Origin of the sequence: Paenibacillus sp. (assembly GCF_035645235.1) — a bacterium.
GTDB lineage: Bacteria > Bacillota > Bacilli > Paenibacillales > YIM-B00363 > Paenibacillus_AE.
On record NZ_DASQMZ010000129.1, the window covers coordinates 1 to 46888 of the forward strand.

The following is a 46888-nucleotide window of genomic DNA, read 5'->3' on the forward strand; positions in this document are numbered from 1 at the left end:
CAGGGCGACCGTCCGCAGGGCGGCGGCTACCAAGGCAATCGCCCGCAGGGCGACCGTCCGCAAGGCGGCGGCTACGGCGGCAATCGCCCGCAAGGCGATCGTCCGCAAGGCGGCGGCTACGGTAATCGCCCGCAGGGCGACCGTCCGCAAGGCGGCGGCTACGGCAATCGCCCGCAGGGCGACCGTCCGCAAGGCGGCGGCTTCGGCGGCAACCGTCCGCAAGGAGGCGGCTTCGGGAATCGTCCCGGCGGCGCAGGCCGGCCGGGCGGCGGCGGCGGACGTCCGGGGCAGGGGGGCGGCGGCCGCTTCGGCGGCGCGGCGAAAATTCCGGCACCTCCTGTCGATAACCGGACGCAGCCTCAACCGACGCGCGAGCGGGATCGGGATAAGGATAAGGAGCGCGATCGCGACCGGACGTCCCGGTTCAACGACGGGGAGTTCAGCGACGGCAAGGGTCGCGGCGGCAAGCGCAAAGGCGGCAAGAACAACCGGAACAACCGGAACCAGCCGTCCCGTCCGAAAATCGACAATACGCCTAAGAAAATTATCGTACGCGGCAACATGACCGTCGGCGAGACGGCGAAGCTGTTCCATAAGGACGCTTCCGAAGTGATCAAGAAGCTCTTGTTCATGGGTACGGTGGCGACGATCAATCAAGAAATCGATCTCGATATTATTCAGCTTCTGGCGACCGAGTTCGGCATCGAAGTCGAGGTCAGAATCGCGGAAGAGATCGATAACTACGACGAGATCGTGGAGACCGACGACGAAGCGGATTTGGAAGAACGCCCGCCGGTCGTGACGATCATGGGCCACGTCGACCACGGCAAGACGACGCTGCTCGACGCCATCCGCGAAGCGAACGTCGTCGAAGGCGAAGCCGGCGGCATCACGCAGCATATCGGCGCGTACCAAGTCGAAATCAATAACCGGAAGATTACGTTCCTGGATACGCCGGGCCACGAAGCGTTCACCTCGATGCGCGCGCGCGGCGCCCAAGTGACGGACATCACGATCCTTGTCGTCGCAGCGGACGACGGCGTGATGCCGCAGACGAAAGAAGCGATCTCGCATGCGAAGGCGGCGGGCGTGCCGATTATCGTCGCGGTGAACAAAATCGACAAACCGGATGCGGATCCGGATAAGATTAAGCAGGCGCTCACAGAGTTCGAGCTCGTTCCCGAGGAGTGGGGCGGCGATACGATCTTCGTAAACATCTCGGCGAAACAGCGCATGAACCTCGATACGCTGCTGGAGATGATTCTCCTTGTGGCGGACGTGCAGGAATATAAAGCGAATCCGAACAAGCGGGCGCGGGGAACGGTCATCGAGGCCGAGCTCGACAAGGGCAAAGGCGCCGTCGCGCGCGTGCTCGTCCAGAACGGTACGCTCAAGGTCGGCGACGCGCTTGTTATCGGCAACAGCTTCGGCCGCGTTCGCGCGATGGTCAATGACAAGGGGCGCCGCGTGAAGGAAGCCGGACCGTCGATGCCGGTCGAAATTACCGGCTTGACCGAGGTTCCGCAGGCAGGCGATCCGTTCATGGTATTCGAGGACGAGCGGAAGGCGCGCGAAATCGCCGAATCCCGCACGTCGAAGCAGCGGCAGGCCGAATTCGGCGCGAACACGAAGGTCACGCTCGACGATTTGTTCAGCAAGATCAAGGAAGGCGATCTGAAGGAACTGAACGTGATCATCAAGGGCGACGTGCAAGGCTCCGTCGAGGCGCTCAAGGGCTCCCTCGAGAAAATCGACGTCGAAGGCGCGCGCGTGCGCATCCTGCATACGGGCGTAGGCGCGATCACCGAGTCGGACGTGACGTTCGCATCGGCTTCGAACGCGATCATTATCGGCTTCAACGTTCGTCCGGAGCCGGCGGCGAAGGCGACGGCCGATCAGGAAGGCGTCGACGTCCGCCTGCACCGGATCATCTACAACGTCATCGACGAGATCGAATCCGCGATGAAGGGCTTGCTTGACCCGGTATTCAAGGAAGTCGTGCTCGGGCAGGCGGAGGTCCGCAACGTATTCAAAATTACGAAAGTGGGCACCATTGCAGGGTGTATGGTGACGCAGGGCAAGATCGCGCGCAACGCGGAAGTCCGCGTCATTCGCGACAGCGTCGTCGTACACGAAGGCAAGCTCGACTCGCTCAAGCGGTTCAAGGACGATGCGAAGGAAGTCGCGCAAGGCTACGAGTGCGGCATCGGCATCGACAAGTACAACGATATCCGCGAGGGAGATATCATCGAGGCGTTCGTGATGGAAACCGTAGAGAGGTGAATTGCGCATGGCCAAAGTCCGTGTCGGACGCGTGGGGGAGCAACTGAAGAAAGAGCTTAGCCACATTATCCAGACGGAGTGGAAGGATCCGGGCGTCGGTTTCGTGACCGTCACCGGGGTGGACGTGACCAACGATCTGTCCCAAGCGAAAGTATTCGTCAGCGTGCTCGGCACCGACGAGCAGAAGGAGACGACGCTGAAGGCGCTCGCCCGGGGCAAGGGATTCCTCCGGACGGAACTCGGCAAGCGGATGCGGCTGCGGCATGTGCCCGACCTGTTGTTTCACTTCGACAACTCCATCGAATACGGCAGCAAGATCGAAAAATTGCTCGGGTCGATCCAGCAAGAGGATCGGCCATGAGCGAAGCTTCACGGCAAGAAGCGTATGAAGATGCGCTTCGCCGCGCGGCGGCATTCCTGCGGGAGAACGACGACTTTCTCGTCGTCTCCCACTTGTCGCCGGACGGGGACGCCATCGGTTCCACCGGCGCGATCGGCTTTCTGCTGAGAGCGCTCGGGAAAACCTATACGTTAGCGAACGAAGGCCGGACGCCGGACAAGTACGCGGGGCTGTTAGGCGATCAAAGCATCGTCGATTTCGGAAAAGCTCCGCTGCTTCGGCGGTTCGAGGCCGTCATCGCCGTCGACTGCGCGGATTTCGCGCGGATCGGCGCCGTACATACCGTATTCGCCGAAGGGCGGAAGCTGCTGAATATCGACCACCACCCGACGAACGACGATTACGGCACTCATAATTTGGTGAAGCCGTCGGCGGCGGCGACGGTCGAGATCATTTTCGAGTTGGCGGAGACGTTGGGCGTTCCTTGGTCGAAGCCGCTGGCGACCTGCATCTATGCCGGGCTGTTGACGGATACGGGCGGGTTCCGGTATTCGAATACGACCCCGCAGGTGCTGTCGATCGCCGAACGCATGCTGCGGCTCGGCGTCGACGGCGCGGGGCTCGCGGAGCGGCTGCTGGAGACGATGTCGTATCCGCAGGTGCTGCTGCTGAAGGCGGCATTGTCGTCGCTGCAGTTCACGCCGGACCGCCGCGTCGGATGGGTGTCGGTGTCGCGCGAGACGCTGGCTGGCGTCGGCGCCGCGGACGAAGATACGGAAGGCCTGGTGAACCTCCCGCGCAACGTCGACGGCGTCGAGGTCGGCATCCTCTTTAAAGAAAAGACAGACGGCATCGTAAAGGTCAGCCTGCGGTCCTCCGGCCGCGTCGACGTGGCGGCGCTCGCCAAGACGTTCGGCGGGGGCGGGCATGTGCGCGCGGCGGGCTGCACGATCAACGGTACGCTGGACGAAGCGATCCGGCGTGTAGTGGAAGCGGTGAACGAGAAGTTATGACGGAATGGGAAGGCGTGTTTCCGCTTTGGAAGGACGCCGGCATGACCTCGCACGATTGCGTGGCGAAAGCGAGAAAGCTGTTTCGCATGAAGCGCATCGGCCATACGGGCACGCTGGATCCTGATGTTTCCGGCGTGCTTCCGCTTTGTTTGGGACGGGCGACCCGTATCGTCGAGTACGTCCAGGAGCTCCCGAAGACGTACGAAGCGGAAATGACGATCGGGTACGCGACGGACACCGAGGATGCATCCGGCGCCGTCGTCGAACGGGTCGACGCCGTGGAGGCGACGGAGGAGCAGATCCGCGCGGCGGCGGGCGCGTTCGTCGGCGACATCGAGCAGACGCCGCCGATGTATTCGGCCGTGAAGGTGGAAGGCAAGCGGCTGTACGAGCTGGCCCGCGCCGGAATCGAAGTGTCCCGAAAGTCAAGGCAAGTGACGATCCATGCGATCGAGGTGACGGACATTCGGCGCGACGGGCCGTATCCGAAAGTTCGCATGACCGTGACTTGCTCGAAGGGGACCTATATTCGGACGCTGTGCGCGGACCTCGGCCGCGCTCTAGGGTACCCGGCCGTGATGTCGGCGCTCGTACGCACCGCGTCCGGTCCGATCCGGCAGGAAAGCTGCGTCACCTTCGCGGAGGCGGAACGATTGATGGCGGAAGGCAAACTCGCTTCCAAGCTGCTTTCGATCGGGGAGGCGCTCGCCTTCTTGCCCAGCGGCACGGTTTCGGAGGCGGCGGTGCTGCCGGCGCTTCAGGGGCGTAAGCTGTACGAGAAAGCGGTTCGATTGGACGATGGCGTCGACCTGAGGGACGACGCGCTCGTTCGACTGTACGGGGGAGAACGGTTGATCGGGCTATATAGCAAGGACGCGGCTGCGGAATGCTTCGTTCCGCGGAAGTTGTTCACGTGAACGCTCGAAGCAGGACAGGAGGAATTTCGCCATGAACATCGTACATCTCTCATACCCGCTGACGGAAACCGATCGACGCGCCGTTCCGGCCGAAGGCCAGACGCTCGCGATCGGCGACTTCGACGGCGTGCACGTCGGCCATCGCGAGGTGATTCGGCGCGCGGTGCAAGAGGCGAAACGGCAGGGACTGGCTTCCTCCGTCATGACGTTCGATCCGCACCCGCGCGAGGTGCTCGGCTCCCCGGCATATTCGACGTGGATTACGCCGCTTCCGCGAAAGCTGGAGCTGCTGCAGGAACTGGGGATCGATACGACGTACGTCGTCGCGTTCGACCTTTCATTGGCCGCGTTGTCGCCGGGGGCGTTCGTGGACGAGGTGCTGAAGCCGCTTAACGTGAAGTCGGTTTCGATCGGCTTTAACTTTACGTTCGGGCACCGAGGCGCGGGCACGGCGGTGGTATTGCGGGAGCTCGGCGAAGGCGCCTTCGAGGTGAACGCCGTCGAGCCGCAGCAAATCGCCGGCGAGCGCGTGAGCTCTACCTCGATACGCGAAGCGCTCGCAGAGGGGGACGTCGAACGCGTCGCGGCTTTGCTCGGAAGACCTTACGCCCTCGCGGGGCTTGTCGTCGCCGGCGACGGACGGGGACGAACGATCGGCGTGCCGACGGCGAATTTGTCGATCTCCGATCGATGCGTTCGGCCGGCTAACGGGGTCTACGCTATAGAAGCGGAGGTCGAGACCGGCCGGCTGGCGGGCCGGCGGTATCAAGGCGTTATGAACGTAGGCTTCAAGCCTACGTTCCACAATGCGCTGCCCGAGCCGACCTGGGAGGCGCACCTATTTGATTTCGAAGGCGATCTCTACGATCAGCGGCTAAAGACAACGTTCCTCTCCCGCATTCGGAACGAGCGGAAGTTCGATTCCGTCGCGGCGCTTATCGCACAGATCGAGCGGGATATCGAAGAGGCGAAACGAAGATTTCGGAAAGACGATTAAACTAGTTGTAACTTGGAAATGATATATGGTATAGTAGTGGAGTTGTCGAATCGAGGGGGCCTTCGAGGCGCCGTTCGACGACGAAAGAACCGTTGCTTGGCGATCCGACTCACCGACGGACGGCTAGGCTATCGGGGATTATACAGAGGAGGTGACGAAGGATGGCATTGACGCAAGAGCGTAAGACGCAACTGATCGAGGAGCACAAGGTACACAGCAACGACACCGGCTCCCCGGAGGTACAAGTCGCTATCCTGACCGAGAACATCAACAACTTGACGCAACATCTTCGGGAGCACAAGAAGGATCATCACTCCCGTCGCGGTTTGCTCAAGATGGTAGGCCAGCGCCGGAAGCTGCTTGCTTACCTGAAAAACAAAGATGTTCAACGGTACAGCGCTTTGATCGAGAAGCTCGGCCTGCGACGCTAATTCGAGGCCGGGATGCGAACAACCGCATACCCGAAAGCAACCGTCTCTTCGCATCGTCCCGACGTCCAGTCGCGGCGGACGCGGAGGAGCGGTTGCTTTTCTTTTAGGGGCGGTACATACGGCAACTATGAAATGATTTGGCGGAAGAAGGAAATAATACCCCCCATGCAGAATGTATGATAGATCGAATCGAAGGAGGCAATGTATGGATTCCGGTGAAGTGAAAACAGTACAAATGGATTTAGCCGGCCGACCCTTGAAGCTTGAAACCGGCCGACTTGCGAAGCAAGCGAACGGCGCCGTCCTCGTGCGTTACGGCGAGACGGTCGTCCTATGCACGGTGACGGCATCTTCGGAGCCGAAGGATCTCGACTTTTTCCCGCTTACGGTGAATTACGAGGAACGGCTGTATGCCGTCGGCAAAATTCCCGGGGGCTTTATTAAGCGCGAAGGACGTCCCAGCGAAAAGGCGATTCTCGCCAGCCGTCTGACGGACCGCCCGATCCGCCCGTTGTTCCCGGAGGGCTTCCGGAACGACGTCCAGATCGTCGCGCTCGTCATGAGCGTAGATCAGGATTGCTCGCCCGAGATGGCGGCGATGATCGGCACGTCCGCGGCGCTCAGCATCTCCGACGTGCCGTTCAACGGACCGGTCGGCGGCGTGGTGGTCGGTCGGGTCGACGGCCAGTTCGTCATTAATCCGACGATCGAACAAGAGGACAAGTCCGACATTTACGTCGTCGTCGCCGGTACGAAGGACGCCATCATGATGGTGGAGGCCGAGGCGAACGAGGTGCCGGAGGACGTGATGCTCGAGGCGATCATGTTCGGGCACGAAGAAATTAAAAAAATCGTGGCGCTGCAGGAGCAATTCGTCGCGATCGCGGGCCGCGAAAAGATGGCCGTCAAGCTGCATCAGGTCGACGCGGAAGTGAACGCCAGCGTTCGCGCGTACGCGGCGGAGCGGCTTGTCGAAGCGGTGAAAATTCCGGAGAAGCAAGCGCGCGGCGACGCCATCTCGGCGATCAACGAAGAGACGATCGCGCATTTCGCGGAGCAGTTCGCGGACAAGATGAAGGACGTCAAGGAAGTGCTGTACGACATCGTGAAGGAAGAAGTACGCCGCCTCATCACGGTCGACAAGGTTCGCCCGGACGGCCGGAAAATTGACGAAATTCGTCCGATCGACTGCGATGTCGCGATTTTGCCGCGGACGCACGGTTCGGCGCTGTTCACGCGCGGCCAGACGCAGGCGCTGAGCATCTGCACGCTGGGAGCGCTCGGCGACGAGCAAATTCTCGACGGCCTCGACCTCGAGGATCGCAAGCGGTTCATGCACCATTACAACTTCCCGCCGTTCTCCGTCGGGGAAGCGAGACCGCTCCGCCCGCCGGGACGACGCGAAATCGGCCACGGCGCGCTCGGCGAACGCGCGTTGTCGAAGGTCATTCCGTCCGAAGAGAAGTTCCCGTACACGATTCGTCTCGTATCCGAATGTCTCGAGTCCAACGGCTCGACGTCGCAGGCGAGCATCTGCGCGAGCACGATGGCGCTCATGGACGCAGGCGTTCCGATCAAGGCGCCGGTCGCGGGCATCGCGATGGGTCTTATAAAGAACAACGAGCACTACACGGTGCTGACGGACATTCAAGGCATGGAAGATCATCTCGGCGATATGGACTTTAAGGTCGCAGGCACGGCCGAAGGCGTAACCGCCATTCAGATGGACATTAAGATCGACGGCATCGACCGCAACATCTTGAGCGAGGCGCTCGCGCAAGCGAAGGAAGGCCGCATGTTCATCTTAAATAAGATGATGGGAGCCATCTCCGAGCCGCGCAAGCAGCTGTCGCCGTATGCGCCGAAAATTACGGTTATGCAGATCAACCCGGACAAAATTCGGGACGTGATCGGATCGGGCGGCAAGGTCATCAACAAAATTATCGAGGAAACCGGCGTCAAAATCGATATCGAGCAAGACGGCCGCGTGTTCATCGCTTCGCCGAACGCGGAAGCGAACGATCGCGCGCGGGCGATTATCGAGGGCATCGTGAAGGAAGTCGTCGTCGGCGAAATTTATATCGGCACCGTCAAGCGGATCGAGAAGTTCGGCGCGTTCGTCGAAATTTTGCCGGGCAAAGACGGGCTCGTCCATATTTCTCAGCTGTCTACGGAGCGCGTCGCGAAGACGGAAGACGTCGTGGCGATCGGAGACACGATCACCGTGAAGGTGACCGAGATCGACCAGCAAGGCCGCGTCAATCTTTCGCGCAAGGCTGTCCTGGTAGGCGAAGGCAAGCCGGCAACCGACGGCAAGACGCCTGTCGGGCAATAATCGCAACGAAAACACATAACCGAATCCCCGTTTTCCGGAAAGAGTCAGAATCCCGTTCTGTCTCTTTTTTTGTTGCATACATTTAGGACAAGAACGAGTTTGTCCGCGCGATGCGGCCGGCGTCTCGCGGCACGGACGAGAGGGGAAGGTACGGTATGAACGGGATATGGAAAACGGGGGGCGTCGCCGTCCTATTTTTCGCGTTCGCGTTCCTGACGGTCAATCAGGCGGGACCGATCGCGCATCACTTGGCCGCGCTGGAGCCGAGCGGCGCGGCGGTCGAGCGAACGGAAGGCGCGGGCGGGGCCGTCGATCCTTCGAAGCTGAATGCCGAGGAACGGGCGCTGTACGACCGAATCGTCGCGGAAGCCGCGAAGCTGCGCATCGACCCCGTCGACGCGAAGGCGGATCCGGTGTGGAAGGCGATCCCCGGGTTGAACGGGCGGGAGGTGAACGTCGACGCAACGTACGCCGCGGCGAAGGCGCAAGGGGGAAAAGAGACGATTCCGTTCGTCTTCCGCGAAATTCCCGCGAAGGTGACGCTCGACGATCTCGGACCGCTCCCGATTTATAAAGGAAATCCGCGAAAACCGATGGTTTCGCTCATGATCAACGTCGCGTGGAAGGAAGAAAACCTGCCGGCCATGCTGCAAACGCTCAAAGAAGAAAACGTGAAAGCGACGTTCTTCTTTCTCGGTTCGTGGTTGAAGTCCCATCCCGAGGAGGCGAAACGCATCGCCGCCGAAGGCCACGAGGTCGCCAATCACGCGTATTGGCACAAGACGCCGCTCAGCCAACTTTCGGACGAAGCCGCGAAGCAAGAGATCGCGGATACGCAGAAACTGCTGAAGGAGACGCTCGGCGTCGAGGCGACGTTGTTCGCGCCGCCGTCCGGCGATTTCGATGCGGACACGGTGCGCATCGCGAGCGAGCTCGGGCTCCGCACGATCTTGTGGTCGCTCGACACGATCGACTGGAAGGAACCGCCGCCCGAATCGATCGTCCGCAAGGTCGCGCTCCGCATCGAACCCGGTTCGTTGATTTTAATGCACCCGACGGCCAGCGCCACCGCCGCGCTGCAAGGCATCATCCGCGAGGCGAAGCGCAAGGGCTTCGCCCTCGGGACCGTCTCCGAGACGATCTCGCCGGCGCCGGCGCCCGATGTTGAGACGGCGCCTCGTTTCTGATAATATCTATCATCAGAAACCATTGTCGCAGCAGGCGGGCGAGAAGGCGGGGGGAAACAAGTGGAACGCAGGCAACTTAGTAACGGAATTCGCGTTGTGCTCGAGAATATGCCGACGAGCCGCTCGGTCTCCTTCGGAATTTGGGTCAAGACGGGCTCGAGGAACGAGCAGGAAACGAATAACGGCATTTCCCATTTCATCGAACACATGATGTTTAAGGGGACGGAACGATACAGCGCGAAAGATATCGCGGACGTGTTCGACGGCATCGGCGGGAATGTCAACGCATTCACGTCCAAAGAATATACGTGCTATTACGCGAAGGTGCTCGACGAGCATGTGCCGATCGCCGTCGACGTGCTCGCGGATATGTTCTTCCGTTCGAAGCTGGCGAGCGACGAACTCGCCAAGGAGAAGAACGTCATCATCGAGGAAATTTCGATGTACGAGGATACGCCGGACGATATCGTGCACGACAGAATCGCGAAGGCGGCGTACGGCGACCATCCGCTAGGCATGCCGATCCTCGGCACGGAGCCGAATTTGCAGGCGATGACCGCGGACGATCTGCGCGGTTTTATCGAGACGCATTACGGCAGCGACGCGATCGTCATTAGCGCAGCCGGCAACATCGGCGATTCGATGCTCGAGCTGTTCGAGCGGCATTTCGGCGGGGCAGCCCAGCAAAACCGGCCAAGCAAGGCGTCGCCGATGACGGCGCCCGCCTTCGTCGGCGGTCACGACTACCTTCGGAAGAAGACGGAGCAAAATCATCTGTGCATCGCGATGCCGGGCTGCGCCCAGGACGATCCGCTCCTGTATACGATGATCTTGCTGAACAATGCGATCGGCGGAGGGATGAGCTCCCGGCTGTTCCAAGAAATTCGGGAGAAGCGCGGACTCGCGTATTCGATTTATTCGTACCATACGTCGCATGCGGACAGCGGGATATTTACGATCTATGCGGGCACGACCCCGAAGCAGACGGCGGAAGTGCTGGACCTTGTCTACGGCGTAATCGAGGACGTCCGGGATAACGGCTTGCTGCCGGAGGAGCTTCGCAAAGGCAAGGAACAGATGAAAGGGAGCCTGATCATCGGGCTCGAGAGCACGAGCAGCCGGATGACCCGCAACGGGAAAAACGAGCTGATGCTGGGCCGTCATTTCACGCTGGACGACTTGATTCACCGCATCGAATCGGTCACGATGGACGACGTTCGGACGCTCGCCCGCCGCATGTTCGGCGGGCCGTGCGCCACGGCGATGGTCGGGGGTTCGGATAAACCGTTGTTGAAATGGAGAGATCGGTATGCAGCCGCCTTACAAGGTTGAGATTCAGCGATTGCCCGGGAACGAGGACGTGCCGCTGCCGGTCAAGATGTCTGCGGGCGCAAGCGGCTACGACCTGCACGCGGCGATCGTCGAGCCGATCGAGCTCGCGCCGGGCGAGCGCAAGCTGATTCCGACCGGCTTCGCGCTTTCGATGCCGAACGGGCTGGAGGCGCAAATTCGGCCCCGGAGCGGACTCGCCTTCAAGCACGGCATCACGACGCTCAACACGCCCGGGACGATCGACGCGGATTACCGAGGCGAGGTCAAGGTGCTGCTGATCAACCTCGGCGCGGAGCCGTTCGTCGTGAGCCGCGGCGAGCGGATCGCGCAGATGGTGTTTCAGACGGTGCCCGTGATCGACCTGGCCGAGGTCGGCGCATTGGACCAGACGGTTCGAGGCGCCGGCGGGTTCGGACATACGGGCGTATAATCGCATATCATGCATCGAACGAAGCCGATCGGACATCCGATCGGCTTTTCCGCGTGTTCCCCATGCCAAACGAAAATTGGGCTCGCGAAAGCGGCAGCGGCGACAACTTTCCCGCACCTTGGAACCAATTCTGGGCGGATGCCATAGTATAGCACTATATTTGGTGGCAACCGAAAGGAGCGTGTTCGCAATGCTAACCGGAACGCAGGTTGCCTTCATCGGCGGCGACGCCCGTCAGCTGGAGGTGATCCGCAGGTTGACGGAGCTGGATGCGACCGTGACGTTAATCGGCTTCGATAATTTGAAGCAAACGTTCGACGGCGCGACGCATGCGGAGATGACGGAGGAAGCGTTCGAGAACGCGGACGCCGTCCTGCTGCCGGTCGTCGGCACGGACGACGAGGGAAAGATCGAAGGCGTCTTCACTTCCAAGGAGCTGCGCTTAACGTCCGAATGCCTCGGCCGGCTGCCGAAACACGCCAAAGTGTACGCCGGCATGGCGAAGCCGTACTTACGAAATTTGTGCGAGCAGCACGGGATCGCCTTAGTCGAATTGCTCGAACGCGACGACGTCGCGATCTATAACTCGATTCCGACGGCGGAAGGCGCACTCATGCTCGCGATGCAGCATACGGACATTACGATCCACGGGTCAACGGCGGTCGTCCTCGGGTTCGGTCGCACCGGCATGACGATGGCGCGAGCGCTGCAGGGGCTCGGCGCGAAGGTGCTTGTCGGCGTGCGGCGGGAAGAGCATTACGCCCGCGCCTACGAGATGGGCTTCGAGCCGTTCCACACCGCGCAGCTGCAAAGCAAGGTCGTCGGCGCCGATCTCCTCTTTAACACCGTCCCCTCCCCGATCGTCACGGCCAGCGTCATCGCGGCGCTGCCGCCGCGCGCGGTCATTATCGATCTCGCTTCGAAGCCGGGGGGCACGGATTTTCGGTTCGCCGAACGCAGAGGCGTAAAAGCGATGCTGGCGCCGGGGCTGCCGGGCATCGTCGCGCCGAAGACGGCGGGCCGCATCATCGCATCGGTCGTAAGCCAGCTCATTATGGAAGATTCCGCGAAACGGGGGAATGAAGCATGAATTGGAAAGGAATCACGGTCGGATACGCGTTGACGGGCTCCCATTGCACGCTGGAGGAAGTGATGCCGCAGATCAAAAGATTCGTCGACGCCGGAGCGAACGTCGTGCCGATCATCTCGAACTCGGTGGCGATGACGGATACGCGCTTCGGCAAGGCGGCGGACTGGCAGAAGCAGTTGAAAGAGATTACCGGAAATGATATCATTTCCTCGATTGTCGACGCGGAACCGCTCGGACCCTCCAAGCTCCTCGACGTGATGGCGATCGCGCCCTGCACGGGCAACACGACCAGCAAGTTAGCGAACGCGATGACGGAAAGCCCCGTGCTGATGGCGGCCAAGGCGCAAATGCGCAACGGACGTCCGCTGGTGCTGGCGATTTCGACGAACGACGGTCTGGGCCTGAACAGCGCGAATATTGCGAAACTTCTCATCACGAAAAACATTTACTTCGTCCCGTTCGGGCAAGACGCGCCGCAATCGAAGCCGAACTCGCTCGTCGCTCGAATGGATCTGATCATGGAGACGTGCGAGGCCGCGCTGCAAGGGAAACAGCTGCAACCGATGATCATCGAGCGTTTTCAATATTCTTGATCGAATTAATAATTAATGCAGTAAAATATCGGCGCCGCCATCGGACCGATCAACGAAGCATCGACAGGGAGGTACTGCGTTGCGAATCCTGGTACAGAAATTCGGAGGCACGTCCCTTTCCACGCCCGAAGCGAGGGAACACGCGATCAAGCATATCCGGCGCGCGCTGGACGAGAAATACGCGCTCGTCGTCGTCGTGTCGGCGATGGGGCGGCGTGGCGAACCGTATGCGACGGATACTCTGCTCGGCTTGATCGACGAGAACGGCGGCATGCTGGGCAAGCGAGAACGGGATTTATTGATGTCCTGCGGCGAGACGATCTCCGCCGCGACGCTGTGCGCGATGCTGCAATCCCGCGGCATCGACGCGAGCGCGCTCACCGGAGGTCAGGCGGGCATCGAGACGACGGCCGATCACGGCAATGCGCGCATTACCGGCATCCGGACGGATCGGCTTCTGTCCTTGCTTCGCGAGGGCAAGGTCGCCGTCGTGACCGGCTTTCAGGGGGTCGCGCCGAGCGGCGACGTGACGACCTTGGGCCGCGGGGGCAGCGATACGTCCGCGACGGCGCTCGGGGCCGCGCTCGGGGCCGAGTACGTCGATATCTTTACGGACGTCGAAGGCGTGTTGACGGCGGATCCCCGCATCGTCGGGGACGCGAAGCCGCTCGAGCAAGTCAGTTATTTGGAGATATGCAATATGGCGAACAACGGCGCGAAGGTAATCCACCCGAGGGCCGTGGAAGCCGCGATGGACGCGGATATCCCGGTTCGCATCCGTTCCACGTTTTCCGACGGCGTCGGCACGCTCGTCGCCGGACAATCGGCGCTCCGAAGCCGGGGGATGGCGCCGGATCGGCTCATTACCGGCATCGCGCATTCGACGAACGTGTCGCAAATTCAAGTATTTGCCGAAGAGGGCCAATACGACCTTCAATTACGCGTCTTTAAATCGATGGCCGCTCACGGCATCAGCGTCGACTTAATCAACGTGAATCCGTCCGGCGTCGCCTACACGGTGTACGAATCCGAATCGGATCGGGCCGCCGCCTTGTTGAAGCAGCTCGGCTACGAACCGAACGTCGTCAAAAATTGTACGAAGGTTTCCGTCATCGGCGGCGGCATGAACGGCGTGCCGGGCGTCATGGCGACGATTATCGAAGCGTTGACGGAGGAGGGCGTAGGCATCCTGCAGTCGGCCGACTCCAATACGACGATCTGGGTGCTCGTTCGATCCGAGGACACCGCGAAGGCCGTCAACGCGCTGCACCGGAAATTCAAGCTTCATGCCTAATTTAAATTGACATCATTCCCGATCCTTCGTATGATAAGGAACAATTGAAGCAACGCGCGACAAGCCGGACGGCTGACGGCGGGGAGGAACGAAAGTGGATTTCGGTAGATTGTTAACGGCAATGGTAACCCCCTTCGACGATAACCTGAAGATCGATTGGGAACGGACAGGTCGGCTCGTCGACGAATTGATCGAGAAGCAGCGCTCGGACGGTCTGGTCGTGGCCGGGACGACGGGGGAGTCCCCGACGCTAAGCGACGAGGAGAAGCTCGCGCTGATCGCGTTCGTCGTGAGGCGCGCGAACGGACGAGCGAAAGTGATCGCGGGCACGGGCTCGAACGATACGTCGCATTCGATCCATCTGACGCAAGAAGCGGAGAAGCTCGGCGTGGACGGCATTATGCTCGTCTCTCCTTATTATAGCCGTACGTCCCAAGAAGGGCTGATCGCTCACTTCCGCGCGGTCGCGGCGGCGACGAGCTTGCCCGTCATGATTTATAATATTCCGTCGCGCACCGGCATTAATATCGAGGCGAAGACAATGCTCGAGTTGGCGCGCACGCCGAATATCGTCGCCGTCAAGGAATCGAGCGGCGATCTCGATCAGATGTCCGCGATCTTGGCGGAGGCGCCCGAGGGCTTTCGCCTGTACAGCGGCGACGACAGCTTGACGCTGCCGGTGCTGGCGATCGGCGGTCACGGCATCGTCAGCGTGACGAGCCACCTCGTCGGCGGACTCATGAAATCGCTCATCGAGGCGTACGTGTCAGGCGACACGGCGCGCGCCGCGCAGCTGCACCTGCGGCTCATGCCGATGTATAAAGGCATGTTCTTCTGTCCGCATCGCGTGCCGAATCCGGTGCCCGTGAAATATGCGCTGAAGTCGAACGGCCTCGACTGCGGCGGGGTTCGCTTGCCGCTCGTCGACGTCACGCCGGAGGAGGCGTCGTTCATCGACGCGCTGGTAGCCTCTTACAAAGAAGCCTGAAATTTCGATGCCCGCTTTGCGCTTTTTTCCCGACCGGGAACGGCGCGAGACGGGCATCGTTTCTTTTTCCGTGGACATTCTAGAAATACCGTCGCGTGCATGCGCGGGTCGCGCGCGACTTGTATTGGAACAATTCGTTCATGTATAATGGGCGATAAGTGACTTGTTCGGCATGGTTTGTATTCATATAGATCGTCGCCAAAACATTAGAGGAGGTTACCTTGTTGTCTAAGAAAAGCACAGAGAAAGTGACCATTTTTGCCCTTGGCGGCGTGGGCGAAATTGGCAAAAATATGTATGTCGTACAGTATGCCAACGATATCGTCGTCATCGACGCCGGCCTGAAATTTCCGGAAGAGGACATGCTCGGGATCGACGTCGTCATTCCGGACATCTCGTATTTGACCGAAAACCGGGAGAAGGTGCGGGGCATTATCGTCACGCACGGCCACGAGGATCACATCGGCGGGCTGCCTTACGTGTTGAAGCATCTGAACGTGCCGGTCTACGGCACGAAGCTGACGCTGGGCCTCATCGAAAACAAGCTGAAGGAAGCGAATTTGCTCGGGGAGACGAAGCGCGTCTTGATTACTCCCGAAACCGTATTGCCGCTCGGAACGATGACGGCTTCGTTCTTTCGGACGAACCACAGCATTCCGGATTCGGTCGGCGTCGCGCTCGACACGCCCGAAGGCGTCATCGTGCATACGGGGGATTTCAAATTCGACTTTACGCCGGTGAATCAACAGTTCGCCGATCTTCACAAGATGGCGGAGCTCGGCAGCAAGGGCGTCTTGTGCCTGCTGTCCGAGAGCACGAACGCGGAGCGCTCCGGCTTTACGCCGTCGGAGAAGTCGGTCGGCGAGGAGCTGGTCGAGGTGTTCCGGCGCGCGACGCAGCGCGTCGTCGTCGCGACGTTCGCGTCGAATATTCACCGCGTGCAGCAAGTGTTCGAGGCGGCGGCGCTGACGAACCGGAAGGTGACGGTCATCGGCCGCAGCATGGTGAACGTCGTGACGATCGCTCATGAGCTCGGCTATCTCGACATTCCGGACGGCATGCTGATCGAGCCCGAGGAAGTGAACAAGCTCCCGGCCGACCAGGTCGTCATTTTGTCGACGGGAAGCCAGGGCGAGCCGATGTCGGCTTTAACGCGGATGGCGCGGTCGACGCATAAGAAGCTCGACATTCTGCCCGGCGACACGGTCATCATCGCGGCGACCCCGATTCCGGGCAACGAGCGGTACGTCGGACGGACGGTGGACGAGCTGTTCCGGCTCGGCGCGAACGTCATTTACGGCCCGGGCACGATTACGGGCGTCCACGTCTCCGGCCACGGCAGCCAAGAAGAGCTGAAGCTGATGCTGAACATGATGAAGCCGAAGTACTTCATTCCGATCCACGGCGAATATCGGATGCTCAAGCAGCATTCGAACCTCGCGGTGACCGTCGGCATCGAACGGGAAAACATCTTCATCCTCGATATCGGCGACACGGTGGAAATTCAGAACGGCACGGCGCGCCGCGGCAGCAAAATTCCGGCGGGGAACGTGCTGATCGACGGCCTCGGCGTAGGCGACGTAGGCAATATCGTGCTTCGAGACCGCAAGCTGCTGTCCCAAGACGGCATCCTCGTCGTCGTCGTGACGCTCAGCAAGCAGGAAGGGAAAATTATTTCCGGTCCGGACATTATTTCCCGCGGCTTCGTGTACGTGCGCGAATCCGAAGGGCTGCTCGAGGAAGCCAACAAGATCGTATCGAATACGCTGGCCCGGCTTATGGGCGAGAACGTGAACGAATGGGCTTCGTTGAAGACGCAGGTCAGAGACGCGCTCGGGCGATTCCTATATGAACAAACCAGAAGAAGACCGATGATTTTGCCGATCATCATGGAAGTGTAACGACGCACCGACGCTTCGTCACCCAAGACGGACGCCCGACCGCCCCGCGCGGAAGGGCGTCCGTTTTCTTGTATAGATTCGCGCTTCCACCTTCATACTATGACGGACTCGTTTCCTCATTTCGAATGGAGGGCTTTACATGGAACGGTACGAGATGAAGACGAATAAAGCGGAGCAGCCGGAGCCGTTCGGAGAACGGAAGAGCACGGTCGCAGAGAACATAACGGCCTTAGGAAACCCGAACCCGCCTACGAGCGAGCAATCGAATATTTTTTGCATGACGATCATCGGTCAAGTCGAAGGTCATGTCGTGCTACCCCCGCAAAACAAAACGACGAAATACGAGCATCTGATCCCGCAGCTCGTCGCCGCGGAGCAAAATTCGAAGATCGAAGGCATTCTCATCATTTTGAATACGGTCGGCGGGGACGTCGAAGCCGGCCTCGCCATCGCCGAGATGATCGCGTCGCTCTCGAAGCCGACCGTAACGATCGTACTGGGCGGGGGGCACTCGATCGGGGTGCCGATCGCCGTCAGCTCGGACTACTCGTTCATCGCGGAAAGCGCGACAATGACGATTCATCCGATCCGGCTGAACGGGCTCGTCATCAGCGTCCCGCAAACCTTCGAATATTTGGAGAAAATGCAGGATCGCGTGCTTCGCTTCATCGTATCGCATTCGACCGTGTCCGAGGAGAAGCTCAAAGAACTGATGTTTAAGACCGGCGAGCTGACCCGGGACATCGGCACGACGGTGATCGGCTCCGAAGCGGTGAACTACGGCTTGATCAACGCCGTCGGCGGGCTCGGCGACGCGATCCGCGAGCTGCAGCGCCGCATCGAGGAACAAAAGGCGCTGAAAGCCGCCGCCGGCGAAGGAGGGCTTGTCGCCGCGGGGAGGGTGGAGCATTGATTCTTTACACGGCATTGCCGCTGGAGCGCGTACTGGAAGGGCTCGAAGACTTGAAGGCGCCCGAAGAAATCGTGTTCGGCGATATGACGCTGCAGGTCGAGCCGCTCGATCACGGCAGAGCCCGGGTCGTTCGGCTCATCTCGCCGAGAGCGGAAGATTATCTCAATCCGGCGTACGCGCCTGGCGCGATTATCGTCGTGCCCCGCTGAACATACGTTCGAAACCTCAGGGGAACTATGCTATAATGTTCCTCTGGGGGTGTTTTTGTTGGGGAAATCTAGGAAAAAAGGCAAAAAGCCATTATCCTCCAATTTAAAATTCGAATTATACGGCATTCTGCTGCTGCTGTTTTCCGTCATCGCTTTGGCGCGGGAAGGCTCCGTCGGGAAATCGATCGCGTTCTTGTTCCGCATCGCGGTCGGCAATCTCGAGCCCGTCATTCCGGTGCTTTTTATGTTTATAGCCGTATATCATTTCATGATCCGACGGTCGTGGCCGAGCGGTTGGTCGGTGAAGGCGACCGGCGTTACGTTGTTTTTGCTCGGGTGGATGGTCAGCTCGCACAAGACGTTATTTCATGAGCTGATGCCCCAGGGCGGATATGCCCCGTACTGGATTATCGAACAAACCGTCGAACGACTGCGCGGCCATATTACCGGCGGAGGATTGGAGTTTACGGCGAACGCGGGCGGCGGCATGATCGGCGCCGTCGTGTTCGCCGCGCTGTATTGGCTGTTCGGCCATAACGGCGCGACGCTGATCGAATTCGCTTTGTATGTCATCGGGGTGCTGCTCTTCACGGGATGGTCTTATGTACAAATCATGGGAGCCGTTCGTCGGTTTTTCGCCCGCGTGCTCGGTCGCCTCGGCCATACGACGAAGGAGACGTTCCAGCTTCTATACGAACGGGGGAGCGGAACCGCCGGCGGCGGCGGGGCCGTCACGAAGCGGAGAGCGAAGCCGGCGAAGGCGAGCGTACCGCTCGACGACGAATTCGACGAGGAGAATTGGAAGCCGGACAAGCCGCCGAAGAAGACGTGGTTTCACAAGCTGTCCGGGTTCGGGAAGGACGAAGCGCCGGCGCCTTCGGATGCCGACCTCGAATCCGACTCCGCGCCGGCGGACGCGTCCGCTTCCGAACCGCCACGGGAGGAAGTCGTCTACCGCGCGGATGCCGGCGTCAGAGCGCCGGCGCACGAAGTCGACGCTCTCGGGGCGGAGGCGGCAAGCCCTAGCGAGCCGCCGGAGCGTCATGAGCCGGTATACGTCGACTTCTTGGATCAGGTAAGAGAGTCCGTGCAGCGCGTCGTCGCGGAGCCGCCCGTACCGGAGCGATTCGAAGCCGAGGCGGCGCCGTTCGGCGACGAGCCGGACGCCTCGAAGCCGGCGGCGGGCAGCGTCGGAGCCTTGGAGCGCGACGGCGAGCGCATCCCGTCGATGCCGGCCGCGCCGGCAGTACCTCCGAAGCCGTATATTCTTCCCCCGTTCCATTTGCTTTCAAGGCCGGGCGGCGGCAAGAGCGGCGAATCGGCGGATACGGTCGCCCGGGAGAACGCGCGGAAGCTGGAGTCGACGCTCGAGAGCTTCGGGGTGCGGGCGAAGGTGCTGCAGGTCGTCCGCGGGCCGGCCGTTACCCGTTACGAAATTCAGCCGGACGTCGGCGTGAAGGTGAGCCGAATCGTCAACTTGACGGACGATATCGCCCTCGCCCTCGCCGCGAAGGATATTCGAATGGAGGCGCCGATTCCGGGCAAGTCGGCGATCGGCATCGAGGTGCCGAACACCGAGGTGTCTATCGTGACGCTGCGCGAAGTGATGGAGACGTCGGCGTTCCATGAATCCGACGCTCGCCTTACCATCGCGCTCGGCCGGGACATCTCCGGACAGCCGATCGTCGCCAATCTGGCGAAGATGCCGCACTTGCTCGTCGCGGGAGCGACCGGCTCGGGCAAGTCGGTATGCATTAACGGCATCATCACGAGCGTGCTGTACAAGGCGAAGCCGGACGAAGTCAAGTTTTTGATGATCGACCCGAAGATGGTCGAATTGAACGTGTACAACGGCATACCGCATCTGCTTGCGCCGGTCGTCACGGACCCGCGCCGCGCGTCGCTGGCGCTGAAGAAGATCGTCGTCGAGATGGAGAAGCGATACGAAGCGTTCTCGAAATCGGCGACGCGGAATATCGAGGGCTATAACGCCCAATTGATCGAAAAGGGCGAAACGCCGCTCCCGTATATCGTCGTGATCGTGGACGAGCTGGCGGACCTGATGATGGTGGCCGCCGGCGACGTCGAGGATGCCATCACGCGGCTCGCGCAGATGGCGCGGGCGGCGGGCATCCATCTCATTATCGCCACGCAGCGTCCGTCCGTCGACGTCATCACGGGCGTCATCAAAGCGAACATTCCGTCGCGTATCGCGTTCGGGGTATCGTCCCAAGTCGATTCTCGGACGATTCTCGATATGGCCGGAGCGGAGAAGCTGCTCGGCCGCGGAGACATGCTCTTCGTGCCGGTCGGCGCATCGAAGGCGGTGCGCGTCCAAGGCGCGTTCTTGTCCGACAACGAAGTCGAGGCCGTCGTTACGTTCTGCAGAGATCAGGAGCAGGCGCAATACCGCGAGGAGCTCGTCCCCGAAATTCAGGAAAGCGAAGACGGGGGGGACGACCAGCTGGACGAGCTGTTCGACCAGGCGGTCGTCATCGTGCTCGAGGCGAAGCAAGCGTCCGTCTCTCTGTTGCAACGGCGGATGCGCATCGGCTATACGCGCGCAGCGAGGCTGATCGACCAGATGGAAGCCAAAGGCGTCGTCGGTCCCTACGAAGGGAGCAAGCCGCGCGAGGTGCTCATGTCCTACGAGCAGTATCAAGGCGGTCGGCTAAGCTCCTAAGTCATCGGGGTACGCATAGAACAAATTCACCTTCCTCATACTACATAAGGAATCGCGCAACATCTTATGCAGAGAAAGGTTGAACAAGGCATGCGAACTCGACTGATCTTGGTTACGCTCTGCCTCGTCGTCGGGCTGACCTTCGCCTTCCAAGCGAAGCAGCAGCGCGGCGCCGGCGAAGCGGAGGAAGCGTTCAGCAATACGACGTTAAAATACGGCGCCGTCGGGCAAGACGTTCGGGAGCTGCAAGGCCGGCTCAAGTATCTGGGGTACTACAAGGGAGCGATCGACGGCGACTTCGGGTACAAGACGTTGACGTCCGTCAAGTCGTTCCAATCGAAATTCGGCATGAAAGCGGACGGCATCGTCGGCTCCGCTACAAAGCTAAAGCTGTACAACGCAACGAAAAAATGGAGGCCGGGGGCCGAGACGGCAGGGCAGGGCGGCGGCGCGGCCGCGACGAAGCCGAAGACGACAGGCGCGGGCGCCGCGAAGACGATCTCGCCGTCCTCGCATCGCGGCTACTCCAGCAATGACCTAAAGATGATGGCGAACGCCGTATACGGAGAAGCGAGAGGCGAGCCGTACGAAGGGCAGGTCGCCGTAGCCGCGGTCATCTTGAACCGGGTCGACAGCGGAAGCTTCCCGAATACGCCGTCCGGCGTCATCTTCCAGCCGGGCGCCTTCACGGCCGTCGCCGACGGCCAAATATGGCTGACGCCGAACGAAAGCGCGATGAAGGCGGTGCAGGACGCGCTGAACGGCTGGGACCCGTCCGACGGCTGCCTATATTACTTTAACCCGGTCACCGCTACGTCGAAGTGGATTTGGTCGCGGCCGCAGTATAAGAAAATCGGAAGACATATTTTCTGCCGGTAAGACATACACTTCCGGAAGAGCACCGAGGAAGAAGTGACCGAGACGGTTGCTTCTTTTCCTTTTCCGCCCCTGATTGTACTTCGAAAGACGTTTTACTTATAATAACGGAAGACTACCGAAATGGAAGGAGTTTCCGCCCCATGGGAACGACCCGCTTTGAACGCGATGCCGTAGGCGGCATTCGCTTGCATGTGCTCCCCACCGATCGGTTCAAGACGACGGCGGTGTCCGTCTTCGTCGGCGCCGAGCTGCAGCCCTCGACGGTGACGTCGGTGGCGCTGACGCCGTTCGTGCTGCGCCGCGGCAACGCATCCTATCCGGAGACGAAATCGTTCCGGGAAGCGCTCGACGATCTGTACGGCGCGGGCTTCGGTTTCGATATTTATAAACGCGGCGACTATCAAATCGTCAACTTCCGCATGGACGTCATACAGAACGAATTCGCCGCGGGCGGGGAGCCGTTGCTCCAGCGCGGCATCGCCTTCCTCGGAGAGACGCTCACGAAGCCGGCTTTGGAGCAAGGCCGCTTTTTGTCTTCCTACGTCGAAGCGGAAAAACATACGGTACAGAAGAAGCTGGAAGCGATCGTCAACGATAAGGGCCGTTACGCCGCCGAGCGTTGCATCGAGGAGATGTGCAAGGACGAGCCGTATCGGCTTCATCCGCTCGGACAAAAGGAGGATCTCGAGCGCATTACGCCCGAGGGGTTGTACGAAGCTTATCAGCGATGGCTGAGCGAGGCGCCGATCGACGTCTACGTCGTCGGCAACACGAGCATCGACGAGGTAAAGCGTCTCGTCGCCGATGCGTTCGCGGTTCGCGGCGCGGACGCGCCGACCGCCTATGCCTCTTCGCGGCAGATTCGCAAGGTCGACGAGGTGCGGACCGTCGTGGAGCGGATGGACGTCGGACAAGGCAAGCTGAACATGGGCATCCGGACGCCGGCGACGTACGCGGAACCGAATTACGCTACGGCGCTTGTCTACAACGGCATTCTCGGCAGCTTTCCGCACTCCAAGCTGTTCTTGAACGTACGGGAGAAGGAAAGTCTGGCGTATTACGCGGCTTCCCGCCTGGACGGCCACAAAGGCATTCTGACGATTCAATCGGGGATCGAGATCGATAAATACGAGCGCGCGGTCGAGATCATCAAGAAGCAGCTTGACGCGATGCGCGCCGGCGACATCTCGGAGCTCGAGATGAGCCAGACGAAGGCGATGATTTCCAATCACTTGCGCGAGATGAACGACAGCGCCTACGAGATGATCGGGTATGACTTCAACACCGTCTTGTCGGGCAAGGAGCGGACGGCCGAGGCGCTGCTCGAGGAAATCGAGCACGTCGACGTGCCCAGCATCGCAGCGTTCGCGCAGCAGGTCGAGCTCGACACCGTGTACTTCCTGCGCGATCGGAAGGAGGACTAAGCGATGATCCAGAAACAACAGTACCCGAAGGTGAAGGAAACCGTCTATTCCGCGACGCTCGACAACGGACTTGCCGTGTATGTTTTACCGAAGGAAGGCTTCTCCAAGACGTACGCTACGTTCTCGACCCGGTACGGCTCCATCGACAACCGTTTCGCGGTCGGAGACGAGCCGCCGGTCCGCGTCCCGGACGGCATCGCGCATTTCCTCGAGCATAAGATGTTCGAGGAACCGGAGGGCGACGTGTTCGCGAAGTTCGCCTCGAACGGGGCGTCCGCCAATGCGTATACGAGCTTCGATCGAACGGTGTATTTGTTTTCGGCGACGGATCGGATCCGCGACAATGTAACGACCTTGCTGAATTTCGTGCAAAATCCTCACTTCACCGACGAGAACGTCGAGAAGGAAAAGGGGATCATCGGCCAAGAAATTAAAATGTACGCCGATCAGCCGGACTGGCGCGTCTACTTTGGCTTAATCGCCGCCATGTACGAAAGACATCCGGTGCATATCGACATCGCGGGCACGATCGAATCGATCGCCGAAATCGATAAAGATACGTTATATCGTTGTTATCGCACGTTTTACCACCCGCAAAACATGTCGGTGTTCATCGTCGGCGGCGTGGACCCCGAAGAGATGATCGAGCTGGTCAGGGAAAATCAAGCGGGCAAGACGTTCGAGCCGCAGGGGCAAATTCATCGCCTGTTCGACCCTGAGCCGGCCGGCGTGAAGGTGAAGCGGCATGTCGTGCAGCTTCCCGTGTCGATCCCGAAATGTTTATTCGGCATCAAGGAGACGAAGGTCGGGTACGAGGGCGCGGAGCTGCTTCGGCGCGAGCTGTCGACGAAGCTGCTGTTCGACATGCTGTTCAGCCCGAGCTCGAAGCTGTATCAGGCGCTTTACGACGAGCGCCTCATTACCGACAGCTTCGGCGCCGAATACAACGCCGGCGAGCAGTATGCGTTCTCCGTCATCGGCGGCGACACGCGGGACCCCGACGCCTTGATCGAACGGGTGCGCAACGAGGTGGAAGCGTGGCGCGCCGCCGGCATTCCCGAGCTGCTGTTCGAGCGGACCCGCCGCAAAAAAATCGGCGGTTTCTATCGCATGCTGAACTCGCCGGAAGCGATCGCGGGCGAATTTACGAAGCATCGCTTTAGAGGCACGAACGTGTTCGATGTGTTAGAATTATACGAGCAAATAACTATCGACGAAGTGAAAGCGCGGTTGCACGAGCATTTCGATTGGGAGCAGCTAGCCGTCTGTATCGTCAGGAGCGAGTGATCGAAAGCCGGATGAACAAGTCCATCAGGGATACGACCGTCCTTGTGACGGGGGGAAGCCGCGGCATCGGCGCGGCGATCGCCGAACGGTTCGCGACCGTCGGCATGAAGGTGGCGATTCATTATTTGGAGCAGCACGAGTCGGCCAACGACACGGCTCGGCGCTGCCTGCGCCACGGCGCCCAGGTGTTAACCGCCACCGCCGATTTACGTAGCAGGGATCAAATCGAACGGATGCAAGAAAAACTGCATAAGCACGGCATGGTGCCCGACATTCTGGTGAACAATGCCGGCATCTCCCATTACGGCATGCTGTCGGACGTCACCGAGGACGACTGGGACCGCGTGATGGACATTAACCTGAAGGGCATGTTCCTTACGACCCAGACGTTCATGCCGCACATGGTCAGCCAAAAATACGGCCGCATCATTAACGTATCGTCCGTGTGGGGCATCGCCGGCGCTTCCTGCGAAGTGGTGTACTCCACCGCGAAGGGCGGCATGAACGCGTTCACCAAGGCGCTTGCGAAAGAGCTCGCCCCGTCCGGCATTACGGTGAACGCGGTCGCGCCGGGGCCGGTCGAGACGTCGATGATGAACGAATTCGACGCCGCGGAGAAAGAGGCCATCGCGGGCGAAATCCCGGCGGGACGCTTCGCCCTGCCGGAGGAGATCGCGTCGCTCGTGTATTTTTTGGCATTGCCGGAATCCGGTTATATTAACGGCCAAATCATTTCGCCGAACGGCGGCTGGCTAACCTGATCGAAGGCGCCGACGGCCGCCATGCATAACGTTCCCGCTTTCCGCGAATATTAGAGATGGTCGCAATCCATCACGATTCCCGGAGGAGGAACAACAATCATGACGACGACGGTACTCAGCACGTACGATAAATGGAAGCAGTTTTTGGGCGAGCGCGTACAGAACGCGCGCGCGGCCGGCATGAACGACTCCACGATCCAAAATTTGGCGAAGGACATCGGCGACTTCCTCGCGACGAAAGTCGACCCGAAGAACGACGAAGAGCGAGTGCTTAAGGAGCTTTGGGCGGTCAGCGACGAGAACGAAAAGAAGGTCATGGCCGGCCTGATGATGAAGTTGGTCGACTAATTCCGCCAGCCGCTTCGCAGCCCCGTTCCGGAGGACGCTCGATTCCGATCGAGCGCTTCCGCGAGGGGCTTTTCTCGCTTTTTTTCGGTATGGGGCAGGAATGGCTTGAATTTTGTAGAATATAATCGAAATACGCGGTTTTTCTTGCATTTTGGGATGGAGTGAAGGATATTGGACCAGAAACAATGGTATATGGAATACAAGATACATAAGAACCGGCCGGGACTGCTCGGCGACATCGCTTCGTTGATGGGGATGCTCGAAATCAATATCATTACGATCAACGGCGTAGAGGACAAGACGCGGGGCATGCTGCTGCAGACGGACGACGACGAAAAAATCGAAATTATGGGCAAGATGTTAAAAAAGGTGGACAACATCACCCTGACCGCCTTACGGGCGCCGAAGCTCGTAGACATCTTGGCGGTCCGGCACGGCCGTTACATCGAACGGGATTCGGACGACCGCAAGACGTTCCGGTTTACGAGGGACGAGTTAGGGCTGCTCGTCGACTTTCTCGGCGAGGTGTTTAAACGGGAAGGCAATCAGGTGATCGGTCTGCGGGGGATGCCGCGGGTAGGCAAAACCGAATCCATCATCGCGGGAAGCGTATGCGCGAACAAGCGGTGGACGTTCGTATCGTCGACGCTGCTGCGTCAGACGGTGCGAAGCCAGCTGTCGGAGGACGAGCTCCATCCGAACAATGTCTTTATTATCGACGGCATCGTCAGTACGATCCGTTCGAACGAGAAACACTATTCGCTGCTTCAGGAAATCATGGAAATGCCGTCTACGAAAGTGGTCGAGCATCCGGACATCTTCGTGAAGGAGTCGGGCTTCGATCATCAAAAGTTCGATTACATTATTGAGTTGAGAAACACGCCCGACGAAGAGATTTCGTACGAGACATTCACGGCCAACTACGAGGGCTTTTAAAATTTTTGGAGGTGACTGACGTGTCCGACCTCGGGCAATTGCTTCGGAAAGCGCGCACGGAGAAGAACCTCAGTTTGGATCAGCTGCAAGAGACGACGAAAATTCGCAAACGGTACTTGGAGGCCATCGAGGAAGGGAAATACGACATTTTGCCGGGAACGTTCTATGTCCGCGCTTTCATTAAGCAATATTCCGAAGCGGTCGGACTCGAACCCGACGAAGTGTTCCGGTTGTATGCGCACGTCATCCCGTCCGCGGACCCCGAGCCTTCGACGGAACCGATCCGAATGGCCCGCCGCAGCGCCGTCAATCCGCCGGAGCGCGTCGGCAAATGGGCGTCCGCGCTGTTAATGATCGCGTTCCCGATCTTGATTATCGGCGTCGTTTACTATTACTTATACTCGAATTGGGAATCCCGGGGGAACGTGCTGCCGAACGAGCCGATCACGGACAGCTCCGCGGCGGAGCAAGGCACGCTGCCGACCGAGGACGTCGGCACGGCGGAACCAGAGCCCGAACCGGAGCCCGAGCCGGCCCCGGTCCCGGAGCCGCCGAAGCCCGACGTCGCGTTCGTCGAGAAGTTCCAATACAGCAGCCATCAGGTCGAACGGTTTACGGTCAAGAACGCCGACAAGGTGTCGCTCGAAATCAAGGTCGTCGGCTCGGAGGCTTGGGTCGGCGTCACGCATGCCGATTCGAAGTCGAAATACTTGCACCAGGGCGGCATGAAGCAAGGGGACGTCTACACCGGCGAGTTCGATCATCCCGTCTATTTGAACATCGGACGCGCCAACGCGGTGCAGCTCGCGGTGAACGGCGTGCCGATCGACATGGGCGAGGAGCCGAACCCCCGCAAGTTCCAATTCGAGCTGGTTCCGATTCCGGCCGCGGCTTCGACGTCGGGCGCCGCCGAATAACGCCCTATGGACTGGGTATCCTAACGGTAGCAAGGATGGAAAGCATTCCACAGCGAAGCGAGGGATATCCATGACCATCAGTTGGATCGTAACGGGACTCGGGGTCGTCGTCAGCCTGCTAGGTTGGTATCTTACACCGGACGCATGGGGGTACGGCATCTTCGGCTTCGGTCTTGCGCATATCGTGCTCGGGATTTTAGACATGTTCCGGGACCCGGCGCGCAGCCGCTCGTAATGAGGGAACTTCAGAAGGAGCGTTCGCCTTGGCGGACGCTCCTTTTTCCGTGTTTTGGCACCGGCCGCCGACTTTTGATATACTTAATGCTATCGATTTTTACTTATTGGAAGGGGTTGGCGCGGGAATGGCATCCGAATATTCGTTCGACATCGTCTCGAAGGTGGACATGCAGGAGCTGCAGAACGCGGTCACGCAGGCCGAGAAGGAAATCGCCACGCGATTCGACTTTAAGGGCAGCAAGAGCGAAATTAAGTTGGAAAAGGACGCCCTCGTCCTCGTCTCCGACGACGAGTATAAGTTAAAGAGCGTCATCGATATTTTGCAGAGCAAGATGGTCAAGCGCGGCATATCCATTAAAAATATGGATTACGGCAAAATCGAGCCGGCATCGGGCGGCACCGTGCGGCAGACGATTAAGCTTAAACAAGGCATCGGGCAAGAAGACGCCAAGAAGATGAACATCTTGATTCGGGATTCGAAACTGAAGGTAAAGTCGCAGATCCAAGGCGACCAGCTACGCGTCACCGGCAAGAGCAAAGACGATTTGCAGGCCGTCATCGCCTTGCTGCGCGGCGCCGACTTGCCGCTCGAGCTGCAATTCGTCAATATGAAATAAGCGTTATCTTCGGAAAGCCCCGCGTTCGCGAACGAACGCGGGGCTTTCTATTCCCGCTCCAAAAATTCTCGGCGCTAAGAAAGGGCGTTCAGTGAAAAAATAAACCGCAAGGGACGTGTGGAAGCGGAACGATCCAGCGAATAGGAGGGATTAACCATGGCGACTAGCACAATAGAGAAGGCTCGCTTAACTGCGGCGGAGGTAGCCGTGCTCTGGGAACTCTACATGATCGAGTCCCTCTTGATCCAAGTGAAACAGCCGATGCTCGCCGGCTGCCGAGATCCGGACGTACGGGCCTTGATTCAGACTGCGCTCGAGATGAGCGTACGGTACGTGGAGGACATTCGATCGATTTATCGGAAGGAGCAATATCCGTTTCCGGAAGCCTTTTCGGAGAAGGACAGGAACGTCGAGGCGCCCCCGTTATTTTCCGACGTCTTTATTTTGCACTATACTTACGGCATGGCAAAGCTCGGGCTGCGCACGGTGCCTCATGCGATCGGGGAATCGGCGCGCGGCGATGTCCTTGACTTCTTATACCGGGCGTACGACGATTATCGGGCGCTGTTCCAAAAGGCTGTCGAAATGCTGTTGAATAAAGGTCTGTATACGCGAGCGGCTTCGTTTCCGATTCCCGATCAAACGGAATTCATCCGTGAGGACCGTTATTTCGCGGGTTGGCTCGGCAAGCAGCGACCGCTCAACGCGTCGGAAATTCGAGCGCTGCACTTCACGATCGAACAGAACGTCATCAGTAAAGCGTTGCTTACCGGCTTTCGCCAGACCGTCCGAGACGAAGAGATTCGGGAATATATGGGGAAAGGCATTCGCATGGCGGAGCGCATTCTCGACAACTTAGGCGAGACGCTGGGCGAGGAGCATATCGGCGCCGTGCCGTCCCTTGACGACGAGGTGTACGTGTCGAATATTGCGCCATACACGGATAAACTGATGCTGGCGCACGTCGCGCAGATGGGGTCAGGCGCCATCTCGATTTACGGGACCTATCTTAGTACGGTGCATCGGCGCGATATCGGCTTGCAATTCGTAAAGCTGATCGAAGACGGCATGAAATACGCGAGCGAAGGCGTCGAGCTCATGATCCGCCGCCGTTGGCTGGAGCAGCCGCCGACGTGGACCGAGCCCGGAGCGCTCGGCCCGCCGCGCACGGAATAAGCGCCGCGGGAACATCCCCCTTTTGACTCGTTCCGGGGCTTATATTATAATGGCTTCGATTGGAATGGGATAACAATTGGGGGATACCATAGATGACCGAGAAAATTAAGATGGTGACCCTCGGCTGCGAGAAAAACTTGGTCGATTCGGAAATTATGTCCGGCCTCGTCTCGCAACGCGGGTACGAGCTCGTCGAACGGAAAGAGGACGCGACGGTCATTATCGTCAATACTTGCGGTTTCATCGATGCGGCGAAGGAAGAGTCCGTCAACACGATTTTGGAAATGGCCGAGCTGAAGGAGACGGGAGCGCTCAAAGCGTTGATCGTCTCGGGATGTCTGACGCAGCGGTATAAGGAACAGTTGATGCAGGAGATGCCGGAGATCGACGGGATCGTCGGGACAGGCGATTTCGACAAAATCAACGACATCGTGGACGAAGCGCTTCGCGGCAAAAAGCCCGTCGCCGTCGGCAACCCGGTCTTTAACTACGAACAGGCGCTGCCTCGGAAGCTGTCGACGCCGCGGTATACCGCTTACGTCAAAATCGCGGAGGGCTGCGATAACGCTTGCACGTTCTGCTCGATCCCGATCATGCGGGGGGCGTTCCGCAGCCGGTCGATCGAATCGATCCTCGGCGAGGTGGAGCAGCTTGCGAAGCAAGGCGTGAAGGAAGTATCGCTGATCGCGCAAGACTCCACGAATTACGGAACGGATTTGTACGATTCCTTTATGCTGCCCACATTGCTGAATCGCGTCAGCGAAGTGGAGGGCATCGAGTGGGTGCGATTGCACTACGCGTACCCCGGCTTCTTTACGGACGAGCTCATCGAGACGATCGCATCGAACCCGAAAATCTGCAAATATATCGATATGCCGCTGCAGCATAGCGAGGACAGCATCCTAAAGCGCATGCGCCGGCCGGGACGCGGGCGGGACGTGCGCGAGCTCGTCGCGAAAATTCGGGCGAAGGTGCCGGATGCGGTGCTGCGCACGTCGATTATCGTCGGCTTCCCGGGGGAGACGGAGGAAGACTTCGAAGCGTTGGTTCGTTTCGTTCGGGAGTTGAAATTCGATCGGCTCGGCGTATTTACGTATTCACAAGAGGAGGATACGCCGGCGGCGCGCTTGCCGAACCAAGTGCCTGAGGACGTGAAGGAGTACCGCGCCTCGAGGCTGATGGAAGTGCAGCGCGAAGTGTCGAAGGAGGCGAACGGGAGGTTCGTGGGACAGACGATGGACGTCTTGATCGAACGGTACGACGGTCGCAACGACGTCTTTATCGGCCGCTCGCAGTACGACGCGCCCGAGATCGACGGCGAGGTGTTCGTTACCGGCTGTACGCCGGAGATCGGCCAGCTGCAGAAGGTTCGCATTACGCATTCGCTCGATTACGATTTATCGGGAGTCGGTGTTTCCGCATGAATTTAGCGAACCGGATTACGCTGGCGCGGATTTTCCTCGTCCCGATCATTATGTTTTTCTTGCTCGTCCGTTTGAATTTGCCGGAGCTCCGCCTTGGCGGATTCTCCATTACATACAATCAGATCGTGGCCACGCTGATATTTATTATCGCCGCCAGCACCGACGGACTCGACGGATACATCGCGCGCTCCCGCAAGATGGTGACGAATCTCGGCAAGCTGCTCGATCCGCTCGCGGATAAACTGCTCGTCGCGGCCGTGCTCATCTCGCTCGTCGATATGCAGAAGGTCGACGCTTGGATCGCGGTCGTCATCATCTCGCGCGAATTCGCGATTACCGGCCTTCGGCAGGTGGCGCTCCTCGAGGGCAAGGTCGTCGCCGCGAGCGCTTGGGGGAAGTGGAAAACCGGCATTCAAATTACGATGATCATCGCGCTGCTGCTCAATAACTTCCCGTTTTATTTCGTCGGGATTCCGTTCGACTTGATTTCCAGCTGGGCGGCGGCGGCGATTACGATTTATTCGGGCATCGATTACTTCGTGAAAAACAAAAACGTGATCGACGAAGTGAGGTAACCGTCAGGAGGGATCGATCGGACCTGCTTGAAATACGCGCGCGGGCCGATGCGGTCCCTCTTTGTCATGACAGGAAATAATAATATGGGGAGGCTGCGGGAATGAAAGCGGAAATCGTCGCGGTCGGTACCGAGCTGCTGCTCGGGCAGATCGTCAACACGAACGCGCAATATTTGGCGGAGCAATGCGCTGCGATCGGGATCGACGTTCATTACCAGACGGTCGTCGGGGACAACGTGGAGAGAATCGTATCGGCGCTGTCGATCGCCGCCGGCCGGGCCGACGTCGTCTTGTGCACCGGCGGCCTCGGTCCGACGCTGGACGACGTGACGCGGGACGCGCTCGGGCGTTACGTCGGGGCGGAGCTCGTCATGGACGCGGAGGGGCTGCGGAAAATCGAAGCGTACTTCGCTGCGCGCGGCGCCGTCATGGTCGAGAGCAATCGGCGTCAGGCGTTGACGCTCGCGGGAGCGGACGTCCTTCCGAACGATACCGGCATGGCGGTCGGCACGGCGCTCCGGCACGAGGGCAAGCTGTACGTCCTCCTTCCGGGACCGCCCCGGGAGCTGAAGCCGATGTTCGAGCGGTACGCGCGGGCGTGGCTTCGGGCGAACATGGACGGGGTGCAGCCGCTGTTTTCCAAATCGTTAAAATTCGCCGGCATCGGCGAATCCGGACTCGAGCATGCGCTCCTCGACTTGATCGAACGGCAGGAGGATCCGACGATCGCGCCGTACGCGAAAGAAGGAGAAGTGCTCATCCGTCTGACGTCGCGCGCCGCGACGGAGGCCGAAGCGTTCGCCAAGATGGCGGGCACCGAGGCGGAAATTCGCCGGCGCGTCGGCGATCATCTGTACGCGGACGAGGACGTGAGCCTCGACGCGGTCATCGTAAGGCTGCTGCGCGAGCGCGGGGCGACGCTGGCTGCGGCGGAGAGCTGTACGGGGGGCATGTTCGCGGATATGGCGACATCGCATCCGGGCAGCTCCGAAGCGTTCCTGGGCGGCGTCGTGTGTTATACGAACGGCGCGAAGCGGGTACTGCTCAGCGTGCCGCCGGAGCTGCTGGAAGGGGAAAATGCGCCGGGCGCCGTCAGTGCGGAGACGGCCGCGGCCATGGCGGAGGGGGCGAGAGCGCGGCTCGGCGCCACGTTCGCGGTATCGTTCACCGGGGTGGCCGGACCGTCGCCGTCCGAAGGGAAGCCCCCCGGCTTGGTATATATGGGGGTCGCCGAGGAAGGGAAGCCGACGGAGACGAGGGAGCTGAAGCTTTCCGGCAGCCGCGAAATCGTCAAGCTGCGGGCTTGCCGCGCCGGCTTCTACGAGCTTTGGAAACGGCTGCGGTAAGTCGGGCCTCCCTTGTCAACGGCTTTCGGATGAAGTATGATAATCGTACGGAAGAACCGTGGCGAAGCGACAAGCGCCGCGGTTCTTTTTTCGTTCCGCGGTCCGGTCGTTCACAAAAAAAAACGAATGTATGTTCGAAAAAATGGTTGGCAACGGAGCGAAAAGAAGGTATCATTACATTATCAGAGAAAAGGAAGTGTTCATTGTGAGCGATCGCAAAGCCGCATTGGAGATGGCGCTGCGCCAGATCGAGAAGCAGTTCGGCAAGGGTTCGATAATGAAATTGGGAGAAAGCGCGCATATGCAAGTGGAGACCGTATCCAGCGGATCGCTCGCGCTTGATATATCGCTCGGCGTTGGGGGCTTCCCGCGGGGAAGAATCATCGAGATCTATGGTCCGGAATCGTCCGGCAAGACGACGGTCGCGCTTCATGCGATCGCGGAAGTGCAGAAGAAGGGCGGACAAGCCGCCTTCATCGACGCGGAGCACGCCCTCGATCCCGTATACGCCTCCAAGTTGGGCATCAATATCGATGAGCTGCTGTTGTCGCAGCCGGATACGGGCGAGCAGGCGCTCGAAATCGCGGAAGCGCTCGTCCGAAGCGGCGCCGTCGACATCATCGTCATCGACTCCGTCGCGGCGCTCGTGCCGAAGGCCGAGATCGAAGGCGAGATGGGCGATTCGCACGTCGGCCTCCAGGCGCGTCTCATGTCCCAGGCGCTCCGCAAGCTGTCCGGCGCGATCAGCAAGTCCAAGACGATCGCGATTTTCATTAACCAGCTTCGCGAGAAGGTCGGCGTGATGTTCGGCAACCCGGAGACGACGCCGGGCGGCCGCGCGTTGAAGTTTTACTCGTCCGTGCGACTGGAAGTGCGCCGGGTGGAGACGATCAAGCAAGGCAATGACATGGTCGGGAACCGGACGCGGATCAAGGTCGTTAAGAATAAAGTCGCACCGCCGTTCAAACAGGCGGAGATCGACATCATGTACGGCGAGGGCATCTCCCGGGAAGGCAGCATTATCGACATCGGGACGGAGCTTGACATCGTACAGAAGAGCGGCGCTTGGTTCTCCTACGAGGGCGAGCGGCTCGGTCAAGGCCGGGAGAACGCAAAGCAGTACTTGAAGGACAACCCGGCGGTGGCGAGCGCGATCGAGAAGAAGGTTCGCGAGGCGACCGTGTCGGTGCCGGGCTTGCCGGCCGGCGTATCGCACGGCGACGACGACGACGATTTCGACGAAGAAGCCGAGGCGTAATACCGGAAGGAATTCGGCTTGTTGCTGCTTTTCAATAGCTTTTCTCCACACCGGCACCCGGCGCTTTTCCCGGGTGCCGTTTCGCTTGGAAGGACGGACGGGGGTGGGAACTTGAACGGGCAGGGCGTCATTACGTCGGTGGAGCTGCAGAAGAAGCAGCGGCATCGATACAATATTTTCGTGGACGAACAGTTCGCGTTCGCCGTGCACGAGGATATATTAATGAAGCATCGGCTTTTCAAGGGGCAGGTCGTATCGGCGGACCGCCTCGAGGAAGTGCTTCGAGACGAGGAGCGGCAGGACGCCTACGTGAAGACGATTCGTTGGCTTGGCGCGAGGCCTCGAACGGAGAAAGAGATCCGACAATATATGGGGCGCAAAGCGTACGAGCCTGCCGTCGTCGATCACTGCGTCGAACGGCTGAAGGCGGAGCGGTATGTCGACGACGAGCGATTCAGCCGGGCGTTGACGGAAGAGAGGCTGCAGCGCCAAGGGAAAGGGAAGCAATGGATTCGGCAAGAGCTGCTGCAGAAGGGCGTGGATAAGCAGACCGTAATGGACGCGGTTCAATCGGTATCGCCGGAGGAGGAGAAGGCCGCTGCCGCGGCGCTTGCGAAGAAGCGTTGGCGCGCGCTGTCGTCCGGGGAGGATCCCCAAGCGGCTCGGCGGAAGCTGTACGCTTACTTAGCGAGACGCGGCTTTTCCGCATCCGCGGTCCGCGAGGCGGTGCGCGAAGCGGCGGACGGGGCGGACGACGACGACGGCGAGGCGGCTTGGGACGACGACGGGGGATGGGAATAGACGTTGCTTGACAACTTTCTTTAGGCAAAGCTACAATGAACTAGTATATTCGCTTTTCTTTTTCGCCCAATCTTTACGAAAGCGCGAGAACAAGTGAAACTGCTTTACCCATGAAGACACGCGAAAACAACTAAAAAGGACACATCGTTGGGCCGTCAGCCTGAAGCTCTAACGTTGTGTGGCAACGGGGAGGTGAACTAGATGCACTGGTTGATCACAGCCATCATCGCTCTCGTTGTTGGCGCAGCGTGCTTTTGGATCGGTTACCTTATTCGCAAGTCCTTTGCCGAAGCCAAAATTTCGAGCGCGGAAGAAGCGGCTCGGAATATACTCGATAACGCTTCGAAAGAAGCCGAGGCGCTGAAAAAAGAGGCGGTCCTCGAAGCGAAAGACGAAATTCATAAGCTTCGCTCCGAGGCCGAACGAGACATTCGTGAACGTCGCAACGAAACGCAACGACAGGAACGAAGGTTACAGCAAAAAGAGGAAACGCTGGATAAGAAACTGGATTCATTGGAACGCAAAGAAGAGCAGCTTGCCAACAAAGAGAAGCGCGTAGAAGAGACGCAGCACCAGATCGACGCTCTCTATCGCAAGCAGGTCGAGGAGCTCGAACGCATCTCCGGCTTGACGCAGGAAGACGCGAAGCAGATGATCCTCTCCAACGTCGAGAACGAAGTGCGTCTCGAAGCCGCTCAGCTGATGAAAGAAATCGAACAGCAAGCGAAGGAAGAGGCGGACAAGAAGGCGCGGGAAATCATCACGCTGTCGATCCAACGTTGCGCGGCGGATCATGTCGCGGAGACGACGGTCTCCGTCGTCGCGCTGCCGAACGAAGAGATGAAGGGCCGGATCATCGGCCGCGAAGGCCGCAACATCCGCGCGCTCGAGACGTTGACGGGCATCGACCTGATCATCGACGATACGCCGGAAGCGGTCATCCTGTCGGGCTTCGACCCGATCCGCAGAGAAATCGCGCGCAACGCGCTCGAGAAGCTCGTCGCGGACGGACGGATTCACCCGGCCCGGATCGAAGAGATGGTCGAGAAGTCGCGCAAGGAAGTGGACGAGCGCATCCGGGAGTACGGCGAACAAGCGACGTTCGAGGTCGGGGTGCACGGGCTGCATCCGGATCTGATCAAAATCTTGGGTCGACTGAAATTCCGGACAAGCTACGGCCAGAACGTGCTGAAGCATTCGATGGAGGTCGCGTATCTCGCAGGCCTTATGGCCGGGGAGCTGGGCGAAGATATCACCCTCGCGAAACGGGCGGGCTTGCTGCACGATATCGGCAAGGCGCTCGACCACGAGGTCGAGGGATCTCACGTCGAGATCGGCGTCGAGATCGGAAAGAAATACCGAGAGCACCCGGTCGTCGTCAACAGCATCGCTTCGCACCATGGCGACACGGAGGCGACGTCGGTCATCGCAATGCTCGTCGGCGCGGCGGACGCTTTGTCCGCGGCACGGCCGGGAGCGCGGCGCGAGACGCTCGAGACGTACATCAAGCGTCTGCAGCGGCTCGAGGAAATTTCCGAATCGTTCGAGGGCGTCGAGAAGTCGTACGCGATCCAAGCCGGACGCGAGATTCGCGTCATGGTGCAGCCGGAGCGCATCGACGATGCGGAGTCGTTCCGCCTCGCCAGGGAGATCACGAAGAAAATCGAGAACGAACTCGATTATCCGGGGCATATTAAAGTCACGGTCATTCGGGAAACCCGCGCGGTGGAATACGCAAAATAATACGCACCAAGGGTGGCTGTCCCGACGTCGTCTGCCGACGACGGGGACAGCTTTTCCTTTTTGCACGCACGAAGTTCGGGAAGGGGATGCAAACATGAAAGTATTGTTTATCGGCGATATCGTCGGGGGGACCGGCCGTCGGGCGCTCAAGGAAAACCTGCCCGCGCTCAAGAGCCAGCACAATCCCGATTTCATCATCGTGAACGGCGAAAACGCGGCCGGCGGCAAAGGCATCACAGGCGCCATCGCGAACGAGTTTTTCGATCTGGGCGTGCATGGCGTCACGATGGGCAACCATACGTGGGACAACAAAGATATCTTCGAATGGATCGACAAGGAACCCAGGGTCATTCGTCCGGCGAACTTCCCGCCGGGTACGCCGGGCAGCGGCGCCGTTACGTTGAAATCAGCTAACGGGAAAGAGCTTCTGCTGATCAACGTGATGGGCCGCGCCTTCCTGCCGCCGCTCGATTGCCCGTTCCGTACGCTCGATAAACTGCTCGAGAAGACGAGGAAGCGGCCGATCCCGACGTTCGTCGACGTCCATGCGGAGGCGACGTCGGAGAAGCTCGCGATCGGGTGGTATCTCGACGGGAAGGTGTCGGCGGTCGTAGGCACGCACACGCATGTACAGACGAACGACGAACAGCGGCTCCCGAACGGGACGGCGTACATTACGGACGTCGGCATGACGGGATCCCGGGAAGGGATTCTCGGCATGGAGCGGGACGCGGTGTTAACGAAATTCCTTACGCAGCTGCCCGTCCGATTCCAAGCGGCGGAAGGGAAGTATCAGTTCCATGGCGTCATCGTAGATATCGACGAAGCCACGGGGTTGTCCAAGTCCATCAAAACCATACGCATTTACGAAGGCGAATTCAAGATGTTCTGACGCGGAATGTTCCATGTGGAACTTTCTGAATTGTGTGAATAATTCAGAAGCGCGTCAACTCCTCGATTGGAATGATTTCGGAGCCGACCGAATATATATAGGTACCGGAACGATTGAAGCTTTCCCGAGGAGGTCCAATTCATGGAGGTATTAAAGGTATCAGCGAAATCGAACCCGAACTCGGTGGCAGGCGCATTGGCGGGCGTGTTGAGGGAACGCGGAGCGGCGGAGCTGCAGGCGATCGGTGCGGGCGCGCTGAACCAAGCGATTAAGGCGGTAGCGATCGCGCGAGGCTTCGTAGCTCCGAGCGGCGTCGACTTGATTTGCATTCCCGCCTTTACCGATATTGTAATCGACGGGGAAGACCGGACGGCGATCAAGCTGATCGTGGAGCCGAGATGAATCGATTTTCGCGCTCGTCCCGGACGAGCGTCGGCATAGGTTGTTTTCCGCTCATCCATCATGTTGCATTGACCGCATAGCCTCTCAGGAGGCTATTTTTTCTTGCTCCCAATTCGAAGGGAAGGCGCGTGATCGGTATGAATACATGGGATATGCACTGCGACGTCTTAAGCAAGCTGCTGCTATCGCCCGAGCTGCGATTCGACGACGATCCGCGGCTGGACGTGACGGCGCGCCGGTTGAAGGCAGGCGGCGTCCGGCTGCAGGCCTTCGCCATCTACATTCCGGAAGCGTGGAGGGGAAAGCCGTTCGAAGCGGTGCTGGCGAGCGTCGACGCCTTCCTGCAGCGCATCTCGAGCCGCGCCGATATGCTGTTCATCCGAACGAAGCAAGATCTCGAGACGCTGCTGCAGCCGCAGGAGACGAGAATCGGGGCCATGTTGACGCTAGAGGGCGCGGACGGGCTGGAGGGGAACCTTGCTTATCTCCGAATCGTCCATGCGTTGGGCGTTCGGACCTTGGGTCTCACCTGGAACGAGGCGAATTGGGCGGCGGACGGCGTACGGGAGCCGCGCGGCGGCGGGTTTACGGCGGCCGGTCGGCGGCTGCTCGCCGAATGCGATCGGCTCGGACTGCCTCTCGACGTGTCGCACTTGTCGGTGAAGGGGTTTTGGGAGCTGCTCGAGCGATCGACCCAACCGCCCATCGCGTCGCATTCCAACGCGAAGGCGATTTGCGGCCATCCGAGGAATCTGTCGAACGATCAGCTACGCGCCTTAATCGCCGCGAACGGCCGGGTCGGCTTGACGTTCGTGCCTTATTTCCTGCGGGGGGACGGCGGGGAGGCGACGATCGACGACGTGCTGCGCCACTTGGATCATATTTGCGGGCTGGGGGGGGCGAAGCACGTCGGCTTCGGCTCCGACTTCGACGGTATCGAAACATGGGTACGGGGGCTCGAACATCCGGCCGGATACGCCATGTTAGCGGAGGCGCTTGAAAAACGATATTCCGCGGAGCTGACGGAGGGCTTTCTCTGGCGAAATTGGTTATCCTATTACCAAGGACGTCTTCCGTAAAAAGGACCGAGCTTCCATTCATCTCGATTCGATATGAAAACCATCGAAAAATACTATATTTTGAGATGCTTGAAAGCACTTGCTTTTTACAAGGCGTCATCATACACTACTTACTGACATATGAAACGGATTTCCATGTTTCAATTCACTTCGATCCATCATTTTTTCGCCTCCAAAGGAGTGGACTTTCTTGATTAGCCAATTGTCATGGAAAATCGGCGGACAACAAGGCGAGGGCGTTGAAAGTACCGACCGCATTTTCTCGACGGCGCTGAACCGACTCGGGTATTACTTGTACGGATATCGGCATTTCTCGTCACGCATCAAGGGCGGGCACACGAATAACAAGATCCGCATCTCGACGAAGCCGATTCGCGCGATCTCGGACGATCTCGATATTCTCGTGGCGTTCGACCAAGAGACGATCGACCTGAACTCCCACGAATTGCGCAAGGGCGGCGTCATCGTCGCCGACGCGAAGTTTAACCCGACGGTGCCGGAAGGCATCGATGCCAGATTGTTTCCCGTGCCGATCACGTCGATCGCGGAAGAGCTCGGCACATCCCTGTTTAAGAATATGGTCGCCTCCGGCGCTTCCTGGGCTTTGCTTGGGCTTCCGCTCGAGGTGTTTAATAAAGCGGTAGAAGAAGAATTCGGACGCAAAGGTCCCGCTATCGTCGAGAAGAACGTCGAAGCGGTGCGCCGCGGCGCGGAATTCGTACTGGAGCTTGCGGGCGGCTCGTCCCTCGCCGACTTCCAGCTCGAGCCGTCGGACGGTCAAGCGAAGCTGTTCATGATCGGCAACGACGCGATCGGTCTCGGCGCCGTCGTCGGCGGCTGCCGCTTCATGCCGGCATATCCGATTACGCCGGCCTCGGAAATTATGGAATACCTCGTCAAGACGCTGCCGAAGTTCGGCGGAACCGTCATTCAGACGGAGGACGAAATCGCGGCCGTGACGATGGCGATCGGAGCCAACTACGGCGGCGTCCGCGCCCTCACCGCCTCGGCGGGCCCGGGTCTTTCCTTGATGATGGAAGCGATCGGCCTTGCCGGCATGACGGAGACGCCGGTCGTCATCGTCGATACGCAGCGCGGCGGCCCGTCGACGGGGTTGCCGACGAAGCAGGAGCAGTCGGATATTAACGCGATGATTTACGGCACGCACGGCGAGATCCCGAAGATCGTCATCGCGCCGAGCACGGTGGAAGAATGCTTCTACGACGCGATCGAAGCGTTCAACCTGGCGGAGCAGTTCCAATGCCCGGTCATTCTCGTGACCGACCTGCAGCTGTCGCTCGGCAAGCAGACGGCGGAAAATCTCGATCTGAACAAAATCAAAATCGAGCGCGGGGCGCTGCAAACCGGGGAGCTGCCGCCGCTCGAAGAGAACAAGCTCTTTAAGCGTTACGAGTTCACGGAAGACGGCGTCTCGCCGCGCGTCCTGCCGGGCATGAAGAACGGCATTCACCACGTGACCGGCGTCGAGCACGATCAGGAAGGCCGCCCGTCCGAGAGCCCGATCAACCGCAAGAAGATGATGGATAAGCGGATGAAGAAGCTCGAGAGCGTGCGGATTACGAATCCGATCCATATCGACGCGCCGCACGAAAACCCGGACGTGCTGATTATCGGCATGAGCTCGATCGGCGGCACGATCGACGAAGCGCGCGAACGCCTCGCCAAGGACGGCGTTACGACGAACCATATGACGATTCGCCAGCTGTACCCGTTCCCGACGGAGCTCGTAGCGCCGTACGTGGAGAAGGCGAAGACGGTCGTCGTCATCGAAAACAACGCAACCGGCCAATTGGCGGATCAAGTCAAGCTGCGGGTCGGATTCGCCGGCAAAGTGAAGAACTTCTTGAAATACGACGGAACGCCGTTCCTGCCTTCTGAAATTCACACCGGCTGCAAGGAGTTGTTATAAGCCATGGCTACATTTAAGGATTTCCGCAATAACATTAAACCGAACTGGTGCCCGGGCTGCGGAGACTTCTCCGTCCAAGCGGCGATTCAACGCGCGGCGGCGAACGTCGGCCTCGAGCCGGAAAACCTCGCGGTCGTCTCCGGGATCGGCTGTTCGGGCCGGATTTCCGGTTATATTAACGCATACGGGTTCCACGGCATTCACGGTCGTTCGCTTCCGATCGCGCAAGGCTTGAAGATGGCCAACCGGGAGTTGACCGTCATCGCTTCCGGCGGCGACGGCGACGGCTTCGCGATCGGTCTCGGCCATACGGTGCACGCGATTCGCAGAAACATGAACATCACGTACATCGTCATGGACAATCAGATTTACGGTCTCACCAAAGGCCAGACGTCGCCTCGTAGCGCGGAAGGCTTTAAGACGAAATCGACGCCGGAAGGCTCGATCGAGGGGACGCTGAGCCCGCTGGAAATCGCGTTGTCCGCCGGCGCGACGTTCGTGGCGCAATCGTTCTCGAGCAACATCAAGCAATTGACGTCGCTTATCGAGGAAGCGATCAAGCACGAGGGCTTCTCGATCGTCAACGTATTCAGCCCGTGCGTCACGTTCAACAAAATCAACACGTACGACTGGTTTAAGGAGCATATCGTCGATCTAGACGAGCAGTCGGATTACGATCCTTCGAACCGCATCGCGGCCATGACGAAAATCATGGAGACGAACAGCATGCTTTGCGGCTTGATCTACCAAGACAAGACCAAGAAGCCTTACGAGGCATTGGTGAAGGGCTTCCAGCCGGAAGGCCTCGCGAAGCAGGACTTGACGATTACGGAAGATCAATTCGCGAAGCTCGTCGCGGAATTCCGTTAATTTCATTCGGGGAAACAGGAGCATGCGGCGGTCGCCGTATGCTCTTTTCATTCGCATGGAATACTGAACAGGACGATGATAGGGATGGAAAAAGGGACCGTCTTTCGATCCAAGGAGGGAACGATATGTACGACATTACGATCGGCGTCTCCGCGCGGCATATTCATCTGGCGCCGGAGCATATCGAGACGTTATTCGGCGCGGGCTACGAGCTGAAGCCCCTAAAGCCGCTGTCCCAGCCGGGACAGTTCGCGGCGGAGGAAACCGTAGCGGTCGTCGGGCCGAAGGGACGGTTCGACAAGGTGCGCATCCTCGGGCCGGCGCGCGGGAAGACGCAGCTGGAAATTTCGCGCACCGACGCGTTCGCGCTCGGCGTCGACGCGCCCGTGCGGCTGTCGGGCAGCATCGAAGGCACCCCGGGCATTCGCATCGTCGGCCCCAGCGGCGAGGTCGAGGTCGAGAAGGGCGTCATCGTGGCGGCGCGGCATATTCATCTGCATCCGGACGACGCGGCGCGCATGGGCGTGAAAGACGGGCAGGTCGTCAGCGTCCGGACGGAGGGCGAGCGCGGCGTGACGTTCGCGAACGTCGTCTGCCGGGTGAACGAGCAATTCGCGCTCGACATGCATATCGACACCGACGAGGCGAACGCCGCCGGCATCAAAAACGGCGACAAAGGCACGATCCTTGTCGAGTAAGGAGGGCGGCTCCGGGCGGGGCCGCTTTTTGCTGCCATGAATGGATTCCGATCCTATCGGTATGCTATACTTTCTTAATGGATGAATAGCGATAGAGGGAAGTGAACGCATGGCTTCGAAGGACTACTCTAAATATTTCGATTTCAGCGGCGCGAAGGTCGTCAGCGTCCAAGACGGCAAGACGACCTATCGGCTGAACGGACGAAACATTCAAATAAACTCGCAGCCGGACTATAAAGAAGGAAAGAAGCGAGGCAAGGAAGACGTCGAGGTGCATTACGACTTCAACATTCCGGAGGAGATGCGCGCATTCGGCGCCGGCAAGAAATATCTTGTGACGACGTACGGCTGCCAGATGAACGAGCATGACTCCGAGACGATGAAGGGCATGCTCGAGTCGATGGGCTTCGCGGCGACAGAGGACAAGCGGGAGGCCGACGTCATTCTGCTGAACACGTGCGCGATTCGCGAGAACGCCGAGGACAAGGTGTTCGGCGAGCTCGGCCATCTAAAGCACCTAAAGCTGGAGCGGCCGAATCTCGTGCTCGGCGTCTGCGGCTGCATGTCGCAGGAGGAAGGCGTCGTCAAGCGGATTATGGCGAAGCATCAGCATGTCGATCTCATTTTCGGAACCCATAACATTCACCGCCTCCCGAAGCTGCTGCAAGACGCGTATTACGATAAAGAGATGGTCGTCGAGGTATGGTCCAAGGAAGGCGACATCGTCGAAAATATGCCGAAGAAGCGCGAAGGCATGAAGGCATGGGTCAACATTATGTACGGCTGCGACAAATTTTGCACGTACTGCATCGTGCCGTATACGCGGGGCAAGGAGCGGAGCCGCCGTCCGGAGGACGTCATCGCCGAGGTACGGGAGCTGGCGCGGCAGGGCTATAAGGAAGTGACGCTGCTCGGGCAGAACGTCAACGCGTACGGGAAGGACTTCGAGGACCGCACGTACCGGTTCGGCGATCTGATGGACGACATCCGGAAGATCGACATCCCGCGCATCCGCTTCACGACGTCGCATCCGCGCGACTTCGACGACCACCTGATCGAGGTGCTGGCCAAGGGCGGCAACCTCGTCGAGCATATTCATCTGCCGGTGCAATCCGGAAATACGGACGTGCTGAAGAAGATGAGCCGCAAATACACGCGCGAGCAGTATCTCGAGCTCGTCGCGAAGATCAAGCGGGCGATGCCGAACGTCGTACTGACGACCGACATTATCGTCGGCTTCCCGGGCGAGACGGAGGAGCAGTTCCAAGACACGCTGTCGCTTGTTAAAGAGGTGCGGTACGACTCGGCGTACACATTCATCTACAGCCCTCGCGAAGGGACGCCGGCCGCCGATATGGCGGATGATATTCCGGCAGAGGAGAAATCGGCGCGGCTCATCCGGCTGAACGACGCGCTGAACGAAATCAGCCGCGAGGCGAACGAGAAGCTGCGCGGACAGACGGTGGAAGTGCTTGTGGAAGGCGTCAGCAAAAACAACGCCGACATGCTTTCCGGCCGCACGCGCTCGAACAAGCTCGTGCATTTCCAAGGCCCGCACGACTTGATCGGCACGTTCGCGCAGGTGACCGTGACGGAGCCGATGACATGGTTTATCAAGGGCGAATTGGCGGACGCGGAAGCGCCGGCCGTCGCCAACCTATAGAGGAGCGGACGAATATGGCCTATCGACAACAACGGTTTCGAGACGACGGACATGCTTGCGCCCCGGGCGAAGGCAGACCGAAGGTATCTTACGACACGAAGGATCTTCTGATCCGCGAGGACATCATGGCGAAGGCGAAGGAAGTGGCCGAGCTGCTATCGACGTCGGAGGAAGCAGACGTCTATCGCAAGGCGGAGAAGCGCGTGAACGAGCACGAGGACATCCAAAAACTGATCGCCGCGATCAAGAAGAAGCAGAAGGAAATCGTCGCCTTCGAGACGACGTTCAAGAACGCCGACATGGTGAAGAAGATCGAAGCGGAAATCGACGAGCTGCAGAACAAGCTCGACGAATATCCGATCGTGACGCAGTTCCGGCAGTCGCAGCAGGATTTGAATTATACGCTTCAGCTCGTATTCAACATTATTCGAGACACGCTTTCCGAGAAGATCGCCGTCGAGGACGCGGCGACGACCGCGGCGTCCGCCGGCGGCGGCGATTGCGGGTAAACCGGTTTTCAACCGAATGGAAACGCCAGAGGAAGAGACGTTCGAGGCGAAAGCTTCGGGGGTCTCTTTTTCCATATTCTTGCATGATCTGCGCCTGCTCGCCCCATACTACCTGAGATGAAAATTTTCGGGAGGGGGACGGGTCGTGCACGAATCGTTGCGTTCGAAGCTGGCGGCGCAATTCGGCAGTTCGAAGGACTTTATCCATAAGACGCTCCGTCGCGGGGAGAGCAGCGTAGAGCTCTTTTACTTATTGACGATAGCGGACGAAGCGCTCATCTTTCAGTCGTTGGTGAATCCGTTTTATAACGAATCGACGAACCTGTATTACGCGGAATTCATCTCCTGCATGCCGAAGCGCGTGACGCCGCCGGACGAGGCGGCGACGCTGCAGCTTGTCGCTCAAGGCTATGCGGTCGCCATTGCGGGATCGGACGTATACGTGTTCGATTTCCGCAAATTTCCGTCGAGCCAAATTCGCGAGGCGACCGTCGAGACGGTCATTCAAGGCCCGCTCAACGCCTTCAGCGAGGATATCGGCACGAACGTCGCCTTGATGCGCCAGCGCTACGGACCGGCTTCCCTTACGATGGAGACGACGACGGTCGGTACGCGGATCAAGACGGCCGTCGCCCTCTTGTCCGACGGCGAGACGGCGAATCGCGGCCTCGTCGAGGAGATGAAGCGGCGGATTCAAGCCGTCGCCCTGCCCGTCGTCCAATCGGCCGGCCAGCTGACGCAGCTGCTCGGCGAGCCGAAGCGCACTTTATTCCCCCGCTTGCTCGTGACGGAGCGCCCCGACCGCGCCGCGTTGAATTTATCCCAGGGCAAGGTCGTCGTGCTGCTGCATGGGACGCCGTTCGCCATCGTAGCGCCGGCGACGTTTTACGACTTCTTCGCGTCGATGGAGGATTTGTATCAGCAGTACTTTATTAGCCGGTTTCTGTTGTTCCTCCGGTACGCCGCCCTGCTGATCAGCCTGACGCTGCCGGCGACCTACGTCGCGATTTCCGCCTACAACCCTGAGATTTTACGCGTGGAGCTGGCGCTTGCGATCGCAGGGAACCGGGTAGCGGTGCCGTACCCGGCGTTCCTCGAGGTGCTTTTCATGCTGCTGGCCATGGAGCTGCTGGTCGAAGCGTCGATCCGGCTGCCGAAGGCGATCGGCTCGACGGCGACGACGGTCGGCGGGCTCATTCTCGGGCAGGCGGCGACGGAGGCGAGCCTCGTCAGCAGCATTATGATCATCATCGTAGCGACGGTTGCCATCTCGAATTTCGTCGTGCCGATTAATTCGATGAGCTTCGCGATTCGCGTGGCGAAATACGCGCTGCTGTTCCTCGCGACGTTGTACGGACTGACCGGCATCGTGCTCGGCCTTATCGCGTTGGTCGGCTATCTCGTCTCGTTGGACAGCATGGGGGAGCCGTACCTAAAGCTGTTCGAGCATGACGACCAACAGACGAAGCCGACGCAGCGTTCCGGGAAAACAGGCGCGTCGAGGAGGGTCGGATGAACCGTTATTTCGCTTATTTGTTGTTCTTCAACATGCTGACGAACGTCATATCGCAAGCGACGATTATTCTGCTGGAAGAACGGTATAACGGCGCCGTGTCTTCCCTGCTGCTCTCCGTGCCGGCAGGCGCGACGATGATCATCGTATTTACCTGGCTGTTCGCCCGTCTGCCTCGGCAAGGATTGCCGGAAATCGTATACGGCGCGATGCCTCGATGGATCGGTGCGCCGTTCCTTGCGGCGCAGGCGCTGCTCTGGTTCGTTTGCGGCTTCGTCGTGCTGCTGTACATCGCAGAGGTGACCAAGCGGTTTATCAACCCCGACTTCGCGCCGGTCGAAGCGCTGGCGCTGATCCTGGCGGTCGTCGTCCTGTTCGTCAACCTGTCGTCGATGCGGGTGCTCTATTTGCTGGAAATGACGATCGTCATATCCGTCCCCTTCATTCTGTTCATCGTCGGGAAGGCGGCTTTCAGCGAAAACTTGATGGTCGACAGCATGCTCGAAGCATTTACACATGGCCGGGAAATGCCTTCGCTGCTTGCGTTGAATGCGTCGCTGTTTGTGTTTTCGGGGTTTATGACCCTTTGCATCTTTAACAGAGTCATCGCGCCGAACGTGCGGCGGGGCTGGTATTTGGCGATCGTCGCGCTGATCGGCGGCTTGAA

The 46888-nt window shown here is 59.5% G+C and carries 43 protein-coding genes and 1 pseudogene; all 44 read left to right on the plus strand.

Translation table 11 applies throughout. From position 1 onward, the window contains the following. Positions 1-2283 (plus strand): translation initiation factor IF-2 (gene infB, locus VEZ38_RS12580; protein ID WP_324893862.1); only part of this gene is annotated, 2283 nt, incomplete at its 5' end. A gap of 7 nt (positions 2284-2290) precedes the next feature. Continuing rightward, complete coding sequence (gene rbfA, locus VEZ38_RS12585) at positions 2291-2644, plus strand: 30S ribosome-binding factor RbfA (RefSeq protein WP_324893864.1); 354 nt, start codon at positions 2291-2293, stop codon at positions 2642-2644. Beyond that, the gene (locus VEZ38_RS12590; RefSeq protein WP_324893866.1) at positions 2641-3636 is read left to right on the plus strand and encodes a bifunctional oligoribonuclease/PAP phosphatase NrnA; all 996 of its coding nucleotides are present in this window, start codon (positions 2641-2643) and stop codon (positions 3634-3636) included. The genes rbfA and VEZ38_RS12590 overlap by 4 nt, the downstream gene beginning before the upstream one ends. Beyond that, positions 3633-4553, plus strand: a complete 921-nt coding sequence (gene truB, locus VEZ38_RS12595; RefSeq protein ID WP_324893868.1) for a tRNA pseudouridine(55) synthase TruB — start codon at positions 3633-3635, stop codon at positions 4551-4553. The genes VEZ38_RS12590 and truB overlap by 4 nt, the downstream gene beginning before the upstream one ends. A gap of 31 nt (positions 4554-4584) precedes the next feature. Further along, positions 4585-5550 (plus strand): bifunctional riboflavin kinase/FAD synthetase, encoded by a 966-nt coding sequence (locus VEZ38_RS12600; protein WP_324893870.1) that lies wholly within the window; start codon positions 4585-4587, stop codon positions 5548-5550. A 161-nt stretch (positions 5551-5711) separates the two neighbouring features. After that, on the plus strand, positions 5712-5981 hold the full coding sequence (rpsO, locus tag VEZ38_RS12605; RefSeq protein WP_324893872.1) for a 30S ribosomal protein S15: 270 nt from the start codon (positions 5712-5714) through the stop codon (positions 5979-5981). Between the two features lie 205 nt (positions 5982-6186). Further along, positions 6187-8316: a polyribonucleotide nucleotidyltransferase gene (gene pnp / locus VEZ38_RS12610; protein WP_324893874.1), complete on the plus strand. Its 2130-nt coding sequence runs from the start codon at positions 6187-6189 to the stop codon at positions 8314-8316. A gap of 155 nt (positions 8317-8471) precedes the next feature. Then, positions 8472-9503 (plus strand): polysaccharide deacetylase family protein, encoded by a 1032-nt coding sequence (locus tag VEZ38_RS12615; RefSeq protein ID WP_324893876.1) that lies wholly within the window; start codon positions 8472-8474, stop codon positions 9501-9503. A 60-nt stretch (positions 9504-9563) separates the two neighbouring features. Then, on the plus strand, positions 9564-10835 hold the full coding sequence (locus VEZ38_RS12620) for a pitrilysin family protein (protein WP_324893878.1): 1272 nt from the start codon (positions 9564-9566) through the stop codon (positions 10833-10835). Next, positions 10813-11265, plus strand: coding sequence for a dUTP diphosphatase (dut, locus tag VEZ38_RS12625; protein ID WP_324893880.1), 453 nt, complete (start codon positions 10813-10815; stop codon positions 11263-11265). Before VEZ38_RS12620 ends, dut begins: the two co-directional genes overlap by 23 nt. A gap of 190 nt (positions 11266-11455) precedes the next feature. Next, positions 11456-12355, plus strand: a complete 900-nt coding sequence (gene dpsA / locus VEZ38_RS12630) for a dipicolinate synthase subunit DpsA (RefSeq protein ID WP_324893882.1) — start codon at positions 11456-11458, stop codon at positions 12353-12355. Further along, positions 12352-12948, plus strand: coding sequence for a dipicolinate synthase subunit B (locus VEZ38_RS12635; protein ID WP_324893884.1), 597 nt, complete (start codon positions 12352-12354; stop codon positions 12946-12948). The genes dpsA and VEZ38_RS12635 overlap by 4 nt, the downstream gene beginning before the upstream one ends. Before the next feature lie 79 nt (positions 12949-13027). Then, the gene (dapG, locus tag VEZ38_RS12640; RefSeq protein ID WP_324893886.1) at positions 13028-14242 is read left to right on the plus strand and encodes an aspartate kinase; all 1215 of its coding nucleotides are present in this window, start codon (positions 13028-13030) and stop codon (positions 14240-14242) included. Between the two features lie 94 nt (positions 14243-14336). Then, the gene (gene dapA / locus VEZ38_RS12645) at positions 14337-15230 is read left to right on the plus strand and encodes a 4-hydroxy-tetrahydrodipicolinate synthase (protein ID WP_324893888.1); all 894 of its coding nucleotides are present in this window, start codon (positions 14337-14339) and stop codon (positions 15228-15230) included. Positions 15231-15454: 224 nt separating this feature from the next. Further along, entirely contained in the window at positions 15455-17131 is a 1677-nt protein-coding gene (locus tag VEZ38_RS12650) for a ribonuclease J (protein WP_324893890.1), read from the plus strand. Between the two features lie 154 nt (positions 17132-17285). Then, the gene (locus VEZ38_RS12655; RefSeq protein WP_414694712.1) at positions 17286-18044 is read left to right on the plus strand and encodes a ClpP family protease; all 759 of its coding nucleotides are present in this window, start codon (positions 17286-17288) and stop codon (positions 18042-18044) included. Continuing rightward, positions 18041-18253, plus strand: coding sequence for a YlzJ-like family protein (locus tag VEZ38_RS12660; protein WP_324893894.1), 213 nt, complete (start codon positions 18041-18043; stop codon positions 18251-18253). Before VEZ38_RS12655 ends, VEZ38_RS12660 begins: the two co-directional genes overlap by 4 nt. A 58-nt stretch (positions 18254-18311) precedes the next feature. Continuing rightward, positions 18312-20936 (plus strand): DNA translocase FtsK, encoded by a 2625-nt coding sequence (locus VEZ38_RS12665; RefSeq protein ID WP_324893896.1) that lies wholly within the window; start codon positions 18312-18314, stop codon positions 20934-20936. 90 nt (positions 20937-21026) lie between these two features. Next, on the plus strand, positions 21027-21815 hold the full coding sequence (gene sleB / locus VEZ38_RS12670) for a spore cortex-lytic enzyme (RefSeq protein WP_324893898.1): 789 nt from the start codon (positions 21027-21029) through the stop codon (positions 21813-21815). 140 nt (positions 21816-21955) lie between these two features. Next, complete coding sequence (gene yfmF / locus VEZ38_RS12675) at positions 21956-23239, plus strand: EF-P 5-aminopentanol modification-associated protein YfmF (protein WP_324893900.1); 1284 nt, start codon at positions 21956-21958, stop codon at positions 23237-23239. 6 nt (positions 23240-23245) lie between these two features. Then, entirely contained in the window at positions 23246-24526 is a 1281-nt protein-coding gene (gene yfmH / locus VEZ38_RS12680) for an EF-P 5-aminopentanol modification-associated protein YfmH (RefSeq protein WP_324893954.1), read from the plus strand. An 11-nt stretch (positions 24527-24537) separates the two neighbouring features. Further along, positions 24538-25287: an elongation factor P 5-aminopentanone reductase gene (ymfI, locus tag VEZ38_RS12685; RefSeq protein WP_324893956.1), complete on the plus strand. Its 750-nt coding sequence runs from the start codon at positions 24538-24540 to the stop codon at positions 25285-25287. Between the two features lie 99 nt (positions 25288-25386). Beyond that, positions 25387-25635 carry a DUF3243 domain-containing protein gene (locus tag VEZ38_RS12690; protein ID WP_324893902.1) on the plus strand — a complete coding sequence of 83 codons (249 nt, stop codon included), beginning with the start codon at positions 25387-25389 and terminating at the stop codon, positions 25633-25635. A gap of 171 nt (positions 25636-25806) precedes the next feature. Continuing rightward, on the plus strand, positions 25807-26571 hold the full coding sequence (locus tag VEZ38_RS12695) for a DUF3388 domain-containing protein (RefSeq protein WP_324893904.1): 765 nt from the start codon (positions 25807-25809) through the stop codon (positions 26569-26571). A 20-nt stretch (positions 26572-26591) separates the two neighbouring features. Further along, the gene (locus VEZ38_RS12700) at positions 26592-27488 is read left to right on the plus strand and encodes a helix-turn-helix domain-containing protein (RefSeq protein WP_324893906.1); all 897 of its coding nucleotides are present in this window, start codon (positions 26592-26594) and stop codon (positions 27486-27488) included. A gap of 70 nt (positions 27489-27558) precedes the next feature. Continuing rightward, a complete protein-coding gene (locus tag VEZ38_RS12705) occupies positions 27559-27723 on the plus strand; it encodes a hypothetical protein (RefSeq protein WP_324893908.1) in 165 nt (54 codons plus the stop codon). Positions 27724-27850: 127 nt separating this feature from the next. Then, positions 27851-28342, plus strand: coding sequence for a YajQ family cyclic di-GMP-binding protein (locus VEZ38_RS12710; protein ID WP_324893910.1), 492 nt, complete (start codon positions 27851-27853; stop codon positions 28340-28342). Positions 28343-28498: 156 nt separating this feature from the next. Continuing rightward, positions 28499-29518, plus strand: coding sequence for a DUF3231 family protein (locus tag VEZ38_RS12715; RefSeq protein WP_324893912.1), 1020 nt, complete (start codon positions 28499-28501; stop codon positions 29516-29518). 92 nt (positions 29519-29610) lie between these two features. After that, positions 29611-30942 carry a 30S ribosomal protein S12 methylthiotransferase RimO gene (gene rimO / locus VEZ38_RS12720; RefSeq protein WP_324893914.1) on the plus strand — a complete coding sequence of 444 codons (1332 nt, stop codon included), beginning with the start codon at positions 29611-29613 and terminating at the stop codon, positions 30940-30942. Continuing rightward, positions 30939-31517 (plus strand): CDP-diacylglycerol--glycerol-3-phosphate 3-phosphatidyltransferase, encoded by a 579-nt coding sequence (gene pgsA, locus VEZ38_RS12725; protein WP_324893916.1) that lies wholly within the window; start codon positions 30939-30941, stop codon positions 31515-31517. Before rimO ends, pgsA begins: the two co-directional genes overlap by 4 nt. A gap of 101 nt (positions 31518-31618) precedes the next feature. Next, on the plus strand, positions 31619-32863 hold the full coding sequence (locus VEZ38_RS12730; protein ID WP_324893918.1) for a competence/damage-inducible protein A: 1245 nt from the start codon (positions 31619-31621) through the stop codon (positions 32861-32863). A gap of 205 nt (positions 32864-33068) precedes the next feature. Further along, entirely contained in the window at positions 33069-34121 is a 1053-nt protein-coding gene (recA, locus tag VEZ38_RS12735; protein ID WP_324893920.1) for a recombinase RecA, read from the plus strand. Between the two features lie 111 nt (positions 34122-34232). Further along, positions 34233-34922 (plus strand): RecX family transcriptional regulator, encoded by a 690-nt coding sequence (locus VEZ38_RS12740; RefSeq protein WP_324893922.1) that lies wholly within the window; start codon positions 34233-34235, stop codon positions 34920-34922. Positions 34923-35123: 201 nt separating this feature from the next. Then, a complete protein-coding gene (gene rny, locus VEZ38_RS12745; RefSeq protein WP_324893924.1) occupies positions 35124-36665 on the plus strand; it encodes a ribonuclease Y in 1542 nt (513 codons plus the stop codon). 94 nt (positions 36666-36759) lie between these two features. Then, positions 36760-37557, plus strand: coding sequence for a TIGR00282 family metallophosphoesterase (locus VEZ38_RS12750; protein ID WP_324893926.1), 798 nt, complete (start codon positions 36760-36762; stop codon positions 37555-37557). Positions 37558-37698: 141 nt separating this feature from the next. Then, positions 37699-37959 carry a stage V sporulation protein S gene (locus VEZ38_RS12755; protein ID WP_006286829.1) on the plus strand — a complete coding sequence of 87 codons (261 nt, stop codon included), beginning with the start codon at positions 37699-37701 and terminating at the stop codon, positions 37957-37959. A 137-nt stretch (positions 37960-38096) separates the two neighbouring features. Beyond that, positions 38097-39038, plus strand: coding sequence for a dipeptidase (locus VEZ38_RS12760; RefSeq protein ID WP_324893940.1), 942 nt, complete (start codon positions 38097-38099; stop codon positions 39036-39038). Positions 39039-39228: 190 nt separating this feature from the next. Next, positions 39229-40968: a 2-oxoacid:acceptor oxidoreductase subunit alpha gene (locus VEZ38_RS12765; protein WP_324893942.1), complete on the plus strand. Its 1740-nt coding sequence runs from the start codon at positions 39229-39231 to the stop codon at positions 40966-40968. A gap of 3 nt (positions 40969-40971) precedes the next feature. Continuing rightward, positions 40972-41838: a 2-oxoacid:ferredoxin oxidoreductase subunit beta gene (locus VEZ38_RS12770; protein WP_324893944.1), complete on the plus strand. Its 867-nt coding sequence runs from the start codon at positions 40972-40974 to the stop codon at positions 41836-41838. 125 nt (positions 41839-41963) lie between these two features. Beyond that, the gene (gene pduL / locus VEZ38_RS12775) at positions 41964-42536 is read left to right on the plus strand and encodes a phosphate propanoyltransferase (RefSeq protein WP_324893946.1); all 573 of its coding nucleotides are present in this window, start codon (positions 41964-41966) and stop codon (positions 42534-42536) included. A gap of 109 nt (positions 42537-42645) precedes the next feature. Beyond that, the gene (gene miaB / locus VEZ38_RS12780) at positions 42646-44199 is read left to right on the plus strand and encodes a tRNA (N6-isopentenyl adenosine(37)-C2)-methylthiotransferase MiaB (RefSeq protein WP_324893948.1); all 1554 of its coding nucleotides are present in this window, start codon (positions 42646-42648) and stop codon (positions 44197-44199) included. 14 nt (positions 44200-44213) lie between these two features. Beyond that, positions 44214-44708, plus strand: coding sequence for a RicAFT regulatory complex protein RicA family protein (locus tag VEZ38_RS12785; RefSeq protein ID WP_324893950.1), 495 nt, complete (start codon positions 44214-44216; stop codon positions 44706-44708). A gap of 145 nt (positions 44709-44853) precedes the next feature. After that, a complete protein-coding gene (locus VEZ38_RS12790) occupies positions 44854-46224 on the plus strand; it encodes a spore germination protein (protein ID WP_324893952.1) in 1371 nt (456 codons plus the stop codon). After that, a pseudogene (locus VEZ38_RS12795) lies at positions 46221-46888 on the plus strand (hypothetical protein); the annotation flags it as partial. The gene VEZ38_RS12790 and the pseudogene VEZ38_RS12795, both read left to right, overlap by 4 nt.

What these genes read in the sequence shown, in the direction of transcription:
- pnp (WP_324893874.1), top strand. Translation starts at nt 6,187, where the DNA reads ATGGATTCCGGTGAAGTGAAAACAGTACAAATGGATTTAGCCGGCCGA.
- rny (WP_324893924.1), top strand. Translation starts at nt 35,124, where the DNA reads ATGCACTGGTTGATCACAGCCATCATCGCTCTCGTTGTTGGCGCAGCG.
- VEZ38_RS12755 (WP_006286829.1), top strand. Translation starts at nt 37,699, where the DNA reads ATGGAGGTATTAAAGGTATCAGCGAAATCGAACCCGAACTCGGTGGCA.
- pgsA (WP_324893916.1), top strand. Translation starts at nt 30,939, where the DNA reads ATGAATTTAGCGAACCGGATTACGCTGGCGCGGATTTTCCTCGTCCCG.
- VEZ38_RS12600 (WP_324893870.1), top strand. Translation starts at nt 4,585, where the DNA reads ATGAACATCGTACATCTCTCATACCCGCTGACGGAAACCGATCGACGC.
- VEZ38_RS12730 (WP_324893918.1), top strand. Translation starts at nt 31,619, where the DNA reads ATGAAAGCGGAAATCGTCGCGGTCGGTACCGAGCTGCTGCTCGGGCAG.
- VEZ38_RS12690 (WP_324893902.1), top strand. Translation starts at nt 25,387, where the DNA reads ATGACGACGACGGTACTCAGCACGTACGATAAATGGAAGCAGTTTTTG.
- sleB (WP_324893898.1), top strand. Translation starts at nt 21,027, where the DNA reads ATGCGAACTCGACTGATCTTGGTTACGCTCTGCCTCGTCGTCGGGCTG.
- VEZ38_RS12590 (WP_324893866.1), top strand. Translation starts at nt 2,641, where the DNA reads ATGAGCGAAGCTTCACGGCAAGAAGCGTATGAAGATGCGCTTCGCCGC.
- yfmF (WP_324893900.1), top strand. Translation starts at nt 21,956, where the DNA reads ATGGGAACGACCCGCTTTGAACGCGATGCCGTAGGCGGCATTCGCTTG.
- VEZ38_RS12655 (WP_414694712.1), top strand. Translation starts at nt 17,286, where the DNA reads ATGAAGACGAATAAAGCGGAGCAGCCGGAGCCGTTCGGAGAACGGAAG.
- VEZ38_RS12710 (WP_324893910.1), top strand. Translation starts at nt 27,851, where the DNA reads ATGGCATCCGAATATTCGTTCGACATCGTCTCGAAGGTGGACATGCAG.
- VEZ38_RS12715 (WP_324893912.1), top strand. Translation starts at nt 28,499, where the DNA reads ATGGCGACTAGCACAATAGAGAAGGCTCGCTTAACTGCGGCGGAGGTA.
- VEZ38_RS12750 (WP_324893926.1), top strand. Translation starts at nt 36,760, where the DNA reads ATGAAAGTATTGTTTATCGGCGATATCGTCGGGGGGACCGGCCGTCGG.
- ymfI (WP_324893956.1), top strand. Translation starts at nt 24,538, where the DNA reads ATGAACAAGTCCATCAGGGATACGACCGTCCTTGTGACGGGGGGAAGC.
- VEZ38_RS12760 (WP_324893940.1), top strand. Translation starts at nt 38,097, where the DNA reads ATGAATACATGGGATATGCACTGCGACGTCTTAAGCAAGCTGCTGCTA.
- rpsO (WP_324893872.1), top strand. Translation starts at nt 5,712, where the DNA reads ATGGCATTGACGCAAGAGCGTAAGACGCAACTGATCGAGGAGCACAAG.
- VEZ38_RS12615 (WP_324893876.1), top strand. Translation starts at nt 8,472, where the DNA reads ATGAACGGGATATGGAAAACGGGGGGCGTCGCCGTCCTATTTTTCGCG.
- rbfA (WP_324893864.1), top strand. Translation starts at nt 2,291, where the DNA reads ATGGCCAAAGTCCGTGTCGGACGCGTGGGGGAGCAACTGAAGAAAGAG.
- VEZ38_RS12635 (WP_324893884.1), top strand. Translation starts at nt 12,352, where the DNA reads ATGAATTGGAAAGGAATCACGGTCGGATACGCGTTGACGGGCTCCCAT.
- VEZ38_RS12705 (WP_324893908.1), top strand. Translation starts at nt 27,559, where the DNA reads ATGACCATCAGTTGGATCGTAACGGGACTCGGGGTCGTCGTCAGCCTG.
- miaB (WP_324893948.1), top strand. Translation starts at nt 42,646, where the DNA reads ATGGCTTCGAAGGACTACTCTAAATATTTCGATTTCAGCGGCGCGAAG.
- rimO (WP_324893914.1), top strand. Translation starts at nt 29,611, where the DNA reads ATGACCGAGAAAATTAAGATGGTGACCCTCGGCTGCGAGAAAAACTTG.
- VEZ38_RS12785 (WP_324893950.1), top strand. Translation starts at nt 44,214, where the DNA reads ATGGCCTATCGACAACAACGGTTTCGAGACGACGGACATGCTTGCGCC.
- truB (WP_324893868.1), top strand. Translation starts at nt 3,633, where the DNA reads ATGACGGAATGGGAAGGCGTGTTTCCGCTTTGGAAGGACGCCGGCATG.
- pduL (WP_324893946.1), top strand. Translation starts at nt 41,964, where the DNA reads ATGTACGACATTACGATCGGCGTCTCCGCGCGGCATATTCATCTGGCG.
- dpsA (WP_324893882.1), top strand. Translation starts at nt 11,456, where the DNA reads ATGCTAACCGGAACGCAGGTTGCCTTCATCGGCGGCGACGCCCGTCAG.
- dut (WP_324893880.1), top strand. Translation starts at nt 10,813, where the DNA reads ATGCAGCCGCCTTACAAGGTTGAGATTCAGCGATTGCCCGGGAACGAG.
- VEZ38_RS12770 (WP_324893944.1), top strand. Translation starts at nt 40,972, where the DNA reads ATGGCTACATTTAAGGATTTCCGCAATAACATTAAACCGAACTGGTGC.